This window comes from Pseudomonas frederiksbergensis (genome assembly GCF_000802155.2).
In the GTDB taxonomy this organism is placed as follows: domain Bacteria; phylum Pseudomonadota; class Gammaproteobacteria; order Pseudomonadales; family Pseudomonadaceae; genus Aquipseudomonas; species Aquipseudomonas frederiksbergensis_A.
The window spans coordinates 1-55,964 of sequence record NZ_JQGJ02000008.1 but is presented as its reverse complement, the minus strand read 5'-3'; the positions used below and the strand labels follow the sequence as shown (position 1 = coordinate 55,964).

General features: G+C 61.4%; 53 protein-coding genes, 1 tRNA gene and 1 riboswitch (1 of these 55 running past the window's edge). Of the genes, 29 read left to right on the top strand and 25 right to left on the bottom strand.

Annotation, left to right across the window (positions count from 1 at the left end):
* The 4 genes from dctP to JZ00_RS16385 form a co-directional block, all read left to right on the top strand.
* Positions 1-306, top strand: the 3' portion of a protein-coding gene (dctP, locus tag JZ00_RS16400; RefSeq protein WP_039592155.1) for a C4-dicarboxylate TRAP substrate-binding protein DctP. Its footprint begins 690 nt before the window's first position; the window shows 306 of its 996 coding nt (coding positions 691-996); its start codon lies beyond the left edge, outside the window; its stop codon occupies positions 304-306.
* 66 nt (positions 307-372) lie between these two features.
* Positions 373-1,005, top strand: a complete 633-nt coding sequence (locus tag JZ00_RS16395; RefSeq protein ID WP_039592156.1) for a TRAP transporter small permease — start codon at positions 373-375, stop codon at positions 1,003-1,005.
* The gene (gene dctM / locus JZ00_RS16390; protein ID WP_039592157.1) at positions 1,002-2,285 is read left to right on the top strand and encodes a C4-dicarboxylate TRAP transporter large permease protein DctM; all 1,284 of its coding nucleotides are present in this window, start codon (positions 1,002-1,004) and stop codon (positions 2,283-2,285) included. Before JZ00_RS16395 ends, dctM begins: the two co-directional genes overlap by 4 nt.
* Before the next feature lie 111 nt (positions 2,286-2,396).
* Entirely contained in the window at positions 2,397-4,304 is a 1,908-nt protein-coding gene (locus JZ00_RS16385; protein ID WP_039592158.1) for an alkaline phosphatase D family protein, read from the top strand.
* On the opposite strand, the gene JZ00_RS16380 is transcribed toward JZ00_RS16385, so the two are convergent.
* The 7 genes from JZ00_RS16380 to JZ00_RS16350 all read right to left on the bottom strand — a co-directional run bounded on the left by JZ00_RS16380 (position 4,305) and on the right by JZ00_RS16350 (position 14,459).
* Positions 4,305-4,913: a LysE family translocator gene (locus tag JZ00_RS16380; protein ID WP_039592159.1), complete on the bottom strand. Its 609-nt coding sequence runs from the start codon at positions 4,911-4,913 to the stop codon at positions 4,305-4,307.
* A 112-nt stretch (positions 4,914-5,025) separates the two neighbouring features.
* On the bottom strand, positions 5,026-5,526 hold the full coding sequence (locus JZ00_RS16375) for a methylated-DNA--[protein]-cysteine S-methyltransferase (protein WP_039592160.1): 501 nt from the start codon (positions 5,524-5,526) through the stop codon (positions 5,026-5,028).
* Positions 5,527-5,549: 23 nt separating this feature from the next.
* Complete coding sequence (locus JZ00_RS16370) at positions 5,550-8,282, bottom strand: LuxR C-terminal-related transcriptional regulator (RefSeq protein WP_039592161.1); 2,733 nt, start codon at positions 8,280-8,282, stop codon at positions 5,550-5,552.
* A 187-nt stretch (positions 8,283-8,469) separates the two neighbouring features.
* Positions 8,470-9,834 (bottom strand): DUF1329 domain-containing protein, encoded by a 1,365-nt coding sequence (locus tag JZ00_RS16365; protein ID WP_039592162.1) that lies wholly within the window; start codon positions 9,832-9,834, stop codon positions 8,470-8,472.
* Positions 9,835-9,858: 24 nt separating this feature from the next.
* Entirely contained in the window at positions 9,859-11,715 is a 1,857-nt protein-coding gene (locus tag JZ00_RS16360; RefSeq protein WP_039592163.1) for a DUF1302 domain-containing protein, read from the bottom strand.
* 287 nt (positions 11,716-12,002) lie between these two features.
* Complete coding sequence (locus JZ00_RS16355) at positions 12,003-13,685, bottom strand: fatty acid--CoA ligase (protein ID WP_039592164.1); 1,683 nt, start codon at positions 13,683-13,685, stop codon at positions 12,003-12,005.
* A 144-nt stretch (positions 13,686-13,829) separates the two neighbouring features.
* Positions 13,830-14,459 carry a LysE family transporter gene (locus JZ00_RS16350; protein WP_039592165.1) on the bottom strand — a complete coding sequence of 210 codons (630 nt, stop codon included), beginning with the start codon at positions 14,457-14,459 and terminating at the stop codon, positions 13,830-13,832.
* A gap of 194 nt (positions 14,460-14,653) precedes the next feature.
* Between JZ00_RS16350 and JZ00_RS16345 the strand changes: the two genes are divergently transcribed.
* The 3 genes from JZ00_RS16345 (at position 14,654) to JZ00_RS16335 (ending at position 17,499) form a co-directional block, all read left to right on the top strand.
* On the top strand, positions 14,654-15,619 hold the full coding sequence (locus JZ00_RS16345; RefSeq protein WP_039592166.1) for a 2-hydroxyacid dehydrogenase: 966 nt from the start codon (positions 14,654-14,656) through the stop codon (positions 15,617-15,619).
* Between the two features lie 33 nt (positions 15,620-15,652).
* The gene (locus tag JZ00_RS16340) at positions 15,653-16,651 is read left to right on the top strand and encodes a class I SAM-dependent methyltransferase (RefSeq protein ID WP_039592167.1); all 999 of its coding nucleotides are present in this window, start codon (positions 15,653-15,655) and stop codon (positions 16,649-16,651) included.
* Positions 16,652-16,702: 51 nt separating this feature from the next.
* A riboswitch (yybP-ykoY riboswitch) is annotated at positions 16,703-16,824 on the top strand.
* 90 nt (positions 16,825-16,914) lie between these two features.
* Entirely contained in the window at positions 16,915-17,499 is a 585-nt protein-coding gene (locus tag JZ00_RS16335) for a TMEM165/GDT1 family protein (RefSeq protein WP_039592168.1), read from the top strand.
* Positions 17,500-17,560: 61 nt separating this feature from the next.
* On the opposite strand, the gene JZ00_RS16330 is transcribed toward JZ00_RS16335, so the two are convergent.
* A complete protein-coding gene (locus JZ00_RS16330; protein WP_039592169.1) occupies positions 17,561-18,376 on the bottom strand; it encodes a M48 family metallopeptidase in 816 nt (271 codons plus the stop codon).
* Positions 18,377-18,592: 216 nt separating this feature from the next.
* On the opposite strand from JZ00_RS16330, the gene JZ00_RS32160 reads away from it, so the two are divergent.
* Positions 18,593-20,731, top strand: coding sequence for a methyl-accepting chemotaxis protein (locus JZ00_RS32160; protein WP_039592170.1), 2,139 nt, complete (start codon positions 18,593-18,595; stop codon positions 20,729-20,731).
* Between the two features lie 57 nt (positions 20,732-20,788).
* Here the strand turns inward: JZ00_RS32160 and JZ00_RS16320 are convergent, their stop codons facing one another.
* From JZ00_RS16320 to JZ00_RS16310, 3 genes are read right to left on the bottom strand one after another with little or no spacing between them, the layout of a single operon-like run.
* Positions 20,789-21,412: an SOS response-associated peptidase gene (locus JZ00_RS16320; RefSeq protein WP_039592171.1), complete on the bottom strand. Its 624-nt coding sequence runs from the start codon at positions 21,410-21,412 to the stop codon at positions 20,789-20,791.
* Positions 21,413-21,448: 36 nt separating this feature from the next.
* Positions 21,449-21,709 (bottom strand): putative signal transducing protein, encoded by a 261-nt coding sequence (locus JZ00_RS16315; protein ID WP_039592172.1) that lies wholly within the window; start codon positions 21,707-21,709, stop codon positions 21,449-21,451.
* A 9-nt stretch (positions 21,710-21,718) separates the two neighbouring features.
* Positions 21,719-21,901, bottom strand: coding sequence for a CPXCG motif-containing cysteine-rich protein (locus tag JZ00_RS16310; protein WP_039592173.1), 183 nt, complete (start codon positions 21,899-21,901; stop codon positions 21,719-21,721).
* Between the two features lie 138 nt (positions 21,902-22,039).
* Between JZ00_RS16310 and JZ00_RS16305 the strand changes: the two genes are divergently transcribed.
* Positions 22,040-23,206 (top strand): 1-acyl-sn-glycerol-3-phosphate acyltransferase, encoded by a 1,167-nt coding sequence (locus tag JZ00_RS16305; RefSeq protein WP_039592174.1) that lies wholly within the window; start codon positions 22,040-22,042, stop codon positions 23,204-23,206.
* A gap of 70 nt (positions 23,207-23,276) precedes the next feature.
* Here the strand turns inward: JZ00_RS16305 and JZ00_RS16300 are convergent, their stop codons facing one another.
* Positions 23,277-23,558: a lipoprotein gene (locus tag JZ00_RS16300; RefSeq protein WP_039592175.1), complete on the bottom strand. Its 282-nt coding sequence runs from the start codon at positions 23,556-23,558 to the stop codon at positions 23,277-23,279.
* 210 nt (positions 23,559-23,768) lie between these two features.
* Between JZ00_RS16300 and JZ00_RS16295 the strand changes: the two genes are divergently transcribed.
* Positions 23,769-23,975, top strand: a complete 207-nt coding sequence (locus JZ00_RS16295) for a hypothetical protein (protein ID WP_039592176.1) — start codon at positions 23,769-23,771, stop codon at positions 23,973-23,975.
* A 53-nt stretch (positions 23,976-24,028) separates the two neighbouring features.
* On the opposite strand, the gene JZ00_RS16290 is transcribed toward JZ00_RS16295, so the two are convergent.
* Positions 24,029-24,613 carry a YajG family lipoprotein gene (locus tag JZ00_RS16290; RefSeq protein WP_039592177.1) on the bottom strand — a complete coding sequence of 195 codons (585 nt, stop codon included), beginning with the start codon at positions 24,611-24,613 and terminating at the stop codon, positions 24,029-24,031.
* A gap of 207 nt (positions 24,614-24,820) precedes the next feature.
* Here JZ00_RS16290 and JZ00_RS16285 point away from each other — a divergent pair, with 207 nt between their 5' ends.
* Both JZ00_RS16285 and mqo read left to right on the top strand, forming a co-directional pair.
* A complete protein-coding gene (locus JZ00_RS16285) occupies positions 24,821-25,054 on the top strand; it encodes a hypothetical protein (protein WP_039592178.1) in 234 nt (77 codons plus the stop codon).
* 734 nt (positions 25,055-25,788) lie between these two features.
* Positions 25,789-27,297 (top strand): malate dehydrogenase (quinone), encoded by a 1,509-nt coding sequence (gene mqo / locus JZ00_RS16280; RefSeq protein WP_039592179.1) that lies wholly within the window; start codon positions 25,789-25,791, stop codon positions 27,295-27,297.
* A 113-nt stretch (positions 27,298-27,410) separates the two neighbouring features.
* On the opposite strand, the gene JZ00_RS16275 is transcribed toward mqo, so the two are convergent.
* Positions 27,411-27,698: a PA4642 family protein gene (locus tag JZ00_RS16275; RefSeq protein ID WP_039592180.1), complete on the bottom strand. Its 288-nt coding sequence runs from the start codon at positions 27,696-27,698 to the stop codon at positions 27,411-27,413.
* 61 nt (positions 27,699-27,759) lie between these two features.
* The gene (locus JZ00_RS16270; RefSeq protein ID WP_039592181.1) at positions 27,760-28,245 is read right to left on the bottom strand and encodes a hypothetical protein; all 486 of its coding nucleotides are present in this window, start codon (positions 28,243-28,245) and stop codon (positions 27,760-27,762) included.
* 192 nt (positions 28,246-28,437) lie between these two features.
* On the opposite strand from JZ00_RS16270, the gene dauA reads away from it, so the two are divergent.
* Complete coding sequence (dauA, locus tag JZ00_RS16265; RefSeq protein WP_039592182.1) at positions 28,438-30,177, top strand: C4-dicarboxylic acid transporter DauA; 1,740 nt, start codon at positions 28,438-28,440, stop codon at positions 30,175-30,177.
* Between the two features lie 102 nt (positions 30,178-30,279).
* On the opposite strand, the gene JZ00_RS16260 is transcribed toward dauA, so the two are convergent.
* Positions 30,280-30,837 (bottom strand): hypoxanthine-guanine phosphoribosyltransferase, encoded by a 558-nt coding sequence (locus tag JZ00_RS16260; RefSeq protein WP_030138595.1) that lies wholly within the window; start codon positions 30,835-30,837, stop codon positions 30,280-30,282.
* A gap of 162 nt (positions 30,838-30,999) precedes the next feature.
* On the opposite strand from JZ00_RS16260, the gene upp reads away from it, so the two are divergent.
* Both upp and JZ00_RS16250 read left to right on the top strand, forming a co-directional pair.
* Entirely contained in the window at positions 31,000-31,638 is a 639-nt protein-coding gene (upp, locus tag JZ00_RS16255; protein ID WP_039592183.1) for a uracil phosphoribosyltransferase, read from the top strand.
* A gap of 2 nt (positions 31,639-31,640) precedes the next feature.
* A complete protein-coding gene (locus JZ00_RS16250) occupies positions 31,641-32,915 on the top strand; it encodes a uracil-xanthine permease family protein (protein WP_039592184.1) in 1,275 nt (424 codons plus the stop codon).
* A gap of 132 nt (positions 32,916-33,047) precedes the next feature.
* Here the strand turns inward: JZ00_RS16250 and hemH are convergent, their stop codons facing one another.
* Positions 33,048-34,073, bottom strand: a complete 1,026-nt coding sequence (hemH, locus tag JZ00_RS16245; RefSeq protein WP_039592185.1) for a ferrochelatase — start codon at positions 34,071-34,073, stop codon at positions 33,048-33,050.
* A gap of 13 nt (positions 34,074-34,086) precedes the next feature.
* Positions 34,087-34,986 carry a TIGR01777 family oxidoreductase gene (locus JZ00_RS16240; protein WP_039592186.1) on the bottom strand — a complete coding sequence of 300 codons (900 nt, stop codon included), beginning with the start codon at positions 34,984-34,986 and terminating at the stop codon, positions 34,087-34,089.
* 194 nt (positions 34,987-35,180) lie between these two features.
* Here JZ00_RS16240 and JZ00_RS16235 point away from each other — a divergent pair, with 194 nt between their 5' ends.
* From JZ00_RS16235 to JZ00_RS16210, 6 genes are all read left to right on the top strand, one after another.
* Entirely contained in the window at positions 35,181-36,167 is a 987-nt protein-coding gene (locus JZ00_RS16235; protein WP_039592187.1) for an NAD(P)/FAD-dependent oxidoreductase, read from the top strand.
* A gap of 174 nt (positions 36,168-36,341) precedes the next feature.
* Positions 36,342-37,304: a YbgA family protein gene (locus JZ00_RS16230; protein ID WP_039592188.1), complete on the top strand. Its 963-nt coding sequence runs from the start codon at positions 36,342-36,344 to the stop codon at positions 37,302-37,304.
* On the top strand, positions 37,304-38,242 hold the full coding sequence (locus JZ00_RS16225; RefSeq protein ID WP_039592189.1) for a MerR family transcriptional regulator: 939 nt from the start codon (positions 37,304-37,306) through the stop codon (positions 38,240-38,242). Before JZ00_RS16230 ends, JZ00_RS16225 begins: the two co-directional genes overlap by 1 nt.
* Before the next feature lie 11 nt (positions 38,243-38,253).
* A complete protein-coding gene (gene phrB / locus JZ00_RS16220; RefSeq protein ID WP_039592190.1) occupies positions 38,254-39,693 on the top strand; it encodes a deoxyribodipyrimidine photo-lyase in 1,440 nt (479 codons plus the stop codon).
* Positions 39,694-39,799: 106 nt separating this feature from the next.
* Positions 39,800-40,579, top strand: a complete 780-nt coding sequence (locus JZ00_RS16215) for an SDR family NAD(P)-dependent oxidoreductase (RefSeq protein ID WP_235433096.1) — start codon at positions 39,800-39,802, stop codon at positions 40,577-40,579.
* A gap of 27 nt (positions 40,580-40,606) precedes the next feature.
* Complete coding sequence (locus JZ00_RS16210; protein ID WP_039592192.1) at positions 40,607-40,912, top strand: YkgJ family cysteine cluster protein; 306 nt, start codon at positions 40,607-40,609, stop codon at positions 40,910-40,912.
* A gap of 64 nt (positions 40,913-40,976) precedes the next feature.
* On the opposite strand, the gene JZ00_RS16205 is transcribed toward JZ00_RS16210, so the two are convergent.
* From JZ00_RS16205 to hemA, 6 genes are all read right to left on the bottom strand, one after another.
* Positions 40,977-41,495: an acyloxyacyl hydrolase gene (locus JZ00_RS16205; protein ID WP_039592193.1), complete on the bottom strand. Its 519-nt coding sequence runs from the start codon at positions 41,493-41,495 to the stop codon at positions 40,977-40,979.
* Between the two features lie 113 nt (positions 41,496-41,608).
* The gene (gene murI, locus JZ00_RS16200) at positions 41,609-42,400 is read right to left on the bottom strand and encodes a glutamate racemase (RefSeq protein WP_039592194.1); all 792 of its coding nucleotides are present in this window, start codon (positions 42,398-42,400) and stop codon (positions 41,609-41,611) included.
* Positions 42,393-43,148, bottom strand: coding sequence for a molybdopterin-synthase adenylyltransferase MoeB (locus tag JZ00_RS16195; protein WP_039592195.1), 756 nt, complete (start codon positions 43,146-43,148; stop codon positions 42,393-42,395). The genes murI and JZ00_RS16195 overlap by 8 nt, the downstream gene beginning before the upstream one ends.
* Positions 43,142-43,972 (bottom strand): peptide chain release factor N(5)-glutamine methyltransferase, encoded by an 831-nt coding sequence (gene prmC / locus JZ00_RS16190; RefSeq protein WP_039592196.1) that lies wholly within the window; start codon positions 43,970-43,972, stop codon positions 43,142-43,144. Before prmC ends, JZ00_RS16195 begins: the two co-directional genes overlap by 7 nt.
* 14 nt (positions 43,973-43,986) lie before the next feature.
* On the bottom strand, positions 43,987-45,069 hold the full coding sequence (prfA, locus tag JZ00_RS16185; RefSeq protein WP_039592197.1) for a peptide chain release factor 1: 1,083 nt from the start codon (positions 45,067-45,069) through the stop codon (positions 43,987-43,989).
* On the bottom strand, positions 45,066-46,355 hold the full coding sequence (gene hemA / locus JZ00_RS16180; RefSeq protein ID WP_039592198.1) for a glutamyl-tRNA reductase: 1,290 nt from the start codon (positions 46,353-46,355) through the stop codon (positions 45,066-45,068). Before hemA ends, prfA begins: the two co-directional genes overlap by 4 nt.
* A gap of 181 nt (positions 46,356-46,536) precedes the next feature.
* On the opposite strand from hemA, the gene JZ00_RS16175 reads away from it, so the two are divergent.
* The 8 genes from JZ00_RS16175 to ychF all read left to right on the top strand — a co-directional run bounded on the left by JZ00_RS16175 (position 46,537) and on the right by ychF (position 53,454).
* Positions 46,537-48,261 (top strand): tetratricopeptide repeat protein, encoded by a 1,725-nt coding sequence (locus JZ00_RS16175; protein ID WP_039592199.1) that lies wholly within the window; start codon positions 46,537-46,539, stop codon positions 48,259-48,261.
* 4 nt (positions 48,262-48,265) lie between these two features.
* Entirely contained in the window at positions 48,266-48,883 is a 618-nt protein-coding gene (gene lolB / locus JZ00_RS16170) for a lipoprotein insertase outer membrane protein LolB (protein ID WP_039592200.1), read from the top strand.
* A 1-nt stretch (position 48,884) separates the two neighbouring features.
* Positions 48,885-49,736: a 4-(cytidine 5'-diphospho)-2-C-methyl-D-erythritol kinase gene (gene ispE, locus JZ00_RS16165; RefSeq protein ID WP_039592201.1), complete on the top strand. Its 852-nt coding sequence runs from the start codon at positions 48,885-48,887 to the stop codon at positions 49,734-49,736.
* Between the two features lie 37 nt (positions 49,737-49,773).
* Positions 49,774-49,848, top strand: a tRNA-Gln gene (locus JZ00_RS16160).
* Between the two features lie 47 nt (positions 49,849-49,895).
* Positions 49,896-50,837: a ribose-phosphate pyrophosphokinase gene (locus JZ00_RS16155; protein ID WP_003171603.1), complete on the top strand. Its 942-nt coding sequence runs from the start codon at positions 49,896-49,898 to the stop codon at positions 50,835-50,837.
* 140 nt (positions 50,838-50,977) lie between these two features.
* Positions 50,978-51,580, top strand: a complete 603-nt coding sequence (locus tag JZ00_RS16150) for a 50S ribosomal protein L25/general stress protein Ctc (RefSeq protein ID WP_039592202.1) — start codon at positions 50,978-50,980, stop codon at positions 51,578-51,580.
* A 166-nt stretch (positions 51,581-51,746) separates the two neighbouring features.
* Positions 51,747-52,331 carry an aminoacyl-tRNA hydrolase gene (gene pth / locus JZ00_RS16145; protein WP_003185374.1) on the top strand — a complete coding sequence of 195 codons (585 nt, stop codon included), beginning with the start codon at positions 51,747-51,749 and terminating at the stop codon, positions 52,329-52,331.
* 22 nt (positions 52,332-52,353) lie between these two features.
* Positions 52,354-53,454: a redox-regulated ATPase YchF gene (ychF, locus tag JZ00_RS16140; RefSeq protein ID WP_039592203.1), complete on the top strand. Its 1,101-nt coding sequence runs from the start codon at positions 52,354-52,356 to the stop codon at positions 53,452-53,454.
* A gap of 55 nt (positions 53,455-53,509) precedes the next feature.
* Here the strand turns inward: ychF and JZ00_RS16135 are convergent, their stop codons facing one another.
* Positions 53,510-55,585, bottom strand: coding sequence for a calcium-binding protein (locus JZ00_RS16135; protein WP_039592204.1), 2,076 nt, complete (start codon positions 55,583-55,585; stop codon positions 53,510-53,512).
* Between the last annotated feature and the right edge of the window lie 379 nt (positions 55,586-55,964).

Sequence of the window (55,964 nt, the reverse complement as noted above, 5' to 3'; positions counted from 1 at the left end):
CACGGCTTGCTCGACTACATGCTGATCACCAACACCAAGTTCTGGAACGGCCTGCCGCCGGACGTGCGTAGCGAACTGGACGAGATCCTGGTTGAAGTGACCGCGCACGTGAACAAAGAAGCCGCGCAACTGAACCAGAACGACAAGCAGCGCATTCTCGACGCCAAGACCACCGAAATCATCACCCTCACGCCTGAAGAGCGCAGCGAATGGCGCGACAAGATGAAGCCGGTGTGGAAGAAGTTCGAAGGTGACATCGGTGCCGACCTGATCAAGGCCGCCGAAGCCTCCAACAAGGCTCAGTAATGGGTTGGCCGGCGCTGCCGCCGAGGCAGCGCCGACCTGTCGTCCTCCCTGCAGGAGATGCCATCCATGAACGCCCTTCGGCGCACTTGGGAACACTTCGAGGAAGCTTTCATTGCCTTCCTTCTGGCCGCCATGACGTTGGTCACCTTCGTCTACGTGGTCCTCAACAACGTTTATGCCGTGTTCTATAGTCTCGGTGACAACTGGCCGGCCGCCAGCGAACCGATGTTCGCCATCGGCGACGGCATCATGGGCATGGCCCAGGCCATGACCTGGAGCAGCTCCCTGACCAAGGCGCTGTTCGGCTGGCTGATTTTCTTTGGCTTGTCCTATGGCGTGCGCACCGCCGGGCACATCGGTGTCGATGCGCTGGTGAAACTGGCGAGCAAACCGGTGCAGCGCTACATCGGCGTGATCGCCTGCCTGTGCTGCCTGGGTTACGCAGGTTTGCTGGCAGTGGCGAGTTTCGAGTGGATCAACACCTTGATGATTGCCGAGATCGGTGCCGAAGACCTCGGCCACTTCGGCATCATGCAATGGCATGTCGGGTTGATCGTACCGGTAGGATTCGCGCTGGTGTTCATCCGTTTCGCGGAAATTCTCGTACGCATCCTGATGAATCGTCAGACGGGCCTGGGCCTGGCCGATGAAGCGGCGGAAGCGATCAAATTGACCGAGATCGAGGAAGACAAGCCATGACCATTGCCTTCCTGTTCCTCGCGCTGTTCGTGCTGATGTTCATTGGCGTGCCGATCGCGATTTCCCTGGGCCTGGCCGGATCGCTGACGATCATTTTCTTCAGCCCCGACTCGGTGCGTTCCCTGGCGATCAAGCTGTTCGAAACCAGCGAGCACTACACCTTGCTGGCGATTCCGTTCTTCCTGCTGGCCGGTGCGTTCATGACCACCGGTGGGGTGGCACGACGGCTGATCGATTTTGCCAACGCCTGTGTCGGCCACATCCGTGGCGGCCTGGCGATCGCGGCGGTTTTGGCGTGCATGCTGTTTGCCGCCTTGTCCGGCTCCAGCCCCGCGACGGTGGCGGCGGTGGGCTCCATTGCCATCGCCGGCATGGTGCGTTCGGGTTATCCACAGGCGTTTGGCGCGGGCATCGTCTGCAACGCCGGCACCCTGGGCATCCTGATCCCGCCCTCGATCGTCATGGTGGTGTACGCCGCTGCGACCGAAACATCAGTCGGCAAGTTGTTCATGGCCGGTGTGATTCCGGGCCTGCTGCTGGGCACCGCCCTGATGGTGGCGATCTACATCGTCGCGGTGAAGAAAAACCTGCCGGCCATGCCCAGGGCAACCTTGCGGGAATGGCTGACGGCGGCACGCAAGGCCGTCTGGGGCTTGCTGCTCATGGTGATCATCCTCGGCGGGATCTACTCGGGGATGTTCACGCCCACCGAAGCGGCGGCAGTGGCGGCGGTCTACTCAGCGTTTATTGCACTGTTCGTCTACAAGGACCTGACGTTCCGCGAAACGCCCAAGGTGCTGTTGGAGTCGGCCAAGCTGAGCATCATGCTGATGTTCATCATCGCCAACGCCATGCTCTTCGCCCACGTGCTGACCACCGAGCAACTGCCACAGCAAATCACCGCGTGGGTGATCGAGGCCGGGCTGACGCCGGTGACTTTCCTGCTGGTGGTCAACATCGTGCTGCTGATTGCCGGTGCGTTCATGGAGCCGTCGGCGATCATCCTGATCCTGGCGCCGATCCTGTTCCCCATCGCCATGAAACTGGGCATCGACCCGATCCACCTGGGCATTATCATGGTGGTGAACCTGGAGATCGGCCTGATCACGCCGCCGGTGGGGCTGAACCTGTTTGTCACCTCGGCGGTGACCGGCATGTCCTTGCCCGCCACCATCCGCGCGGCCATGCCGTGGCTGATGGTCTTGCTGGCGTTCCTGGTGCTGATCACTTATGTGCCATGGATCTCGCTGGCATTGCCTAACTGGCTTGGGATGAGCTAAGTCTTGTGGCGAGGGGGCTTGCTCCCTCGCCATAAGCGTGCTGCCTCCACAGCCCCCGGGCACATTGCGTTATGATCCCGCTTTCCTTTGAAAGCAGAGCTTTTCCCACGCATGTTGCCGTCCTCTTCCCACACCTCCACGCCCCTGCCCTCCGTCCTCGTCGGCCCGTTGTTGCGGCGGCTGGAACCCAAGCGGCTGGTGATGTGGCTGGTGGGTTCGCGGCCGTTGGCGCTGACGCTGCGGCTGGTCGGCGTGGCCGATCTGCCACTGGACGCCACGCGTTGCACGGTAGTCCCGGTGGGCCGTCACGCGTTTGTGCACTTGATCGACGTGCCACTCGATACCGCCTTGCCGCTGGACGCGGCGATTGACTACGACCTGCTGGTGGACGGTGCCGGCATCGCCGAATGGGCGCCGCATCTGGTGTATGGCGCTGCGCAGTGTCCGAGTTTCGTGGTGCATTCGCACATTGACCAATTGGTCCACGGCTCCTGCCGCAAACCCCATTACCCGGCCAACGATGGACTGCTCTGCGTCGACCGGTTGCTGGCGCAGTCTCCCGAACAACGGCCGGCGCTGCTGATGATGAGCGGCGACCAGGTGTATGCCGACGATGTGGCCGGGCCGATGCTGCGGGCGATCCATGCCTTGATCGAGCGCCTTGGGTTGTTTGAAGAGTGCCTCGAAGGCGCCGTGGTGGAAGACAGCGCCAAGCTCTATCAGCACCCGGCCAGCTACTATCACCGCGCCGACCTGCTGCCGGCATTGGAAAGCAACGAAACCCTGCGCGAGCGTTTTTTCGGCGGGGCGCGCAAGCCGATCTTCACCAGCAGCAGCGCCGACAATCACCTGGTGACCTTCTCCGAGGTCATGGCCATGTACTTGTTGGTGTGGTCGCCCGTGCCCTGGACGCTGATCGACCCGCAACCGCCGGAACTGACCGCCGAACGGCGCCAGCGCTACGATCTGGAACACCAACGCATCGAAGCCTTCAAGACCGGGCTGGGCGGCGTGGCACGGGTGTTCGCCCACCTGTCCTGCCTGATGATCTTCGACGATCACGACATCACGGACGACTGGAACCTGTCGGCCCAGTGGGAAGAAACGGCCTACGGCCATCCCTTCTCCAAACGTATTATCGGCAACGCGCTGATCGCCTACATGCTCTGCCAGGGCTGGGGCAACAATCCGGATGCGTTTGGCGAGGTCATCCAGCAAACCCTGGCCTTGAGCGACACCGCCCGGGACCGCTACATCGACAGCGCGCCCCAGGATGCGCTGATCGACCAATTACTCGGTTTCCAACGATGGCACTACGTGCTGCCGAGTACCCCGGCGCTGGTGGTGCTGGACACCCGTACGCGCCGCTGGCGCAGCGAAAACAGCCTCAAGCAGCCGTCGGGCCTGCTGGATTGGGAAGCCCTGAGCGAACTGCAACAGGAATTGCTCGACCACCCTTCGGCGATCATCGTCTCGCCGGCGCCGATCTTCGGCGTCAAGCTGATCGAGACCGTGCAGCGGGTGTTCAGCTGGTGCGGCTACCCGCTGCTGGTGGACGCGGAAAACTGGATGGCCCACCGTGGCGCGGCCCAGGTGATCTTGAATATTTTCCGACACTCGCGAACCCCGGGCAGCTACGTGGTGCTGTCGGGCGATGTGCATTATTCCTTCGTCTACGAGGTATTGATCCCACATCGCAAGGGCGGACCTTGCGTCTGGCAAATCACCAGCAGCGGCATCAAGAATGAGTTTCCGCCGGCGCTGCTGGAATGGTTCGACCGCCTCAACCGTTGGCTCTACTCGCCGCGCTCGCCGCTGAACTGGTTCACCAAGCGCCGCAGCATGCGCATCGTTCCCCATGTCCCGGAACACGCCGAGGCCGGGGAACGCTTGTGGAACTCGGCGGGCATCGGCCAGGTGTTTTTCAACGAACAGGGGCAACCCGTGCGAATCTATCAACACAATGCCGACGGCAAGCCACCCACACGGATGCTGGCGCCGAAATCCCCCACGAGCTGATCACTTGCTGGCCGAGGCCATCAACACGCCGAAGGAAAAGAACGTCGCGCCGGAGAGCTTGCCCACGATCCGCGCGCCCTGGCGAGTCGAGAGCCAGCCCCTGGCACGGCTCGCCATCAATGCGTAGGCGCTGTGGATGCCCATCACCAGCAAGCCGTAGGACGCCACCAGCAAGAAGAACTGCGTGTAATAGTTACCTGCCGGCTCGATGAACTGTGGGAAGACAGCCAGGAAAAAGAACCCTGCCTTGGGGTTGAGCAACTGGATCGACAACGCCTCGACAAATCGCCGCCAGGGGCGCGAAGGCGTGTCGTTGAGGGTTGGAATGAAGGTCTTGGTGTTCCACATCTTCAGGCCCAGGTACAGCAGGTACGCCGCACCCACGTACTTCAACACGGTGAATGCCGTCGCCGAGGTAGCCAGGATCAGGCCCACGCTGCTGGCCGAGATTGCCGCCACCAGGAAACCGCCGAGGGCAATGCCCAGAATTCCGGGCAAGGCGCCACTCCAGCCGTGACGCACCGAGTTGGACAGCGTCAGCACCACGCCCGGTCCCGGGCTGAGGATGGTCAGGGTTGCGAGCAGCAGGAACAGTCCGTAGCCGGCCATAGAGGGCTCCGTTGGCGGTTTGTGTTTGAAGCGGGTAAACACTGTAAACGGATTTCCAAATCCCGCAGCGACTTTTCAGCTGCACAAAATTCATTGTGGATTTGGGCAGGGTTCAGAATGCCAGTTGCAGGCTCTGTTGGCCTTCGAGGCTCAGTAGGAACTGTTTAGCCGCAAGGCCGCCGGCGAAACCGGTGAGGCTGCCGGAGGTGCCGATGACGCGGTGGCATGGGGCAATGATCGAGATCGGGTTGCGGCCGTTGGCAGCACCGACAGCGCGTGTCGCGGTCGGTTGGCCGATCTGGATGGCGATGTCGCGGTAGCTGCGGGTTTCACCGAATGGGATGGTCAGCAACGCCTGCCAGACCCGCACCTGGAAATCGGTGCCAGCGAAGTCCAGCGCCAGCTCGAACTGGCGGCGCTGGCCGGCGAAGTATTCAAGCAATTGACGCTCGGTTTCCTTGAGGGTCGGGTGATCGTTGTCGAGCTCCAGCGGCCCGAGACGCACTCGGTTGAGCCGTTCGTTTTCCCACAGGATGGCCGCCAGCTTGGTGCCGCGGGCGACGAGAATCAGCTCGCCGACGGGGGTTGGGATGGTCTTGTACTGCGGCAACATCTAAGGAATTCCTTGGCTCATGCTCATCCCAACAACCCCAACGCCTTCGCCCGCGCCACGGCCTGGGTGCGGCGCTCGACGCCGAGCTTGCTGTTGATGTGGCTGGCGTGGGTCTTCACCGTGTGCAGCGAAATGAACAACTGCTCGCTGATTTCCTGGTTGGAACATCCCTGGGCAATCAGTTGCAGCACCGCCCGCTCCCGGCTGCTGAGGGTTTCCACCGATGCCGACGATTCGACCGGCTGAGTCGTCGAGGGTAAACGCTCGAGCAACTGTTGGCGCAATTCGCTGGGCGGCGCTTGCAGCAGTTGTTCGCGCAACCATTCGGGACGCTCCTTCAGCAACCATTCGAACGGTTGCAACACTCCCCCGATGGCGGCTTCGAAGGCCTGGGCCAACGTGCTGCGAGCTTCGGGTTCACGGCCCACGCCCAGCAGCAATGCAACTTTCTGGTTGAGCACCATCACCGCGAGCATCTGCCGTCCGGTTTGCTGGGCGTGCTGGAGCAACGCATCGAGCCGCCCTTCGGCCTGCATCGGTTGGCCGCGAATGGATTCCAGCAGGGCCTGCTGCAGCTCGACATGCAAAGGCAGTTGTGGATGGAATTCCGGTGGCGCGGCGGCCCGCTCGCCGGTATAGGTCTGTCCCAGCCGCGCCAGCCAGGCTTCGGCCAGTTCAGTGCGGCCCTGGGCTAACCAGAGCTCGCATTTGACCAGTGTAATCATCGCCAGGTAATAGACCGGCGGAACATCCCAGATATGCATCAACCGCTCGGCTTCGGCCAGTTCGGCAAAGGCTCGGGCAAACTCGCCCGCATGGCCTTCGACACGAGCGATCACGCAATGGCCGATCAGCACGCTGATATCCCGGCAGGCCCGGGCTTCGGTGAGGCCCGCCTGCAACCGCGCCAACCCGGCCGGGGATTGCATGCGCAGCGTCAACAGGAAACCTTCATACAAGACCAGTCGCGCGCGCACCGCATACAGCCGTTGGGGCGAGAGCGCGTGCAAGCGCTGCAAGCCCTGCTTCACCTCATCGAGCGCCCTCAGGATCTCCCCTCGCGCCTGCAACACCCGGGCGCGATCGTAATGGGCCAAGGCCTCGAACAGAGGGTTACCGACCCGCTGCGCCAGCTCCAGGGAGTCGCGATTCAATGCGCGGGCACGCCACAGGTCACCGTCGGCGATCGCCAGGTTCGACAAAGTGGACAAGCACATCAAGCGTTGGCCATAGCGTTTTTGCGGCAGGCTTTCCAGGGCTTCGGTGCAATAGCGAATGGTGGCCTGGCGATCGCCACGGCCACGGGCGACGATGCCACTCAGCGCCAGCCATTGGGCGAGCATGGATTTATGCGCGGTGGCCGATGGAGCCGGCAGGAAGCGGCTCAAGTGGGCGGCCAGTTCCTCGGCGGCGTCCAGTTGACAAGCCAGGCCCAGGGCCCAGCTGTAGAGTACGATCAACCGCGGCGTGCTGATGAGCAGGCTGTCGGGCAGGTCCATTTTCCAGCGCAGCAACATGCCGACATTCTGCTCGGCCAGCAGTTGTTCCTCCGAGAGGTTCTGCACCAGGTTCGCCGCCACGTCCAGATGTCCGGCGCGCAGCGCCTGCTCCACGGCTTCGTCGATCAAGCCCTGGGCATTGAACCAGCGACAGGCGCGCAGATGCAGGGTCGCCGCCGGCACCATGGCTTGCGCGCTGGGCCGGCTGCGCAACAGATCGGAAAACAAATGATGGAAACGGTACCAGTGGCCGTGCTCGTCCAGCGGCACGAGGAATACCTGGTGGGCCGCCAGGTATTGGAGAATTTCCTGGCTGTCATGGGCGTCGCGCACCGCATCGCACAGCTCGCTGCAAAAACGTTCCTGCGCAGCGATGTCGTAGAGAAATGCCTGCACCTCGGCAGGCAGGCAGTCGATGACCTCTTCAAGCAAATAGTCACGAATCAGCCCTTCCCCGCCGTGAAGGGCCTGGGGCAGTCGCCCTTCGCTGCCGGCCTCGGAAGCGGCCAGCAGCCAGAAACGCAGCCCTGCGACCCACCCTTCGCTGCGCTGGATCAGGCTCTCCAAGGCCTCCCCCCGCAGTGAACTGCTGTGGTGCTGGAGCAGCGTCTGCGCTTCGTCGTGGGTCAGGCGCAGGTCCTGCTCGTTGAGTTCGAGCAACTGGCGCGACAGGCGCAAGCGCGCCAGATGCCAGTCCGGCCGCTGGCGGCTGGTCACCAGTACCAGCAATCCTTCGGGCAGGTGGTTGAGGAAAAACTGCAGGCAGCGATCCAGCACCGGGCTCTGGGCGAGGTGGTAATCGTCGAGCACCAGCAGCAAGGGCGCGCGCGCAGATAAATGTCCGGATAACTCATCGAGCAGGCCGTCGAGCCATTCCTCGAAAGCGAAGGGCTGGTGGCGTTGGCGCATCTTCAGCAGTCCCAACGCACGCCCGCCCAACTGGGGGAAAAAGGCCTGGAGCCCTTCGAGCAACCGTTCCAGGAAACGCCCCGGATCGTTGTCCCTGGCACTGAGCCCCAACCAGAGGCTGTGCCAATGGGTCGGCAAGCCCTGGCAGAACTCCACCGCCAGCGAACTCTTGCCGAACCCTGCCGGAGCACTGACCAACAGCAACCGACCACCGAGCCCCGCGCTCAGACGCTCGCACAACCGCGGCCGCACGATGTGGCCGTCGGGCAAGGGTGGGCGGTAGAAGCGCCCTTCCTGTACCGCAAAGGCAGCGCGGGAAGAATCCGGGGGTGAAGACAAATCAGTCATGGCCGGCTCTTGTTGGAATGCGGGTGGCGGCGTTGCAGATGTCCGCAGACTAGCCGTAAACGAGGACGTATTGAAGGGAGTGCTACAAATGGCTACAAAAAGGCTACAAGTCGATTGCGCTAAGGCAAAAAAAACGCCCCGAACCAGTCGGGGCGTTTTTCGAGGATGCGGCCTCGGGCGAAGCGGTTTAGCGAACGCCTTCCTGGCGCAATGCCGCCGGGGTGAAGTCGCTGGTGGACGCGGTGAAGCCGAAGTCGTAGGCCGATTTTTCTTCGTTCTTCATGCCCAGGGCCAGGTAGCGACCGGATTGCAGGTCATAGAGCGTTTCCAGGGCGTACCACGGCACTTGCTTGTCGTAGTAGTTCTCGGCATGGGCCTCGGCCACGCGCCACAGTTGGCCACGACCGTCGTAGTGGTCGATGACAGCGGCTTGCCAGGTGTCTTCGTCGATATAGAAGTCACGCTTGGCGTAGATGTGGCGCTGGCCTTCCTTCAGGGTCGCAGTCACGTGCCAGACACGACGCAGCTCATAACGCGCCAGGTCCTGGTTGATGTGGCCGGCCTTGAGGATGTCGGCGTACTTGAGCTGCGGCGAATCGATCTTGTGGCTGTTGGAGGCGATGTACAGCTCCTTCTTGCCTTCAAGCTTCCAGTCGTAACGATCCGGCGCGCCGTTGTACATGTCCAGGTTGTCGGAAGTCCGCAGGCCGTCGGCGGCGGTGCCCGGGCCGTCGTAGGCGACTTGCGGGGCCTGGCGCACGCGGCGTTGGCCGGCGTTGTAGATCCACGCCTTGCGCGGCTCCTTCACCTGGTCGAGGGTTTCGTGCACCAGCAGCACGGTACCGGCCAGGCGCGCCGGCGCAGTCACTTGCTGCTTGAAGTAGAACAGCACGTTGCCCGGGTTGGCCGGATCGAAGCCCTTGATCTTGTCGCGGAACACGAACTGGTCCTGGAAGTACACCAGGTTGTACGAACCGTTGGGCTGCGGCGTAGCCTGGGTCACCAGGCGAGTCACGCTGCCGCCGCGGTAGCGGGTGATGTGGTTCCAGATCACTTCCAGGCCACTCTGGGGAATCGGGAACGGCACCGCCGTCTCGAAATTCTCCAGGCCGTTGCCTGCACCCACCAGCTTGGTGTTCACGGCGTTTTTCTTGATGGAAGCCAGCACTTCATCCGGCACGGTAGCACCGCGATGGGTCGGGTAGACCGGCATCTTGAAGGTTTCCGGGTAGCGCTTGAACATTGCGTACTGGCCCGGGGCGAGCTTGTCCTTGTACTGGTCGACGTTCTGTCCAGTAATGGTGAACAGAGGCTTTTCATTGGCGTACGGGTCGGCGAGGAAGCCCTTGCCATCGACGCTGCCGGCATTCTTGGCCATGGGTTTCCAGGCCGAAATCGAACCATCGGCGTTGCCGGCCATCTCGGCGCCCATCGGCGTCAGGCTCTTGCCCAGCTTATCGGCCTCGGCGGCAGGCACCGCGGCCATGACGCTGGCTGCCAGCAGGGACAATCCCAGCGCACCGACTTGCAACAGATTCTTTGTTATTTTCATAGTGTGTCGTCCTGAATACGGTGCTTAGAAGTTCACGCCGACGCTGAGCGCCAGGAAGTCGCGATCATCCACGGTACTGAAGTCCCCGCCAAAGAAGTTGGTGTAGGCCAGGCTCGCGTTGTAGGTGTTCTGGTACTCGGCATCCAGCCCGAGGCTGACGGCCTTGCGACCTTCCTCGAAGTTGGCGCCAGGACCTGGCGAGTAGCCCTTGACGTCATGGGACCAAGCCACGTTGGGCTTGAGGTTCACACCGGCGAAGACGTCCGGGTAATCCCAGATGGCGCGTGCGCGGTAGCCCCAGGAGTTGGAAGTGGTGAAGCCATCGTTGTTGCAATTGCTGTTCACGGCACCGATGGTCTGGCCGCCACCTGCCGCTGTCGACGTGTTAAGAGTGTTGCAGAAGCCGCCGGGCAGCTCGCCAGGCCCGAACACCGGGTCACGACCGTAGCGCGCCTCGGAACGGCTTTCCAGGCCGCCCACGTGCGTCACACCGATTTCGCCGACGAGGGTCAGGCGGCTGGCGCCCATGACTTGATCGAGGAAGTGGGTGAAGGTGGTCTGGAACTGGGTGATTTCCTTGCGGCGATAGCCATGCAGGTCCTGGCCCGGCGCGCCGTCCAGTACGGAAGCATTGCCGAAGCCCGGAATCGGCGTCACACCGGCGAACAGGATATCGGTGGTGCTCAGCTGGACCGGAGCGTTCGGACGGTAGCTCAACTCACCGCTCCACGCGGTGCCGGTGGGCAGCGTGGTGGAGAAGCTCAGGCCGTAGAGCCGGATGTCTTCCGGGTACTCGACGAAGTAGTTCGAGTTGCCCGCCACGATCACCGGACGCAATGCAGCCAGTGGACCCAGCGGCTGGTTGTAGAAACGTGCCGCCGCGCCCGTGGCGCTGAAGATCGGCGCACGGCTGTGGTAGTTCATGAAGTAGGCACCGAACTCGGTGTCCAGCGGCTCGAACATGTACTTCAGGGACGCGCCCCACTGGCCGCTATCACGGGCATCGCGGTCGGGACCACGACGAACCAGGACACCTTCCTCGTTTACGTTCACGCCCAGGGCGGTCAAGGTTGGCAAGGCGGCGGCAGGAATGCGCGAACGTTTGTTCAGCACGCGCAGGTTGTCGTCACAGCCGTCGGCGATCACATCCGGCTGGGAGAAGAACGTCCCGCAGTTATCCACAACCGTCTGGTCCCACTCGATCTGGTAGAAAGCTTCGGCAGACAGGTTATCGGTCAGGCTCTGGGACACGTAGAACATGTTGACCGGGATCAGGCCTTCCTTGACCTCGGCGCCTGGACGACGGAACGCGGACACGTCGACCGGGTTGATGGAGTTGATGCCACCCTGGATGAAGGTGCTCTCACCCCAGCTGACCACCTGCTTGCCCAGGCGGACCGAACCCGGCTGATCGGCAATGGCGTAGTTGTGGTAGACGAATGCATCGAGGAGCTGCACGCCGGACGACTTCGCGCCTTCCTTGCGGTTGTTGTCGCTGATGTCCTTGTACAGGCGGTCTTCGTCCTTGAGTTCGAAGTCGTACCAGTACTTGCCCCGTACAAACACACCGGTGTCGCCGTACTTCAGTTCCAGGTCATGGATGCCCTTGAAGATCTTCGAGAAGGTCTCGCCGCGCTTGAAGTTCAGGTGGCCGTCATCGGAGGTCTGGGACAGGCCCTTGCCGCCGTTGTTGACGCCGATCAGGTCTCGATTGGCCTTGGCCGTGGACCAGCTCGCGCCGACCGACAGGGCCGAGTCGAACTGGCCTTCAATTTCACCGATGTTGAAGCTGACGCCGAATGCCGGGCCGGCGAGCGAGGAGGCAAGACTGACGGCCAGCGGCAATTTTGCCCGGCGCCAGAAGGTGTTTGCTGAGGTCATCGACGCAACTCCATGTGTTTTATTTTTATGGCAGTGGGTATTTCCGGAAACCCTTCGCCGTGCTGGCACGCGCGTCCCATTCCGAAAATCCTTGAGCGGACTATAGCCAGCGGGTAGTACGGCTTGATCCCTCTAAAGTGTGATTTGCAGCCCTCGACCACTCTGGAACAGTCCTTCGCCAGGCCGACGTTTATCGGCATGGCAAGGATGGCTGAAATTTCCGATTTGACAAGACAAGCGCTTGCTTGGTGGGGCTGCCGTGCCTTTTTCGGGCACGGCGTGGACGCTCAGAGCGTGGAGAGGAAGGTGCTGTTGTTGTTCTGCCATTCGGTGATGTCAACGCGGATACGCTTCTTGTCGAGCTTGCCGACGCTGGTCTTGGGAATTTCCGTAACAAGGGCGATCTGGCTAGGGATCGCCCACTTGCTCAGGTGCCCCAGCTCGACAAACGGCTTGAGGTGTTCCTTGAGCTCGCGAGCCCCTATCTGGTGCCCTTCGCGAATGACCAGCAAGGCAAACGGTCGCTCGCCCCACTGCGGATCAGGGATGCCGACCACTGCTACTTCGCGTACCGCCGCGTGCCGGCTGATGAGGTCTTCCAGGTCCAGGGACGAGATCCATTCGCCGCCAGTCTTGATCACGTCCTTGATGCGGTCGCGAATGTCGATGAACCCCATGCCGTCCAGTGTGGCGACGTCGCCGGTGTGCAACCAGCCGCCACTCCAGAGCTCGGCGCCCTTCTGCGGTTCGTTGAAATAACCTTCGGTAAGCCACGGCGCACGCAACACCAATTCGCCCTGGGTCTCGCCATCGGCGGGAAGGAAGCGGCCCTCGCCGTCGACAATCGCCGCTTCCACCAGCGGCCCCGGCACGCCGGCCTTGATCCGATACGTGATGCGCTCGTCTTCGCCGCCGGCCATCAACTCATCGTTGAGGTGGGCGCAGGACACCAGCGGGCCGGTTTCCGACATGCCGTAGGCGGCGGTGAGCTGGATGCCCTTGGCCTTCGCCGCCTCGTACAGGCTGCGGTTGAGGGCGCTGCCGCCGATGACGATTTTCCAGCCGCCGAAATCGGTGTCCTGGGCGCCCTTGGCGTTGAGGACCATTTGCAGGATGGTCGGCACGCAGTGGGAAAAGGTGACCTTTTCCTTGCGCCACAGCTCCACCAGGAACTCCGGGTCGTATCGACCGGGGTAGACCTGCTTGAGACCGAGCATGGTCGCCACGTACGGCAGGCCCCAGGCATGAACGTGGAACATCGGCGTGATGGGCATGTACACATCGTTGGTGCCCAACAGGCGCACGCTGTCGATGGCGCCCATGATGGTCGACACGCCCAGGGTGTGCAGCACCAGTTGCCGATGGGTGAAATACACACCCTTGGGATTGCCCGTGGTGCCGGTGGTGTAGAACGTGGTGGCGACGGAATTCTCGTCGAAGTCCTGGAAGTCATAGGTTGGGCTGGCGCCCGCCAGCAGTTGCTCGTACTCGCCGACGAGGTCCGGCAGGTTGGCAGTCTTGTCGGGCTGGTCGGTCAGCAGCAGCGTCTTTTTCACCGTGGTCAGTTGGCCGGCGATCGCCTGGTACAAGCCGACGAACTCACTGTTGACCAGCACGAAGCGGTCCTCGGCGTGGTTCATGGTGTAGAGGATCTGTTCCGGCGACAGCCGCACATTGATGGTGTGGATCACCGCGCCGATCATCGGGATCGCGAACATGCATTCCAGGTAACGATGGCTGTCCCAGTCCATCACTGCCACGGTGTCCCCGGCCTTGACCCCGGCCTCGGTCAGCACGTTGGCCAGCCGCGCGACACGCTCGATCAACGTGGGATAGGTGTAGCGCAACTGGTCCCGGTAGATGATCTCGCGGGTTTTCTCATAGCGCGCGCCGGACATCAGCAGCCGCTTGATCAGCAACGGGTATTGGTAAACGCCCTCGGCTGGAGGAATAACGCGAGTCTGCAACATAGGAGTCCCTTTTCTGACTGCACGGTCTTGGCTGGAAAGTAAGCACTCTAAAGCGCTTGTTCGTGGATCAAATCAGCCGAAGGAATGATTTGATCCACCCGCAAACACTAGCCTTGAGCCATCATCGGGACCCGTCCAAGCCGCTCAATGGGCCTCGGTAAACGCCAGTTTCACACCGATGGCAATCAGCACGGCGCCCATGGTCCGGTCGAACCAATGGCCCATGCGGGCAAAACCGGCACGCACCCGCGCCTGGCTGAACAGCATCGCCACCATGCAGAACCAGGCCGCCGTGGCCACTGCCAGGTACACACCGTAGCCGGCCTGGATCGCCAGCGGCGTGTGGGGATTGATCACCACGGTGAACAGGGACAGGAAGAACAGCGTCGCCTTGGGGTTCAGCCCATTGGTGACGAAACCGGCGGTGAACGCGCCACGAGCGGTACGTTCGCCCGCGTCCTTGTGCAGGTTCTCCTGGGTGGCCTTGGCCGGTTGGGCGCGCAAGGCCTTGAAACCGATGTAGAGCAGGTACGCGGCGGCGGCCCACTTCAAGGCGTTGAACAGTACGATCGACTGGGACACGATCAGGCCGATCCCCAGCAGCGAGTACCCCACATGCAGGAAAATCGCCGTGCCAACGCCCAACGCAGTCCAGGTCCCGGCACGGCGGCCGTGCGTCACGCTTTCACGGACCACCACGGCGAAGTCCGGACCAGGACTGGCCACGGCCAGCAAGTGGATCAGGGCGACGGTGAGGAATTCGGCGAGGTACATGGTGGGCTCCTTGCGACAATCTCTGTTGAATGAATCCCGTGGCGAGGGAGCTTGCTCCCGCTCGGCTGCACAGCAGTCGCTTACCCCGCAGGCCTGCTTCACAGCCAGGGGGAGCAAGCGCCCTCGCCACGGCAATTTGTTCTGATAGGCTCGCCACATTACGCCTTCAGTCTTTTACATGACAGGTACAGCTGATGACCAATACCGCCCGCGCAGTTTTCCTCGACCACGCTTCCCTGGACCTCGGCGACTTGGACCTGGCTCCATTACGCGATTGCTTCGCCGAACTGCACCTGTTTGCCGGCACCCGCCAGGATGAGGTGACGGAACGACTCAAGGACGCCACGGTGGCGATCACCAATAAAGTCGTGATCGACGCGGCAGCCATCGCCGCCTGTCCCGAACTGAAACTGATCCTGATCAGCGCCACCGGCACCAACAACGTCGACCTCGCCGCCGCCCGCCAACACGGCATCACCGTTAGCAACTGCCAGGGCTACGGCACGCCGTCGGTGGCGCAGCACACGATCATGTTGTTGCTGAACCTGGCGACTCGCCTGGGCGACTATCAAAAAGCCGTGGCCGAAGGTCGCTGGCAGCAGGCGTCGCAGTTCTGCCTGTTGGATTACCCGATCGTCGAACTGCAAGGCAAGACCCTCGGGCTGCTCGGCCATGGCGAATTGGGCGGCGCCGTCGCTCGGCTGGCCGAAGCCTTCGGCATGCGCGTGCTGCTGGGGCAGATTCCGGGACGGCCCGCCCGTCCAGACCGCGTTGCGCTGGACCAACTGCTGCCGCAAGTGGACGCCCTGACGCTGCATTGCCCGCTCAACGAGCACACCCGCCACTTCATCGGCGCGCGTGAGCTGGCGCTGCTCAAGCCCGGCACATTCGTGGTCAACACCGCACGCGGCGGCCTCATCGATGAGCAAGCCTTGGCCGACGCCCTGCGCAACGGTCACCTGGGCGGCGCCGCTACCGATGTGCTGAGCGTGGAGCCGCCGACCCAGGGCAATCCACTATTGGCGGGGGATATCCCCCGGCTGATTGTCACACCCCACAATGCCTGGGGCAGCCGCGAGGCCAGGCAGCGGATCGTCGGCCAACTGGCGGAAAACGCCCGGGGTTATTTCAGCGGTAAAGCGCAACGAGTCGTCAATTGATAGACTGCCGCACTTTTTTACAAGGAGCAGACCATGGATCCGCGCAGTGAAGTACTGCTTCGTCAGGCCGAGTTATTCCAGGGTTCGGTCCTGCTCGCCGGGCTGCCTGCCGACGATCTGTTGGGCCGTCTGCCCGAGGCCCATGGTTGGTGCTGGCATGCGGGCGATCAAGCGGCCCTGGATGCGCGCTTCCCAGGGCGCAGCCACTTTGGCGTGAACGTACCCGAGCGCGAATTCGATACCGCCGTGGTGTTCCTGCCCAAGGCCAAGGATCTCACCGACTACATTCTCAACGCCGTGGCTTCGCGCCTGGCCGGACGCGAGGTGTATCTGGTGGGGGAAAAACGCAGCGGCATCGAAGGCGCATCCAAGCAACTCAACCCGTTCGGCAAACCGCGCAAGCTCGACAGCGCGCGGCACTGCCAACTGTGGCAGGTCACCGTGGCCAACGCCCCCGAGGCCAAACCGCTGGAGAGCCTGGCACAGACCTATGAACTGCCATTGGCCGAAGGCCCGCTCAAGGTCATCAGCTTGCCGGGGGTGTTCAGTCACGGTCGACTGGATCGCGGCAGCGCGCTGTTGCTGGAGCATCTGGACAAGCTGCCCAGCGGCCACCTGCTGGATTTCGGCTGCGGTGCAGGGGTGCTGGGGGCGGCGGTCAAGCGCCGCTATCCACACAACACCGTCACGCTGCTGGACGTAGATGCCTTTGCCGCCGCCAGCAGTCGCCTGACGTTGGCCGCCAACGGCCTGGAAGCCGACGTGCTGACCGGTGACGGGATCGACGCCGCGCCCATGGGTTTGAACGCGATCCTGAGTAACCCTCCGTTCCACGTCGGAGTGCACACTGACTACCACGCGACCGAGAACCTGCTGCGAAAAGCAGCCAAACATCTGAAAAACGGCGGCGAACTGCGGCTGGTCGCCAACAGCTTCCTGAAGTACCAGCCGTTGATCGAAGAGCACCTGGGCCCCTGCGCGATCAAAGCCGAAGGCCAGGGTTTTCGCATCTACCGGGCCAAGCGCGGCTGAGGCGTTTTTGCAAAACAGCGCTTGCCCAATCGGATTTGCCTAGGCAGAATCCGCACCGTCCTAGGGGAGTAGTCTCCCGCGAGCGCCCTGCTCGCCCGGCATACGTCAACATACTTGGTCAGCAGGCCATGGCGTATGCGGCCCAAGCGTCCACGCAGATGGTCGCTGGGTTTGACAAGACCTATGACACGCACACCTTACCCGGGGCGGGAAGGCTGTACGTGTCATAGCCGTGTCGACCCGCCCCTTTTAGGAATTCCCTGATGCTGGACTCTTTCCTCGTACCCACTGCCATCGTTGCGTTGGCCGAAATCGGCGACAAGACGCAACTGCTCGCCCTCATCCTCGCCGCTCGCTTTCGTAAACCGTGGCCGATCATTGCCGGCATCGTCGCCGCGACCCTCGCCAACCATGCGGCGGCAGGCGCGGTCGGGGCCTGGGTCAGCGGGTTCTTTTCCGATGCGGTGCTGCACTGGATATTGGCGGCAAGCTTCGCGGCCACGGCACTGTGGACCCTGGTCCCGGACAAGCTGGACGATGAAGAGGCGAATACGGCCCGCAAATTCGGCCCGTTCCTGACCACGCTGATCGCGTTTTTCCTCGCGGAAATCGGTGACAAGACCCAGATCGCCACGGTGATGCTCGCCGCGCAATACCCGGAACTGTGGCTGGTGATCATTGGCACCACCGTGGGCATGCTGATTGCCAACGTGCCGGTGGTACTGGCGGGCAACTTCGCCGCCGAGAAACTGCCCCTGGCTCTCATCCGTCGCTTGGCCGCCTCGGCGTTTTTCATCCTGGCAATCGTGGCGGTGTACAAGGCGATGCAGAGCAGTGGGTGGGTTTGATGCTGTTGTGGCAAGGGCGCTTGCTCCCTCGCCACAACAACAGTTCACCGGATGACGATGATTACTTCTTGGCCTGCTGGTAAAGCGGCATCACCTTCGGAATCGCCGCCTGCAACGAGGCGATCCGGCTGCTGGACGATGGGTGGGTGCTCATGAACTCCGGCGGAGCGCCTTCCGAAGCCTTGGCCATCTTGTTCCACAGGGTAATCGCGGCGTTCGGGTCGTAGCCGGCACGGGCCGCCAGTTCGAGGCCGATCAGATCGGCTTCGTTTTCGTTGCCGCGGCTGTTGGGCAGGGTCATGCCATAGTTGGCGACCGTGTCGGCCAGCGCCAGGCTGTCCTGGCCCAGGCCGAATATCGCACCGGCACCCTGCTTGGCCATTTCGATGCCATAGGCCTTGGACATGGCTTCGCGACCGTGCTCGCGCAAGGCGTGGGCGATTTCATGGCCCATGATCGCGGCGATTTCCGCATCGGTCAGTTTCAGCTGGTCGATCAGGCCACTGTAGAACATGATCTTGCCGCCGGGCCCGCAATTGGCGTTGAGTTCATCGCTCTTGATCAGGTTCACTTCCCAGTTCCACTGCGCCGAGTCCGGCCGGAACACCGGCGCCTGGGCGATCAGACGGTCAGCGATGACCTGCAGGCGCTTGGCGTCGCTACTGGTCTTGTCCAGGGCGCCTTGGGAGCTCGCCTCGCCCAACGTCTTCTGATAGGACTGGGCGTACATCTGGTTGACCTCGGCGGTCGACAGCATGCTGAACATGTACTGCTTGCGCTCCACGCCCACGGCTCCGCCGCTGGTGGTATTGACTGATTGGCAACCGGCGAGCAGCAGGGCCGCGCCCAGAGCGCTCACCATCAAAGTCTTGTTCATACAAAAGAAGCTCCATGGAATCGTGGGCGTATCCTAGGCCTTGATTTGTATCGGCGCCAGATACACAGCGAGGGATTACAGGTTTTTCGGACAGGTCCCACTCATCCATTTGCGACACCCATCCAGCCAAAACAGTCATCCGACGAACAGCGTCTCATGCCGGGCCACGGAAATGCCGATACAAGGACCAGACGTCATTTCAGGTCCGGTGCCTTTATGAAATTCAGATCGATCCAGTTTTCCGTTGCTGCCCTGGCCGGTGCCATCGTGCTCAGCGTGGTCGGCGCCCTGGTGCTTTACGCATTGTTCGCCGGCGCCCGCACCCAGGAAATGGTGCAGCAGCGGACCAAGGTGCAATTCGAACAACTCATCGAACAACGCCTCAGCGCCCTCGCCCACACCCAGGCCAGCCTGATCCAGCGTGAGCTTGAAGCGCCGCTGTTGCTTGCCCGGGGCCTGGCGACGGCCAACGCCCTGATGGGCATGAACGGCGCGGACGGCAACCCGCAATTGAAGATGCCACGCGAGCAGATGATCAGCCTGCTGCGCGAGTCCGTGGTGCGCAACCCGAAGGTCCTCGGCGCCTATATTGCCTGGGAACCGAACGCCATCGACCACGACGACGCCAACTACGTGAACAGCCAGGTGCTGGGCATGGAAACCAACGGTCGCTTCCTGCCGTGGTGGTTTCGCAACCAGGACGGCACCCTCGGCCTGGAAAAGCTCGCCGACGTGACGGACCAGAAACTGCTCTCCACTGGCATTCGCGCCAGCGAGTACTACCTGTGCTCCCAGGACAGCAGGAAAGCCTGCGTGATCGACCCGGCGCCGTACCGCGTCGGCAGCACCATGACGATGCTGGCGTCGTTCATCGAACCGATCCTGATCGATGGAAAATTCCAGGGCATCGTCGGTGCCGACCTGTCGGTGAACTTCATCCAGGACATGCTCGTCGCCGCCGACGCCAAGCTGTACGGCGGCGCTGGGGAAATGGCCTTGCTCTCCAGCAACAATCGCCTGGTGGCTTTCACCAAGGACCCGAGCAAACTCGGGGAAAAGGCCAGCGACCTGTTGGACGCCAACGAACTGGACAACCTGACCAAGCTCGGCGTCGGCGAAGTGCGTTACGACATCGACGAAACGCACGGCCATATCGAGGTGTACATGCCGTTCGGCATCGGTGAGACCAGTGCCCGCTGGACGCTGATGTTGCAATTGCCGTTGAACGCGGTGATGGCCGATCTGCAAGCCTTGCAGAAGGACCTCGACGATCAGCGCGAGACCGATATCTTCGGCATGGCCATGGTCGGCCTGGCGATCGCCGCCATCGGCCTGCTGGTGATTTGGCTGGTGGGCCACGGCATCGCCCGGCCACTCAAGCAAATGGTGGCGATGCTCGATGACATCGCCCAGGGCGAAGGCGACCTGACGCGCCGATTGACCAGCGACCGCGCCGATGAACTGGGCGCCATCGCCAAGGGCTTCAATACCTTCCTCGGCAAATTGCAGGGAATGATCACCCAGGTGGTGACGTCGGTGCAGAGCGTCAGCGACTCGTCGGAGCACACCGCCGACATCGCGATCCGCACCAACCAGGGCGTGCACAAGCAAATGTCGGAGATCGATCAGGTCGCCACCGCCGTGCATGAAATGACCGCCACCGCCCAGGACGTCGCCCGCAATGCGACCCAGGCCGCCCAAGCCGCCAGTCACGCCGACCAGGCCGCCAGCCAGGGCATGCAAATCGTGCGCGACACCTCCACCTCCATCGGCGCGTTGGCCGTGGAAATCGGCAAGGCCGTCGGCGTGGTGCAGACCCTGGCCAAGGACAGCGAGAACATCAACGCGATCCTCACCGCCATTCGCGGGATCGCCGAGCAGACCAACCTGCTGGCCCTTAACGCGGCCATCGAAGCGGCGCGGGCCGGCGAACAAGGTCGTGGTTTTGCCGTGGTCGCCGATGAAGTGCGCAACCTCGCGCAGAAGACGCAGCAGGCCACCGAAGAAATCCAGTCGATGATCCAACAGTTGCAACAGGGCACCCGCGACGTGGTGCGTGTCATGGAAGACAGCCAGCACCGCACCGATGAAAGCGTGCAGCACGCGGCCAAGGCAGCCCAGGCGCTGGAGACGATTACCCAGGCGGTGTCGGTGATCAACGACATGAACACCCAGATCGCCAGCGCCGCCGAGGAGCAGAGCGCCGTGGCGGATGACATCAACCGTAACGTGATCAATATCGGCCAAGTGGCGAACGAAGTGGCCAGCGGCGCCGACGAGTCCAGCGCAGCCAGCGCCGGGCTGACCAAGTTGGCGGAGCAACAGCGGCGTTTGATCAATCAGTTCAAGGTCTGATCCTGCGGCTTCATCGCGAGCCTGCTCGCGAAGGGGCCGGCACTGCCGCCAAAGAACTCAAGCCGGGGTCAGGCACTCCGGCCCATTGAGTTTCGGGTCGTTGACCATGTTCGCCAGCACCCGCTCGCGCAATTGCCCCGGCTCGCTCGCGAGCAGCCCTTGCAGGGCATGCAACGGTGTCTCGGGATCGAGCCACAGCCGCTGGCCCTCTTCATCGAGAATCAGCGGGCGCCGCTGACCGGCCGCCGGCTGGGTGATGACGGCCGTGCTCAACCACACCTGCTCCTGCACCGGATACGCTTCCCAGATCGCCGCGAAAAACAGCGATGAACCTTCCCCCGGGGTCAGCCAATACGGGCGTTTACGCGAACCACCACGCCACTCGTAGAAGCCGTTGGCCGGCAGCAGGCACCGACGCAACCGCAGGGCCTCGCGGAACATCGGTTGCTCGGCGACGGTTTCGGCCCGGGCATGGGCCGGGGTGCGGGACAGGTCGGTCAGCCACGGCGGCGTCAGTCCCCAGCGCGCCCGGGCCAATTCACGCCGGCCATCGGCGCCAGCCCGCAGCATCAGAACCGAATCGTTGGGCGATATGTTCCATTGGGCCTTCTGGTCGGCGGGGAAGCCGGGCAAGGCCGCGAAGGCAGGATTCCAGCGAAACAGGGCATAACGTCCACACATGGGGTAACACGACTCTCATATCAAACGGCGGCCAGCCTAACAGACCAGCGTTCCGGGGTAACTGTCCGGCTCATCGCCGGGCAACGGCAGCGCGGCATTGTAGGCGGCGATCAGTTCGCGGGCGTATTGCGCCTGTTCATCTTCCACCGCCAGCCCCAACAGCCCATGCATCGGCAGTTCCCCCGCGCCCCCCACCAGGTCACGGCCCACCAGATGCGCCGTGATGCCTTCGCTGGCGAGCATGCCTTGGAGCAATTCACCTTCCATCAAGTTTTCCAGTTCGTAGATTCGCTGCATGGCCGCCCCTCATTCGTTCTCGCTGAAGACCTCGAGGTGCCATTCTTCCTCGTGTACTTGCAGCACGAAGGTAATCGGCCGACAACAGACCTGGCAATCCTCGATGTAGGTCTGGTCGCCACCGGAAAGATCCAATGAAGTCTCCACTTCTTCTCCACAATACGGACATTCATATTCAGCAGCTTCCAGCATCGCGGTCTCCCAAGTGACTTGTGCGTATAATCGCCGGTCTATTTGCAGGGCTATTTTTGCCTGGGCTATCTTCCAGGCGTGTCCTGTCATTTTTTCGATCGAACCTTTACTTACCCTAGCCGTTTCCAACAAGAGAGCATGATGGGCGAATTCGATGCCATCCGACCTTACGACGACAGCGAAGTACCAGCGGTGCTGGCACGGCTGCTCAGCGACAAGGCGTTTCTAGATATCCTCACCCACTTCCGCTTCCCGCGCCTGGCCGGCGCTTTCGGCTGGATGCTCAAACCCCTTATAGCGCAGAAGTTGCGTCGTGAGTTCGCCGGTGTGACCTCGGTCGCCACCCTGCAGGACAAAGTGGAGTTCTACGTCGACCACACCATCGAGCGCGCCACCGATGGCGTGACCTACACCGGGGTGGAGCAATTCAAGTCCGGCAACGCGTACCTGTTCATCGCCAACCACCGCGACATCGTGATGGACCCGGCGTTCGTCAACTATGCCGTGTACCACGCAGGCCTGCCGACGCCGCGCATCGCCATTGGCGACAACCTGCTGCAAAAGCCGTTTGTCAGCGACCTGATGCGCCTGAACAAGAGCTTCATCGTGCATCGCTCCATCACCGGCCGGCGGGAAAAGATGGCGGCGTACCAATTGCTGTCGGCGTACATCAACCATTCGATCCGCAACGATTGCGCCTCGATCTGGATCGCCCAGGCAGAGGGCCGGGCCAAGGACGGTGATGACCGGACCGAGTCGGCGATCCTCAAGATGTTCCACATGAGCCGCAAGGACGAGCCGTTCGGCGAGGTCATCCGCTCGCTGAACCTCACGCCGGTGTCGATCAGCTACGAATACGACCCGTGCGACCAGGCCAAGGCCCGCGAGTTGTACATCCGTGCCACCACCGGGACCTACACCAAGGCACCGGGCGAGGACGACGTCAGCATCGCCAAGGGCATCACCGGCTATAAAGGGCGGGTCCACGTGAACTTCTCCGCGCCGATCACCGAGCTGTTCGAAGACACCAAGCAACTGGCGGCGGAAATGGACCGGCAGATTCTCGGCGGTTATCGGCTGTTCCCGGTGCATTACCTGGCCTACGCCCAATGGACGGATGCCGACCCGCAGCTACAGGTGCCAACGGCGGCCGAGGTGTTCGGTGCCGAGGAACTGGCGAAAGCTCAAGGGGAATGGCAACGTCGGCTGGATGCGTGCCCGGTGGAACAGCGACCGTTCCTGGTGCTGCAATATGCAACGCCGGTGCGTAACCAGTATCGGGTCAAGGCGGGGTTGCCGCTTTAAAGTAGCGAGTGTTTTTTCGTGGCGAGGGAACAAGCTCCCTCGCCACCAAAGCAGTTGTCGCCGACTGCGATCAGAGCTGCGTGCTGATCCAGGACATCAACAGCGCCACGCCCAGGCAGGCAAATCCGAATCGGTAGAAGAAACGGTTCATGCGCTGGGTGGCCAGGTCCAGCAGTGCTTCGAATCGTTCATTGCTTTCGCCGGTGCGCGCTTGAAGGCAAGCACGTGCTCGCTGTTCGCGACGGCGCGTCGCGTGCAATACCCAGCCACCCGGGCAGGCAAACAGCAGCGCGAGCAAGTTGATCAGTTTGGCGGGGTGGGCGGCGAACAGCGAAAACAATTGCAACGACATCACGGACCTCAAGCGAAAAACGGACGCCTTGCGCCCGGGACCTACGAACAGGGCGCGGATTCTACCGAAAGCCTGGCGCGCTGCATCGGTTTTTCCGACCGGTAACGATCCGCCCAGGCCAGGGCCACAAAAGAAGGTTAATTTTCATGTAACGGTTTCGTCATATGGATAGGCCACCCTGTCGCCCTCCAAACCCGTACGGAACCCGTCATGCTGCACGCCGAAAACCAGGATCGTCTCTACCTTATCAGCCCGAGCGACGAACAGCAGGCCCTTGTCGGCAGCTTGTCCTTCAACGTCCAGGACCGGCACTGGCTGGTGTATTGCGCCCTCGGCGGCCATCAACATGCCGACCTCCCGGAGACCGATCTGCTGACCGGCATCAGCGTGCTGGAGCTCTACTCCCAGGCCGCTTGACTCGCACCCATGAAAAAGCCCGCAGAAGCGGGCTTTTTCGTTCAAGCCAAACCTTACTCCGCCAGCACCTGACCAATGGTCGGGTCCTTGAACAGACGGGTCAGGGCATTGCTCAATACATCGCTGACCAGCTTGGTGTTGGTGTCCTGGTTGGGCGCCATGCCGAAGCGCTGATCCAGGGACGCGCCGTATCGACCGCTGTAGCGACGGTTCGCGTTCTGCACGTCGGAGCGGAAGGTTGCGCCGATTGTCGCCTCTGTCACGTACATGCCCTCCTTGGGCGACTGGTATTTCAGTTCGGCCAAGGTCACGGTCAGTTGCGGGGCATTCATTGCATTAGCGGTGGGCGTGAAGCCCAGCAAACGCACGGCCGCCTCGGCCTGCGCCTGCAATTTAGGCAGGATTTGCGCACCCTGCACCGTGATCACGCTGGTTTCCGGGTACAGCCCACCCCGCGTGCCGAGGGTCGGCGACGGACGACCATCAACGACCCGCACGACCACCGGCTGGCCGCGACCCACCGGCGCCAGCTGGGCGTTGAGCTTGGGCTCCGGGTTGAGTTGTTGCGGGCTGTGGGCACAGCCGACGAGGGTCAGACTGGTCACTGCGATCAAACCGAACAACAGGCGTTGCAACATGCTCTTCTCTCCAGAATCGGGCACAGACAGGCCGGCAGTATAGCGGTGCGCCATCGCGGCGAACTAGCGTCGCGGCATGAATACTGAAATGTCTGACACGGGCCTGGGTTGGGCGGTTCCTGTCACCCCGTTGTCATCGTCCTTAAACCTCGGCGTCATGGCTGGCTGTCAGGCTGTACCCAAGTTCCCCGGATACGGTACCTGACCATGCGCCACCTCATTTCCCTGTTCACCCCGCGCCCGCACCACCGCTGCTTCGCCCTGCTCGACCGCACCGGCCGCTGCCAGGCATTCAAGCAATGCAGCCTGCAGCCCATGGGCGATGGCTGGGTGGAAATCGAAGAGATCCGCCTCAACTGGTTGCATCAACCCTTGCCTGCCAGCGCCCTGGTACAACCGCCTCGTACTCGCTCACGTAACCGCCCGCTGTTGGCCGTCTGACCGCAAGGCTAATAAAAGTCATAAAACACGACCATTTCCGCGCGTTTCTTCGCTACAATCTCCCCCCGATTATAAGGACGTCTCCTGATCGGGCCTCGCAACGCCGCTGATGCGCTTGTATTGGCACCCCGCACCGCCCACAGAGAGCCGCCCACACAGATCGAGTGAAGCTGGCGCTTGCTGTTTTCCCTGGCAAATCACCGCTTTTCGCGAATCTGCAGAGCTGTCATTACGCTCGGTCACTGAGCTGTCTGCCCGTTTTGCCTGCCATGTATTGCATGGGGGCGACCAAACCGGGCGCGGTGCCAGGCTGGGACAGCCCTTTTTTGAGGTTCACGTCTTCAAAAGAGCGTGAAAAAACGGGTTTTCACTACTTCACAAGAGTGTGGCGAGCAAATGAAGAGTTTTGCGTCTGAACAAGCACCATCAGCGTCTGGAACAGCCCAACGACACAGGACCGGATATCGCTCAAGAACCGCCGCCTGAAGCCTGTCCGCTACGGATTTGGTTGCACGAACGGATGCCTCGGCCATAAGTCGAATTGCCCGCCCGGCGCTTAAATGAGTTCATGGGACTCTTGAGGCCAGGCTGCATGCATCCGCTGAGTTGCGAAAAATTGCGAAGATTCGGACATGGCGATTCCTGGCCATGGATACCTGGGGCGCAACTGAACTGCCCCGCTTCCTGGCCGCTATGCCGACAATTTGGTGCTGCAGATTTTGGAGACGCGTTAAATGGCGCATAACGAAGCAGTCGATGTAGTTCTGGTAGGGGCCGGCATCATGAGTGCCACCCTGGCCGTACTGCTCAAGGAGCTCGATCCCGCGATTTCGCTGGAAGTCGTCGAGCTGATGGACTCAGGTGCCGCGGAGAGTTCCAACCCCTGGAACAACGCCGGCACCGGTCACGCCGGGCTGTGCGAGCTGAACTACACCCCCCAGTCCGCCGATGGCAGTGTCGACATCAAGAAAGCCGTGCACATCAACACCCAGTTCGAGGTGTCGAAGCAGTTCTGGTCGTACCTGACCAGGAAGGGTACGTTCGGCTCGTCGAAATCCTTCATCGCCCCAGTGCCGCACCTGAGCTTCGTGCAGGGTGACAAAGGCGTGGAGTTCTTGAAGAAACGCTTCGAACTGATGCGCCAGCATCACGCCTTCGCCGACATGGAATACACCGAAGACCGCGACCAGATGGCAGAGTGGATGCCGCTGATGATGCCGGGCCGTCCGGCCGATGAAGTCATCGCCGCCACCCGCGTCATGAACGGTACCGACGTCAACTTCGGCGCCTTGACCAACCAGTTGCTCAAGCACCTGGGCAGCGCGCCGGACACCCAGATCAAATACTGCAAGCGCGTCACCGGCCTCAAGCGCAAGGGCGACGGTTGGACCGTGAGCATCAAGGACGTCAATTCCGGCAGCACCCGCGAAGTCGACGCCAAGTTCGTCTTCCTCGGTGCCGGTGGCGCCGCGTTGCCGCTGCTGCAAGCTTCGGGTATCGAAGAGAGCAAGGGCTTCGGCGGCTTCCCGGTCAGCGGCCAGTGGCTGCGTTGCGACAACCCGGAAGTGGTCAAGCATCACCAGGCCAAGGTCTACAGCCAGGCCGCCGTGGGCTCGCCACCGATGTCGGTGCCGCACCTGGACACCCGCGTGGTCGATGGCAAGAAATCCCTGCTGTTCGGGCCATACGCCGGCTTCACCACCAAGTTCCTCAAGCACGGTTCGCTGATGGACCTGCCGTTGTCGGTACGCGCCGGCAACATCGGCCCAATGCTGGCCGTGGCCCGGGACAACATGGACCTGACCAAGTACCTGATCAGCGAAGTGATGCAATCGATGGAGCAGCGCCTGGAATCCCTGCGCCGTTTCTACCCCGAGGCGAAAGCCGAGGACTGGCGCCTGGAAGTGGCCGGCCAGCGAGTGCAGATCATCAAGAAAGATCCGGAAAAAGGCGGCGTCCTGCAATTCGGCACCGAACTGGTGGCAGCCAAGGACGGCACCCTCGCCGCCCTGCTCGGCGCCTCCCCAGGTGCTTCGGTGACCGTTTCGATCATGCTGGAACTGATCGAGCGCTGCTTCCCTGAAAAAGCCAAGGGAGAGTGGGCCACCAAGCTCGCGGAAATCTTCCCGGCTCGGGAAAAAGTGCTGGAAACCGATGCAGCGCTGTACCGCAAGATCAATGCGCAGAACAACGTTGCGCTGGAACTGGTTGAAGAAAGCAGCGAAACCCAAAGCTACGCTTGATTCGACCGGCAAGAAAAAACGCCCCGTTCTCCATGAGAGCGGGGCGTTTTTTTTTGCAGCTGTTGTGGCGAGGGAGCTTGCTCCCGCTGGCCTGTGCAGCAGGCCTGAACCAATCAGCCGCGAGCTTTTTTGATCAACTCGATATATTCCTCCGCATTGCGCTGATCATGGATCAACGCAATGAAATCGTTGCCATGCTCGTCCTTGCCATCAAGGTCGTAGCCGGCCTCGATGAAAAACGCCAGGAAGCGCTCGAAGTCGTCGACACGCAGCCCACGATAGGCCTTGATCAGTTTGTGCAGCGACGGCGACGTAGCATCGACCGGTTCAAAATTGAGGAACAGCTTGATCTGTTCGTCGCCAATCTCGTCACCAATCACTTGTTTCTTGTCTTTACGCATTGCCGGCTCCAGCTCGCACAATTCACGGGGCGGGCAGTTTACCCCCGGCGGGCGTTGCGGCTCAACGCGGGCGTGCGGTGCCGGTGTGCAGGTCGGCCCAGATATGGCCGTTTGCGTAGCTGAGAAATTGCACGTACACCGTGTCGTTGCGCAATAGATCGATGACGACTCGGTACTGGGCCTGTGGGTAAGACAGGGTCAGGGTCTTGCTCGCCTCGTCGTACACAGGTTTTTTCAGGCTTTTGCTTTCGCCGTCAAAATTGAGGATCACCTGGCTGATGGTCGCGCCTTTGTTCAAGGGCTTACCTTTTAGGCGCACCATCAATGGCGAGGTGACCGGGATCGGCTGCTGGTTTGAAGGCCGCTGGTTACCCAGCACCACCGAATATTCGGTGACTTGCAGCAACTGCTGCTGTTCGGGCTGCTCCTGGCGCGCCACCAGATCGTCGGGGGGCAGGAACTGGCTGTGCATCGGCGCGCCCATGGCTGCCAAGGGCAGGCTGGTGATCAACAGCAAAGTGGCGTAGCGGCGGATCGATACACGCATGACAGGCTCCGGGGGCTTGGCTGGGCACGCTAGCATCCATGGAAAAAATAAGCGACCCGGGTCAATACATTCGGGCATCCGGCGCGGCATACTCAAAGGGCCATCAAGCCCGACGCCGAACGCATTGCCTTTGTGGCGAGTCGCTCGGTGGGGCGGGAGGTATCGCCCGGTTCAACTTCGCCAGGAGTATCCATGTCCTTCTCCGCCCCACCGCTCTTCGCCGCCTGGCGCCAAGCTTGGCGTGCCGGTTATACATTCGAACGCCTGCGCGGCGACCTGGTGGCCGGGCTGACGGTCGGTGTAATCGCCATTCCCTTGGCGATGGCCCTGGCGATCGCCGTTGGCGTGGCGCCGCAGCATGGGTTGTACACGGTGCTGGTGGCGGCGCCCTTGATCGCCCTGACCGGCGGCTCGCGCTTCAACGTGAGCGGGCCGACGGCGGCCTTTGTGGTCATCCTGCTGCCCATCACCCAGCAATACGGGCTGGGCGGCCTGCTGCTATGTACGATGCTTGCCGGCTTGATTCTGATCGCCCTGGGATTGATGCGTGCAGGGCGGTTGATTCAATACATCCCTTATCCGGTCATCCTCGGCTTCACCGCCGGTATCGGCGTCGTGATCGCCACGCTGCAACTCAAGGACCTGTTGGGGCTGACCACCGCAGGGCAAGCCAAGCATTACATCGAACAGCTCGGCGAACTGCTCGTGGCATTGCCCAGCGCACATCTGGGTGACGGGATTATCGGTGCCGCGTGCCTGGCTGTGCTGATTGCCTGGCCGCGCTGGGTCCCACGGGTCCCGGGGCACCTGGTGGCGTTGCTGGTGGGCGCGCTGTTGGGGCTGGCGCTGGAGCGCCTCGGCTTGCCCATCGCAACATTGGGCGAACGCTTCAGCTATGTCGTCGATGGCGTCACCTACCCGGGCATCCCGCCTTTACTACCGAGTTTCGATTGGCCATGGAACCTGCCGGACGGCCAAGGCAGGGCGCTGGTGCTCTCCTACGACCTGTTTCGTCAATTACTCGGGCCGGCTTTCGCCATCGCCATGCTTGGCGCCATCGAATCACTGTTGTGCGCCGTGGTGGCGGACGGCATGACCGGAAGCAAGCATGACCCCAACGCCGAATTGGTCGGCCAAGGCCTGGGCAATCTCGTGGCCCCGCTGTTCGGCGGCATCACCGCCACCGCCGCGATTGCCCGTAGCGCCACCAACGTGCGCAGCGGTGCGACATCGCCGTTGGCGGCAATCATCCACAGCCTGGTGGTGTTGGTGGCAATTGTATCGCTGGCGCCGTTGTTCAGTTATTTACCCATGGCCGCCCTCGCCGCGCTGCTGGTGATCGTGGCCTGGAACATGAGCGAGGCCGGGCATGTGCTACACACGCTGCGTATAGCGCCGCGCAGCGACGTGCTGGTCTTGCTGACCTGTCTTGGCCTGACGGTGCTGTTCGACATGGTGTTGGCGGTCGCCGTCGGCCTGTTGCTGGCCGCCGGGCTGTTCATCAAGCGCATGAGCGAACTGACCGACAGCGCCGAACTGCCGCGCGATGTCCATCGAGCCTTGCTGGACATGCCCGAGCACGTGCGCTGCTATGCGATCCGTGGGCCACTGTTCTTTGGCGCGGCGGAAAAAGCATTGGATGTGCTGCGCAAGTTCGATCCGGGTGTGCGGGTGGTGATTGTGGACATGAGCGCCGTGCCGATGCTGGACATGACGGCACTGGCCGTCCTGGAAAATATCCTGAAGGATTACCGCAAGCACGGCATCGGCCTGATACTCGTGGGAACCGCGGCACGGGTGCGCCTGAAAATGCGTCGCGCCGGGGTTCATCGCGAGCAGCGCCAGTTGGCGTACGTGCAGACGCTGGAGCAGGCGCGGGTCAAGAGCGAAAAATGGCTGGCCGCGAGCGTCGCGCACTCAAGACTGGTGTGATGTGTGGCGGGGGGCGCTTGCTCCCTCGCCACACAAGCTTTCCTGTACTCACCCCATCAGCCGAACAAGGCATGATCCAGGAAGGCCGGGCCGGTCATCTGGTTACATCCCCTTGACGGCAAAGATACCGTTGGCGTTGCGCCAGTAGCCTTTGTAGTCCATGCCATAACCGAAAATGTAGCGGTCGATGCACGGCAGACCAACGAAATCGGCCTTCAGGTCGGGACGGGCCTTGCGGTCGTGGTCCTTGTCGATCAGCACGGCGGTGTGCACCGCGCGGGCGCCGGCGTGTTTGCAGAAATCGATGATCGCGCCCAGGGTATGACCTTCGTCGAGGATGTCGTCGATGATCAGTACGTCGCGGTCGATGAACGAGACTTCCGGCTTGGCTTTCCAGAACAGGTCGCCGCCGCTGGTTTCGTTGCGATAACGGGTCGCGTGCAGGTAGGACGCTTCCAGCGGGAAGTTCAGATAGGTCAGCAGCTTGCCGGAGAAAATCAGCCCGCCGTTCATCACGCAGAACACGACCGGATTGCTTTCAGCCAACTGATCGTTGATTTGCGCACCGACACGGGCAATTGCCGCTTCGACTTCAGCTTCGGTGTACAGGCAGTCAGCCTCTCGCATGACTTGACGGATATGCTCGAGATCAGCGGACATGGCGCTCTCCAGGGGTGGCAGTTCGGAAAAGCGGGCAAAGGTACGCATCCCGCCCGGCCAGATCAAGCGTTTGTGGACTAACGTTCTGTATTGTCTATAGGACAACACCCTCGGATAGATTAATCTAGGCCGGTTTTTTTGCCCGCCGCCGGAGCCTTCCCCATGCCCATCCTCGAGATCCGCCATCCGCTGATCAGACATAAACTCGGCCTGATGCGCCGTGCAGACATCAGCACCAAGAACTTCCGCGAGCTTGCCCAGGAAGTCGGTGCCCTGCTCACCTACGAAGCCACCAAGGACCTGCCGCTGGAATCCTACGAGATCGCCGGCTGGGCCGGCGCGGTGCAGGTGGAAAAGATCGCCGGCAAGAAGATCACCGTAGTGCCGATCCTGCGCGCCGGTATCGGCATGCTCGAAGGCGTGCTCAGCCTGATCCCGGGCGCCAAGGTCAGTGCGGTGGGCGTGGCTCGCAACGAGCAGACCCTGCAGGCCCATACCTACCTGGAAAAACTGGTGCCGGAAATCGACGAGCGCCTGGCGATGATCATCGACCCGATGCTCGCCACCGGCAGTTCGATGGTCGCCACCATCGACCTGTTGAAGAAAGCCGGTTGCCGGGACATCCGTGCCATGGTGCTGGTCGCCGCGCCCGAAGGCATCAAGGCCGTGGAAGATGCCCACCCCGACGTGACCATCTACACCGCGTCCATTGACCAGAAACTCAACGAACATGGCTACATCATCCCGGGCCTGGGCGATGCCGGCGACAAGATCTTCGGCACCAAGCAGAAGGACGCCTGAGCATGCAGGACGAATTCAACGATCCGCTCTGGCGTCAGGTGCTGTCCGGCGCACAGATGCTGTTCGTCGCCTTCGGCGCGCTGGTGCTGATGCCGCTGATCACTGGCCTGGACCCCAACGTGGCACTGTTCACGGCGGGCCTGGGGACGATCCTGTTCCAGATCGTCACCGGGCGCCAGGTGCCGGTGTTCCTGGCGTCGAGCTTTGCCTTCATCACGCCGATCATTCTCGCCAAGGGCCAGTTCGGCCTGGCGGCGACCATGGGCGGCGTGATGGCGGCCGGTTTCGTTTACACGTTCCTGGGCCTGGCGGTGAAGATCAAGGGCACCGGGTTCATTGATCGCCTGCTGCCGCCGGTGGTGATCGGTCCGGTAATCATTTCCATCGGCCTGGCGATGGCGCCGATCGCCGCCAACATGGCCATGGGCAAGGCCGGCGACGGTACCGAGCTGATTCATTATCAGACCGCGATGATGATTTCGATGCCGGCGCTGCTCACCACGTTGATCGTCGCGGTGTTCGGCAAGGGCATTTTCCGCCTGGTGCCGATTATCTCCGGCGTGCTGGTGGGCTTTGCCATGGCGTTTTTCTTCGGTGTCGTCGACACCGCGAAGATCGCCGCGGCGCCATGGTTCGCCCTGCCCGCCTTCACCGCACCGGAGTTCAACTGGCAGGCGATCCTGTTCATCGTACCCGTTGCCCTGGCACCAGCCATCGAGCACATCGGCGGCGTCATTGCCGTGGGCAGCGTGACCGGTCGCGATTACCTGAAGAAGCCGGGCCTGCATCGCACGCTGTTCGGCGACGGCGTTGCCACCACCGCAGCCGGCCTGTTCGGGGGCCCGCCCAACACCACATACGCCGAAGTGACCGGCGCGGTGATGCTGACCAAGAACTACAACCCGAAAATCATGACCTGGGCCTCGATTTTCGCCATCAGCCTGGCGTTCATCGGCAAGTTCGGCGCGTTGCTGCAAAGCATTCCGGTGCCGGTGATGGGCGGGATCCTGTGCCTGTTGTTCGGCTCGATTGCGGCGGTGGGCATGAACACGCTGATCCGCCACAAGATCGACCTGGGCGAAGCCCGCAACCTGGTGATCGTTTCGGTGACGCTGGTGTTCGGCATTGGCGGCGTGCTGGTCGGCACCGGTACCGGTCCGGACGATTTCGGCCTCAAGGGCATCGCGTTGTGCGCCGTGGTGGCGATCGCGCTGAACCTGATCTTGCCGGGCAATGACGGTTGGAAGCAGAAGAAGGCGGATGAGCCGATTGTGTAATTCAACCGGTCTGTAATGTGGCGAGGGCGCTTGCCCCCGCTCGACCGGGCTGGCGCCCCCGTGCGAAGCGCTCGCAAGATCTGGGGTTGCTGCGCAACCCAGCGGGAGCAAGCTCCCTCGCCACAGGTTGTATTACAAAGCCAAGGGCGCCCGTTCGCAAAGGGTGCTCAACGCCTGCGCCCAGTGCGGATCGTCATTGAGACACGGCACCAACACCAGCTCCTCCCCTCCCGCTTCGCAAAATTGCTCTCGGCCACGGTCGCCGATTTCCTCCAGCGTCTCGATGCAATCGGCCACGAACGCCGGGCACATCACCAGGACTTTCTTCACGCCACTCTTGGCCAGTTCGTCCAGGCGCGCTTCGGTGTAGGGTTCGATCCACTTGGCGCGGCCCAATCGCGACTGGAACGACACCGACCACTTGCCCTCCGCCAGTCCCATGCGCTGGGCGAACAGTTCAGCGGTGCGGATGCACTGGGCGCGATAACAGGTCGCCATGACTTCCGGCGGCGCGTTCTTGCAGCAGTCGGCGTCCTTGAAGCAGTGATAGCCCGTAGGGTCGAGCTTGGTCAGGTGCCGCTCAGGCAAGCCGTGGAAACTCAGCAGCAGGTGATCGTGGTCCTGCATCAGGTACGGCTTGGCGCTGGCAACCAGGGCATCGAGGTACTCCGGCTGGTCGTAGAAAGGCTGGAGAATCGAGAATTTCACGTCGAGCCTCTTCTCCCGCACGACCCGTTTCGCTTCCTCGATGACCGTGGTGACCGTGCTGTCGGCAAATTGCGGATACAACGGGGCCAGGGTGATGTTCTTGTGCCCCTGGCTCGCCAGGCGTACCAGGGTGGACTCCAGCGACGGCTCGCCGTAACGCATCGCCAGTTCTACCGGGCCCTGTTTCCATTGAGCGGCCATGGCCTGTTGCAAGCGCCGGCTGAGCACCACCAGGGGCGAGCCCTCTTCCCACCAGATCGAGGCATAGGCATGGGCCGACTGCTCGGGGCGCTTGATCAGGATCAGCGACACCAGCAACCGCCGGATTGGCCAAGGCAGGTCGATCACGTACGGGTCCATCAGAAATTGATTGAGGTAGCGGCGTACATCGGCCACCGAGGTGGAGGCAGGCGAACCCAGATTCACCAGAAGCAACGCGTGATCGGTCATGCAACGTCCTATTTCAAAGGCGACCCGACAAGTCTTCCAGGGCCGCAGGCAAATCAGTGAACCGGAATGAAAACCCCGCCGCCAGCAATCGGGCCGGCGTGGCGCGCTGGCCGCCCAGCAACAGCAGTGACAACTCCCCCAACACAACCTTCAGCGCAAGCTCCGGCATTGGTACCACAGCCGGGCGATGCAACACGTCACCCAAGGCCTTTGCAAAATCGCGGTTGCGCACCGGGTTCGGCGCGCAGGCATTATAAGGACCGCTGGCATCACTGCGGTGCAGAAGAAAATCAATCAGGGCGATTTGATCGTCAATATGAATCCAAGGCATCCATTGCCTCCCGCTGCCGATACGCCCGCCCAGCGCGAGTTTGAAGGGCAGCAGCAGCCGCGACAAAAAGCCGCCCTCGGCCGACAGGACCAGGCCGGTGCGGACCAGTACCACACGCATGCCCAGGGCCTCGGCCCGCTGCGCGGTTTCCTCCCAGGCGATGCATAGCTGGCTGGCGAAGTCCTCGCTGACCGGCCCCGATTCTTCGGTCAACTCACGCTCGCCACCGTCGCCGTACCAACCCACGGCAGAGCCGGAAATCAGCACCTGCGGTCGCTGCTCGCAACGCTCAAGCCAGGCGAGCAATGTCTCGGTCAGGGTGATGCGGCTGCTCCATAGCAATATCTTGCGCTTGTGGCTCCAGGGGCGATCGGCAATGGGCGCGCCAGCCAGGTTGACCACTGCGTCCACCGACTCGGCAAGCTCATCGAGCGTGGCGATGCCACGTACCTGCGCACCGCAGATTTCCGCCACCTGTTCGGGTCGACGACTCCAGACCGTCAAGCGATGTCCTTGCTCCAACCAGTGCCGGCAGAGCTGACGACCGATCAAACCAGTACCGCCGGTCAGCAATATGTGCATGAGGTGTTCCTCGCATCGCGTTTTACCCGGCCCATTAGTCTATTTTTATAAGTAGAGCTTTTTCATGTTGGACAGGTCTGTTTCTAACAATAGGACAACCTGCCAAAACGCGAACGGTAAAACTTATACCAAAAATCAAAATTGTACAGGATTAAACGACGGCGTAGTCTGTACAGAAAGTAAACGAGGCCCTCATGACTGTACCTATCGCAATCATCGGCACCGGCATCGCCGGACTTTCCGCTGCCCAGGCCCTGACGGAGGCTGGGCACGTCATTCAACTCTTCGATAAAAGCCACGGCAGCGGCGGACGCATGTCGAGCAAGCGCAGCGACGCCGGCGCGCTCGATATGGGCGCCCAGTATTTCACCGCCCGGGACCGACGCTTCGTCACGGAAGTGCAACGCTGGCAAGCCAACGGCTGGGCGGCGGAGTGGAACCCGCAGCTCTATCACTTCCAGGACGGGCAGATGAGCCCATCGCCGGACGAACAGACCCGCTGGGTCGGCACCCCGCGCATGAGCGCCATTACCCGCGCCCTGCTCGGCGATTTGCCGGTGCAGTTCTCCTGCCGCATCACCGAGGTGTTTCGTGGCCAGGAGCATTGGCACCTGCAGGACGCCGAAGGATTCACCCATGGCCCGTTCGGCCAGGTGGTCATCGCCACGCCTGCACCGCAGGCGACCGCATTGCTCGCCGCCGTGCCGAAACTGGCTGGTGTAGCCGCCGGGGTAAAAATGGACCCTACCTGGGCCGTCGCGCTGGCCTTCGAACAGCCCTTGGACACCCCAATGGAAGGCTGCTTCGTGCAGGACAGCCCCCTCGACTGGCTGGCGCGCAACCGCAGCAAGCCGGGGCGCGACAGCAAGCTCGACACCTGGGTGCTGCATGCCACCAGCGACTGGAGCCGCCAGCACATCGACATGTCCAAGGAAGCGGTCATCGAACACCTGCACGGCGCGTTCGCCGAGCTGCTGCACAGCGCCATGCCCGCTCCCAGCTTCAGCGTGGCCCATCGCTGGCTGTACGCCCGCCCCGCCGGCAGTCACGAATGGGGAGCACTGGCCGACGCCGACCTTGGATTGTACGTGTGCGGCGACTGGTGCCTGTCCGGCCGGGTCGAAGGGGCCTGGCTCAGTGGGCAGGAAGCCGCGCGCCGGTTGCACGCAAGCCTCCAGTAGATCGCTGATACGCGTCTCTCGCTGCTGTCGCAACAGACAGCAGCCCATCTGCGCCAACCCTGGCATCACTCCATTCATTCAATTGCCGGTTGACTTGTGCTCATTCGGACCTATGATTGAAAATATTGTACAACACAATAAATCTGTACAAGATTTTTAGCCCAGAGGTTGCCCATGCCCAGCGAAGCCAACGCCAAACCCCGGATTGCCATCAGCGCGTGCCTGATGGGCGCTGAAGTTCGCTTCAATGGCGGGCACAAGCAATCCCCGTTGTGCAGCCGCACGCTCAGTGAGTATTTCGATTTCGTCCCGGTATGTCCTGAAGTCGCCATCGGCCTGGGCATTCCCAGGGAACCGATCCGGCTGGTCGGCCAACCCGAGCAGCCCCGCGCGGTCGGCACGGTAAACCGCGATCTGGACGTCACCCGACCGCTGGACGATTACGGTCGGAAAATGGCCGAGGAGTTGGACGACATCTGTGGCTACATCTTCATGCAGAAATCGCCATCCTGCGGCCTGGAAAGGGTCAAGGTCTACGACCACAACGGCGTCCCCCAGGACGGCGGCGGCCGCGGCATCTACGCCCAGGCCTTTTGCGAGCGCCACCCAGACCTGCCGGTGGAGGAAGATGGCCGCCTCAACGATCCGGTATTGCGCGAGAACTTCCTGACGCGTGTGTTCGTCTATGCCGCGTGGCAACCGCTGCGCCGACGCGACCTGACCCGGCGCGATCTCATCGCATTTCATTCGCGTTATAAATACCTGCTGATGGCTCATGACCCGGTGCAGTACAAGGCCTTGGGCAACCTGCTGGGCAACATGGGCAAGTCCGATCCCAACGAGTTGGGCCCGCGGTACTTCAGCGCGCTGATGGCGGCCCTGAAGAAATGCGCCACCCGTCGAACCCACGCCAATGTACTTCAACATTTGAGCGGCTACCTCAAGCGCGCCATAGGCACCGATGACAAGCAGGAAGTGCAGCATCTCATCGGGCAGTATCGCCTCGGTATCGTGCCCTTGGTGGTGCCGCTGACCCTGCTCAAGCATCACCTGCGCCAGCATCCCGACCCGTATCTCGCGCAACAGGTATACCTGCAACCCCACCCGGAAAATCTCAGTTTGCGAAACGCCATTTGATGAACGACGAACCCGACTCCAGCGCCAGCGAAGACCTCGGCGCCGACTTTGCCACAGCACTGGCGCAAGGCTGGCTGCCCATACGCGAAGTGTCCAGACAAACCGGCGTCAACGCCATTACGCTACGCGCCTGGGAGCGCCGCTATGGCTTGATCGTGCCGCACCGCACGCCCAAGGGCCATCGCTTGTTCAGCCCCGAGCATGTGCAACGAATCCAGAGCATTCTCACCTGGATCAATCGCGGCGTGGCGGTGAGCAAGGTCAAGCCGCTGCTCGATACTGCGCAGCCGCCTGACGAACCCTTGGAAGATGAATGGCAGCGCCAGCGCCATGCCCTTGCGCTGGCGGTGACACAACTGGCGGAGCGGCAAGTCGATCACCTGGTCAACCAGGCGATGGCCCTTTACCCGCCCTGGACTGTTTGTGAACAGTTGCTGTTGCCCTTGCTCGCCGAATTGCAAACGCGTTGGCAAGGACAGTTCGGCGCGCAATTGGAGCAGGTGTTCTTTTATTCCTGGCTGCGCAGCAAGTTCGGCAGCCGGGTCTATCACAACAACCGTCAGTTGCACGGCGCACCGCTGCTGCTGGTCAACCATTCCCAATTGCCCCAGGAACCCCACCTGTGGCTGACAGCCTGGCTCGCCAGCAGCGCCGATTGTCCTGTAGAGGTCTTCGATGCGCCCCTGCCGGCGGGCGAATTGGCACTGGCGGTCGAACGCCTCAAGGCCCGCGCCGTGTTGCTGTATTCAAGTAATGCCTTGAACCTGTCCCAATTGCCAAGGCAACTGAACGCTGTCGACTGCCCCATCATCATCGCCGGCCCGGCTGTGTCCATTCACCACGCCAGGTTATCCACAGACGTCTCGATGACTAACGTCACGTGGGCCGAAGACCCGCTCTGCGCCCATGCCGAACTCAATCGCCGAGCGCTTCTTTAACGAGTATTTCCATGCAACTGATCTGGCTGCGCAGCGATTTGCGCGTGCATGACAACACGGCGCTTGCCGCTGCCGCCGCCCGCGGCCCCTGCGTGGCGGTCTACTTGCCGACACCGGGACAATGGCGTGCCCATGATGATGCCCCTTGCAAGGTCGATTTCTGGCTGCGCAACCTGGCGTCGCTGAGCAAGGCGTTGGAGCAACTGAACATCCCCCTGCTGATCCGCCACGCGCCCTACTGGGACCAGGCGCCAAGCGTATTGGTCGCACTGTGCCGGGAGCTGGACATCAATGCCGTGCACGTTAACGAAGAGTACGGCCTGAACGAAACCCGACGCGACAGCGAAGTCGCTCGCGCACTGGCTGGCGAGGGCGTCGAGTTTCATAGCCACCTCGACCAACTCCTGTTCAAGCCCGGTAGCGTACTGACCAAGACCGGCAACTATTTCCAGGTATTCAGCCAGTTTCGCAAGGTGTGCTACCAGCGCTTGCACTTATCCCTACCGAGCCTGGTTCCCATCCCCGCCCGTCAAGCGCTGACGGCAATTGCCAGCGATCCGGTGCCAACGCACGTCGAAGGCTTCGAGCCACCCGGGGAAACGCTGCAAGCCCTTTGGCCCGCTGGCGAGAGCGAAGCGCGGCGACGATTGGATGGGTTTGTCGAGCAGCACATCGACCATTACCTGACCGAGCGGGATTTCCCGGCGAGGCCTGGCACCAGCCAACTGTCTGCCTATCTGGTGGCCGGCGTGGTATCGCCGCGCCAATGCCTACACGCGGCGCTGCAAGCCAACCAGGGAGAATTCGAAAGCGGGAACACCGGAGCGGTGACGTGGATCAATGAATTGCTCTGGCGCGAATTTTATAAACATATATTGGTGGGCTATCCACGCGTGTCACGCCACCGCGCGTTTCGCCCGGAGACCGAGGCCTTGGCCTGGCGCCACGCCCCGGAAGAATTGACGGCCTGGCAACAGGCGCGCACCGGCCTGCCGATCATCGATGCGGCCATGCGCCAACTGCTGGAGACTGGCTGGATGCACAACCGGTTGCGCATGGTAGTGGCCATGTTCCTGACCAAGAATCTGCTGATCGACTGGCGCGAAGGCGAACGCTTTTTCATGCGCCATCTGATCGACGGTGACTTGGCGTCCAACAATGGAGGCTGGCAGTGGAGCGCCTCAACCGGGACGGATTCGGCGCCCTGGTTCCGCATCTTCAATCCCCTTAGCCAATCAGAGAAATTCGATCGCGAGGGATTGTTTATAAAGCGTTGGCTGCCGGCGTTGAACGATTGGGATAGCCGCAGTGTCCACAGCCCTAATGCCCAGCGTGAATTATTTCGCGCGACAGATTATCCGGCTCCGATTGTCGATCTGGCCCAATCCCGGGCGCGGGCTTTGGCGGCTTTCAAGCGACTGCCGTCTCGTCAGGACATGCAAATGGATTGAAGGGCGATTACCGAACATGGAATTGCTTGAGGTTGGAATGTAATTCCACCACGACTTGATGGGGTCCGACTAATATCAGGATTGCCGCATCGGAAGCGGCGTCTTGATGCTAGGAAAAAAAGGGGGCGGCATGAAAAGAAAGTATTGGCTGACGGGTGCGAACGACGGCCTGGGTGCGTCACTGGCCGAAGCACTGCTTCAAACCGGAGCGCAGCTGGCAATCAGTTCGCCACAAGCGTGCCAAACCCTTTCCCAACGTTATCCGGAACATGTCCTGGCAGTCCCCGGCAACTTGACCGACGGCCAAACAGTGCGAGAAATCGGCGAGCAGATCAACCGGCAATGGGGCGCGCTGGACACTGTCATCATCAATGCCGGAACGGCTGAGCATGTCGACGGCCAGCCGGCCGACGACTCACTGATCGAACACATCATCCGCAGCAACCTGTTGGCCGCCAGCTTTTGCATTGAAGCCGCGCTTCCTCTGTTGCGCCTGGGCACGGCACCCCATCTCGTAGGCATCGCCAGCCCGGTCACCTACCTGACACCTTCGCGTGCCGAGGGCGACGGCAAAGCGCTGCGTCAGGTATTCGAATCGGTTCGTAGCACCCCGGCCGCCAAGGGCATCGACGTTATGTTGGTCACCCCCGACCTCGCTGACTCGGCGATGAGCCTGGACGACGGGCTTTCGATATTGACCCGATGGTCAGCCGATGCGGCGGCCAGTTATATTCTGGCTCAAATGAACGAGCGGCCGGACGAAACGACGCTGCCCGCGGCCTCCATGACGGCGCTCTGGCCGCTGCCATCCTCAACCCGCAAGACCCGCGCGAACGACGACTATTGCCAGTTGGCTGGCGAATCCCCGATCAAGGGACAACTTTGACCCCCCTGGTTGCCTTACACTGCGCGCATGAAAACCATCCCCCTCGTTGAATTGCCTGCGCCGGTCATTGAGTGCTCCACCTGCGCGGCGTGCTGCTGCCAGTTGGAAGTGCTGCTGATCACCGATACCGGCGTTCCGGAACGCTTTATCGACACCGACGATTGGGGCGGGGAAGTCATGCTGAGGCTTGATGATGGCTGGTGCGCGGCCCTGGACCGCGACAGCATGATGTGCACGATCTACGAGAAGCGTCCGTTGATCTGCAGGGAATTCGAGATGGGCGCGCCGGAGTGCCTGGAAGAACGCCAGGGCATTGCAACGGCGTATCGGTAAAAGAACGAATCTGAAACTGGATTTCTGTAGGAGCGAGCTTGCTCGCTCCTACAGTTTTTTGCTGTTACAACGGCATGGTGTAATGCAGCGCGTAGCTTTCCACGCCGTCGTTGTCCGAACTGATGCCGGCGTTGGAATAGTGAGTGGCACGAATGCCTACTTCATGTCCGCCGTTGAAGCGCAGGCCGAACCCGACACGGTCTTCGAACTGGAAAGCCGAACCGAGTTTGTTGGATTCTATTTCAGTGTTTTCAAACAACGCGACGCCGATCCCCGCCTCGATGTATGGCTTCACGTTCTGGCCCGCAAACTCATAAACGAAGACTGGCGAGAACGACAGACTGTGGTTGCTGGACGTCTCGTCCCCTTCCCAGTACGTGTAGGCCCCGCTCCAGTAGCCGGTCAGGCGACCCACGTCGCTCTGCCACCAGCTCTTGTCCCAGTCGAATTGCATGCCCAAGCGATAGGTCATGGTCGAGTCGCCAGTCTGGCCGACCCCGAACTCCACGCCCGCCGCCTGTGCGGTATAAGTGTGCCCCATCAACGCAGCCGCAAACGCGGCAAAGCAGAATAAACGCTTCATTAGAAACATCCTTTTCCGACAGCCTTAGTTAATTTTTCTTACAAACAGACACAGCTATAGAAATCCACGCCAAATCAGAAGTTCAGCTGGATTCACATAATTTTCACGCTTTTTTACAGATCGAAGCTTCGCACAACGCCGGAAGATTTCCATAGCATCGGTAGGATTTTTCTCAGGTGCGCAGGATCACCGCTGCTCCAGAACTGAGTTTCACTGGCAGGCCCTTCGGCCAGTAACATCCGTTCCGCCAACAAGCGCTGAAGCTGGCGAGCCACAGCGGCGCCCGTGTCGATCAGGCTGATATCCGCCGCGACCATTTCCTTGAGCAATGGCTTGAGGAATGGGTAGTGGGTGCAGCCGAGGATCAACGTGTCGCAACCGGCCGCCAGCAAGGGGGTGACGTAGCCTTGCAACAACTGGCGCAAGGCCGGGCTATGCAGGTCGCCAGCTTCGATCAATTCCACCAGCCCGGGACAGGGCTGGGTGATCACCCGTACGTCCGTGGCGAAACGGTCGAGCAACGCGGCGAATTTGGCGCTCTGCAACGTGCCCGTTGTAGCGAGCACGCCGACGATGCCGCTTCGAGTCGCCGCGGCAGCCGGCTTGACCGCCGGTTCCATGCCGACGATTGGCCAGTCGGGGTAATCGCGACGCAGGTCCGCCACTCCGGCGACCGTCGCGGTATTGCAGGCTACCACCAACGCCTTGGCGCCCTGGCGCTGGAGAAACTCGGCAATGATCGCGCACCGCTGCCGGATGAATTCCGGACTCTTTTCCCCGTAGGGGATATGCCCGCAGTCAGCTACGTACAGCAGCGATTCATTGGGTAGCAAATGGCGAATTTCCCCCAGCACCGACAGCCCGCCGACGCCTGAATCGAACACACCGACCGGAGCCTCACTCATGTCGGGTACCGCAGACGCTGCACCCCGGATCGCGCTTGACCCGCAGTTCACGAAAACGCGTGCCCAGCGCATCGATCAACAGCAGGCGCCCCACCAGCGGCTCTCCGAAGCCGGCCAACAGTTTCAAGGCCTCGAGCGCCTGGAGACTGCCCACCAAACCCACGAGCGGCCCAAGCACGCCGGCCTCGCTACAGGTCAGCTCGGCTTCGCTCCCGTGCCCATAGAGGCAGTGATAACAAGGGCTTTCGGGGCGGCGCGGGTCGAACACCGACAGTTGGCCTTCCAGGCGAATCGCTGCGCCACTGACCAAGGGTTTGCCCGCGACGACACAAGCTGCGTTCACCGCTTCACGGGTGGAAAAATTGTCCGAACAATCCAGCACCACGTCCACTGCCGCCACGGCGTCAGCCAGGCTGTCTTCGTCCATGGCTGACGGATGGGGAACCAGTCGAACCTCGGGGTTGATGGCGGTGAGGCGACGCATCGCGGAATCAACCTTGGTCAGGCCGACGCTCTGTGTGTCATGGATGATCTGTCGCTGCAGGTTGGTCAGGTCGACCGTGTCGAAGTCCGCCAGGTGCAACTCGCCGACACCGGCGGCGGCGAGGTACAACGCCACCGGCGCGCCCAGGCCGCCCAGGCCGATGATCAATGCGCGCCCCTGCTTCAGACGCAGTTGCCCGTCGATGTCGACGTGTTGCAACAAAATCTGTCGGCTATAGCGCAGCAGCTCTTGATCGTTCAGCACGGCAGGCGTCCCAGACTGATGCGTTCGTGATTGCCGAGGTCCTTGCGGCTATGGACTTCGGAGAAACCTTGGTCTTGCAACAGCCCCCGCACCGCTTCGGCCTGGTCGTAACCATGCTCGAGCATCAGCCAGCCGCCCGCCTCGAGGTGATCGGGGGCCTGGGCCACAATGGCGCGCAAATCGTCCAGACCGTCCGGCCCCGCCACCAGCGCACTGGCCGGCTCGAAACGCACGTCGCCCTCAGCCAGATGCGGGTCGCTGGCGGCAATATAAGGTGGGTTGCTGATGATCAGCCCGAAACGTTCACCTTCCAGCGCGCTGAACCAGTGGCTGCTCAGGACCGTGACATTGCGCAGCGCCAGGCGCTGGCGATTGCGTTCGGCCAGCGCCACAGCTTCCAGCACCCGATCGACCGCCGTGACATTCCAGGCCGGGCGTTCGCTGGCCAACGCCAAGGCAATCGCGCCGCTGCCCGTGCCCAGGTCGAGGACCCGGGCCGGCGTAGCCGGCAACAACGCCAGCGCGGTTTCCACCAGCAACTCGGTGTCGGGACGCGGGATCAGTGTGTGGGGCGCGACTTCCAGGTCAAGTTTCCAGAAGCCCTGCTGCCCCAGGATGTAGGCCACCGGTTCGCCGGAACGACGCCGGCGCAGGTATTCGGAAAACAATAGCGCCGCCTCGCTTGGCACGATCCGCTCGGGCCAGGTGTGCAGGAAGCTGCGGGACTTGCCCAGGGCAGCGGCCAGCAATAACTCGGTATCCAAGCGTGGCGTAGGAGAATCCGGCAATTCGGCGGCGCGAAGCAAACTGGCGATGATGGTCATGGGGTCACCTGTACCTATTCGCCAATCGCGGCCAGTTGATCGGCCTGGTATTCGGCGAGCAAGGGCTCGATGACGGCATCGACACCACCGGCAAGGATCTCGTCGAGGGAGTACAGGGTCAGGTTGACCCGGTGATCGGTGACTCGCCCCTGGGCAAAGTTGTAGGTCCGGATGCGCTCGGAACGGTCGCCCGAGCCGACCAGCAGCTTGCGCTCGCTGGCGATGGCGTTGGCGGCGGCACTGGTCTGCTGGTCGTTGAGCTTGGCCGACAACCAGGCCATCGCCCGTGCCCTGTTCTTGTGCTGGGAGCGTTCTTCCTGGCATTCGACCACGATGCCCGAAGGCAAGTGGGTGATGCGGATCGCCGAGTCGGTCTTGTTGACGTGCTGGCCGCCCGCCCCCGAAGACCGGTAGGTGTCGATCCGCAGGTCCGCCGGGTTGATCTCGATGGCTTCCTGCTCGTCCGGCTCGGGCAACACCGCGACGGTGCAGGCCGATGTATGGATCCGGCCTTGGGATTCGGTGGCCGGTACCCGTTGTACGCGGTGGGCGCCGGACTCGAACTTCAACTTGCCATAGACGTTATCGCCCTCGACCCGGGCAATCACTTCCTTATAGCCACCGTGTTCGCCTTCGTTTTCCGAGAGGATCTCTACGCGCCAGCCGCGACGCTCGGCGTAGCGCGAATACATGCGGAACAGGTCGCCGGAAAAGATCGCCGCCTCGTCGCCGCCGGTACCGGCGCGGATCTCGAGGAAAACGTTACGCCCGTCGTTCGGGTCCTTGGGCAGCAACATGCGTTGCAGGTTGCTTTCCAGCTCGACCAGTTGTTCCTTGGCCTCGCGCACTTCCTCCACCGCCATTTCGCGCATGTCAGGGTCGCTGTCCTTGAGCAGCGCCTGGGCGCCCTCGAGGTCGCCCTGTACTTTGAGCAACTGTTTATAGGTGGCGACGATCGGCTCGACCTCCGCGTATTCCTTGGAATAGGTGCGGAATTTGTTCTGGTCGGAAATGACTTCGCCGTCGCCCAGCAAGGCGGTCAGTTCCTCGAAACGGTCCTGGAGAATGTCCAGTTTATTGAGCAGTGACGCTTTCATTGCGATTTTTTATCCGAAAAGCTATCCGGTGAAGCCTCACCGAGAGCGAAAAGTTCCTGGGCCATGGCCAGCGCGTCGAGGCGGCCTTCGGCGGTCAGCTTCTTGAGCTGGACGCTAGGAGCATGGAGCAGTTTGTTGGTCAGGCCGCGCGCCAGTTGCACCAACACCTCTTCGGCGCTGCCGCCATTGGCCAGCAGGCGCTGGGCTTTTTGCAGTTCTTCGTCGCGCAGCCGTTCGCTTTGCTGACGATACGCCTTGAGCACGTCCACCGCCGCCAGCTCACGCAGGCGCACCATGAAGTCTTCGGCGCCAACGGTGATCATTTCCTCGGCGGCCTGCGCCGCGCCTTGCCGGCTCTTCAAGTTCTCGGCAACGACTTCGTGCAGGTCATCGACACTGTAGAGGTAAACGTCGTCGAGTTCGCCGACTTCGGGCTCGATGTCACGCGGCACGGCAATGTCGACCATGAAGATCGGCTTGTGCTTGCGCAGTTTCAAGGCGCTTTCCACCGCGCCCTTGCCCAGGATCGGCAACTGGCTGGCGGTGGAACTGATGACGATATCGCTGTGCACCAGCTCCGCAGGAATATCCGACAACAGTACCGCGTGGGCGCCGAACTGCTCGGCCAGGGTGCTGGCGCGCTCCAGGGTGCGGTTGGCAACCACGATGCGCTTCACCCCGAGGTCATGCAGGTGCCGGGCGACCAGGGTGATGGTCTCGCCGGCGCCGATCAGCAGCGCCTGGCTGCGTTGCAGATCACTGAAGATCTGCTTCGCCAGGCTCACGGCGGCAAAGGCCACGGATACCGGATTCTCGCCGATGGCCGTGTCGGTACGCACTTGCTTGGCGGCATTGAAAGTGGCCTGGAACAGACGCCCCAGCAGCGGACCAACGGTCCCGGCCTCGCGCGCGACGGCGTAGGCCGATTTCATCTGGCCGAGAATCTGTGGTTCGCCCAGTACCAGCGAATCGAGCCCCGAGGCGACACGCATCATGTGACGAACGGCCGCATCGTCTTCGTGCACATAAGCACTGGCGCGCAGCTCTTCAAGGCTCAAATCATGGTATTCGGCCAGCCAGCGAAGCACCGAATCGGCCGAAACGTGATCCTGTTCTATATAAAGCTCGCTGCGATTGCAGGTGGAGAGGATCGCAGCTTCGCGGCTGTCGGTCAGTCGGCAGAGCTGCTGCAGCGCCTCAACCAGCTGCTCAGGCGTAAATGCCACGCGCTCGCGGACGTCTACTGAAGCAGTCTTGTGGTTAATACCAAGTGCAAGGAAGGCCATTCAAGGTCGCTGATGGTGACGTGAAGCCGGCAATTGTCCTACTTCGCCAGATTGAGAACAACCACCACCGACTATTGTCACAATTACCTGTGCCTATAAGGCATCCGCCGAGACTCGGTTATGTTTGGCCGATGGCTTGTGTCATGATGATCCGACCGCAGGTAAGTCGTCCTCTTCCTATATGAATAGATCTTTTGCGTTGCTCCTCGCTTTTGCCTTCCTCGGCGGCTGCCAGTCCATGGCCCCCGTTTCGACGGACGGCACGCCACCCGTCGAAGACAGCACTCCGGCTCCCGAAAAGCCAAAGGTGTATGGCTCGTTCAGCGAAGAAACCATCTTCAGCCTGCTGAGCGCCGAGCTCGCGGGCCAGCGCAATCGTTTCGACATTGCCCTGGATAACTACGTCACCCAGGCCATCAACACCCAGGATCCGGGCGTTTCCGAGCGGGCGTTTCGAATTGCCGAGTACCTGGGGGCCGACCAGCCCGCACTGGATACCGCGCTGATCTGGGCCCGGAACGCCCCGGACGACCTCGAAGCGCAACGCGCCGCTGCCGTGCAGCTGGCACGCGCCGGACGTTACGACGACTCCATGATGTATATGGAAAAAGTCCTGCTGGGCAAGGGCGACACCCATTTCGATTTTCTCGCGCTGTCTGCCGCCGATACCGACCAGGAAACTCGCGACGGCCTGAAGAAGAGCTTTGATCGACTGCTGCAACGCCACCCGAACAACGGCCAGTTGATTTTCGGCAAGGCCCTGTTGCTGCAACAGGACGGCGACTCCCAAGGCGCCCTCACCCTGCTGGAAGACAACCCGCCGGAAGCGGGCGAAGTGGCCCCTATCCTGCTGCGTGCACGCTTGCTGCAAAGCATGAACCGCGGCGACGAAGCCCTGCCGCTGATGGAAAAAAGCATCAAGAAGTACCCGGACGACAAGCGCCTGCGCCTTACTTACGCCCGCATGCTGGTGGAAAACAATCGCATGGACGACGCCAAGGTCGAGTTTTCCAGCCTGGTGCAGCAATACCCCGAGGACGACGACTTGCGTTATTCCCTGGCGCTGGTCTGCCTGGAAGCCAAGGCCTGGGAAGAAGCCAAGGGCTATCTGGAAGACCTGATCGCCCGGGAAAGCCACGTCGATTCGGCCCACCTGAACCTGGGTCGCATCGCCGAAGAGCGCAACGATCCAGAGAGCGCATTGATCGAGTACGCCCAGGTCGGCCCGGGCAATGATTATCTGCCCGCGCAGCTGCGCCAGGCCGACATCCTCATCAGCAACGGCCGGACCGCCGAAGCCCAGAGCCGCCTGGCCGTGCAGCGCGACACGCAACCGGACTATGGCATCCAGCTTTACCTGATCGAGGCCGAAACCCTGTCGGCCAACAAGCAGGGCGATAAGGCCTGGGCTGTCCTGCAACAAGCCTTGAAGCAATACCCTGATGATCTGAACCTGCTCTACACCCGCGCCATGCTGGCAGAAAAACGCAATGACCTGGCCCAGATGGAAAAAGACCTGCGGCTGATCATCCAGCGTGATCCCGACAATGCCATGGCCCTCAACGCCCTCGGCTACACCTTGTCGGATCGAACCACCCGCTACGACGAAGCCAAGCTGCTGATCGAGCAGGCTCACCAGATCAACCCGGAAGACCCGGCCGTACTCGACAGCCTTGGCTGGGTGAATTTCCGCCTGGGCAACCTCGACGAAGCCGAACGCTTGCTGCGCCAGGCCCTGGAGCGCTTCCCCGACCAGGAAGTCGCCGCCCACCTGGGTGAAGTCCTATGGGCCAAAGGCAAGCAACGCGAAGCCCGGCAGATCTGGGCCAAGTTCCTCAAGGAACAGCCTGACAGCCCGATTCTACGCAGTACCATCAAACGCCTGACCGGATCAGAGACTCTTTAAGATTATGTTTGTGCGCCACTTCATTATTTTCAGCTTCATCGCCCTGCTCGCCGGTTGCGCGGGCTTCGGCGCCCGAGAATCCGTCCAGGGCCATGGCAACCCGGCCCAGTGGCGCGAGCACAAAGAACAGCTCAGCGGCCTCGACGGCTGGCAGATAGACGGAAAGATCGGCATTCGCGCACCTAAAGACTCTGGCAGCGGTACCTTGTTCTGGCTACAGCGCCAGGATTACTACGACATACGCCTGTCGGGCCCACTGGGGCGCGGCGCGGCGCGGTTGACCGGCCGGCCGGGACAGGTTTCGCTGGAAGTCGCCAACCAGGGACGCTACGAGGCGCCCAGCCCCGAAGTGCTGCTGGAAGAACAACTGGGCTGGAAACTGCCGGTATCCCACCTGACCTGGTGGGTCCGCGGCCTCCCCGCACCGGACAGCAAGAGCCGCCTGACGCTGGACGCCGACAGTCGCTTGTCGAACCTGGAGCAGGACGACTGGCAGATCGAATACCTGAGCTATGCCGAACAAAACGGCTATTGGTTGCCCGAGCGCATCAAGCTGCACGGCAGCAACCTCGACGTCACGCTGGTGATCAAGCAATGGCAGCCGCGCAAGCTGGGGCAATGACATGACCGCTCCACGCCTGACCCTGCCCTCCCCGGCCAAGCTCAACCTGATGCTGCACATCCTTGGCCGACGCCCGGACGGTTATCACGAGCTGCAAACGATTTTCCAGTTCCTGGACTACGGCGACGAAATCACCTTCGCCGTGCGCGATGACGGTGTGATTCATTTGCACACCGAATTCGACGGCGTTCCCCACGACAGCAATCTGATCGTCAAGGCCGCAAAGAAACTCCAAGAGCAATCCGGTTCTTCGCTGGGCATCGACATCTGGATCGAAAAAATCCTGCCCATGGGCGGCGGGATCGGTGGCGGCAGCTCGAATGCGGCAACGACGCTGCTGGGCCTCAATCATCTCTGGCAACTGGGCTGGGACATGGATCGCCTCGCGGCGCTGGGGCTTTCGCTGGGCGCCGACGTGCCGGTTTTCGTGCGTGGCCACGCGGCTTTCGCCGAGGGCGTCGGGGAAAAACTCACACCGGTGGAGCCCGAGGAACCTTGGTACTTGGTGCTGGTGCCGCAAGTATCTGTAAGTACAGCAGAAATTTTTTCAGATCCACTGTTGACACGTAACTCTCCTCCCATTAAAGTGCGCCCCGTTCCCAAGGGAAACAGTCGAAATGACTGCTTACCGGTGGTAGCAAGGCGTTACCCAGATGTTCGTAACGCATTGAATTTGTTAGGTAAATTTACCGAAGCAAAACTCACCGGAACTGGAAGTTGTGTGTTTGGGGGCTTCCCAAGCAAAGCTGAAGCTGATAAAGTCTCGGCCCTTCTTACAGAGACCCTTACAGGGTTTGTAGCGAAAGGAAGCAACGTTTCGATGTTGCATCGCAAGCTGCAAAGTCTGCTCTAAAAGGAATCGAGTGCTGGGCACTCGCAGCAACAGATACAGGGGCGTCGCCAAGCGGTAAGGCAGCAGGTTTTGATCCTGCCATGCGTTGGTTCGAATCCAGCCGCCCCTGCCATTTTCCTATACTCATCCAGGTATACCCTCAGCCTTCAGGTACTGCGCGTGTCCAAGATGATGGTCTTTACGGGGAACGCTAACCCCGATCTGGCTCGGCGTGTAGTACGTCAGCTGCATATCCCTCTCGGTGACATCTCTGTCGGTAAATTCTCCGACGGCGAAATTACTGCCGAGATCAATGAAAACGTTCGCGGTAAAGACGTCTTCATTATTCAGCCGACTTGCGCCCCGACCAACGATAACCTGATGGAACTCGTCGTGATGGCTGATGCCTTCCGCCGCTCCTCGGCTACTCGTATTACTGCTGTTATTCCTTACTTTGGTTATGCCCGCCAGGATCGCCGCCCGCGTTCCGCACGCGTGGCTATCAGCGCGAAAGTCGTTGCCGATATGCTGACCGTGGTCGGCATCGATCGGGTACTGACGGTCGATCTGCATGCTGACCAGATCCAGGGCTTCTTCGATATTCCCGTGGATAACATCTACGGCTCCCCCGTCCTGGTGGATGACATTGAAGATCAGCGCTTCGAAAACCTCATGATCGTGTCCCCGGACATTGGCGGCGTCGTGCGTGCACGGGCCGTTGCCAAATCCCTGGGCGTGGATCTGGGTATCATCGACAAACGCCGTGAGAAGGCAAATCACTCCGAAGTGATGCACATCATCGGCGACGTCGAAGGGCGTACCTGTATCCTGGTCGACGACATGGTCGATACCGCCGGCACCCTGTGCCACGCGGCCAAGGCCCTGAAAGAGCATGGTGCTGCCAAGGTCTTTGCCTACTGCACACACCCTGTGCTGTCGGGTCGAGCGATCGAAAATATTGAAAATTCCGTGCTGGACGAGCTGGTGGTGACGAACACCATCCCGCTGTCCGCTGCAGCACAAGCTTGTGCGCGCATCCGTCAATTGGATATCGCACCAGTGGTTGCCGAGGCGGTTCGCCGCATCAGCAATGAAGAATCGATCAGTGCGATGTTCCGTTAAGGGCCCTGCCCTTTCCTGGATATCTCGTTGACGAAAAGCGCCCCGCCCCAACACTCATGTTGGGGCGGGGCTTTTTTGCCCATACCGCTTTGGCGTCGGTCGCAGACGCCTCTCGGATATGGCTATTTTGGAGAAACAACATGACCGATTTCATCCTGAACGCCCAAGCGCGTACCGACCTGGGGAAAGGTGCGAGCCGCCGCCTGCGTCGTCTCGCCAGCCAGGTTCCTGCCGTTGTCTACGGTGGTGACAAGGCCCCTGAGTCCATCACCATGCTGGCCAAAGAAGTGGCCAAGCTGTTCGAAGACGAGGCTGCCTTCAGCCACGTGATCGAGCTGAACGTTGATGGCAAGAAGCAAAACGTCATCGTTAAAGCGATGCAGCGTCACCCGGCCAAGCAGTTCATCATGCACGCTGACTTCATTCGCGTCGTCGCTGGCCAGAAACTGACCGCTACCGTTCCAGTGCACTTCATCAACGAAGCTGCTCCGATCAAGAAAGGCGGCGAAATCTCGCACGTGACTTCCGAGCTGGAAGTTTCCTGCCTGCCGAAAGACCTGCCTGAATTCATCGAAGTCGACCTGGCTGACGCCGAAGTCGGCACGATCATTCACCTGTCCGACCTCAAGGCTCCTAAAGGCGTTGAGTTTGTTGCCCTGGCGCACGGCGATGACAAGGCTGTTGCCAACGTCCACGCTCCACGTGTTGCTCCAGAAGCTACTGAAGAAGGCGCTGCAGAGTAATTTCACTCTGTCGCCGGAGTGACCGGAAACATCGCGGACTGGAACGTAGCGAGACAACGGGCAAGAACGCGAAGTTTACTTAACTGTAGATCCGCAATTTTCGTTCGTTGTCGCCACGCCGTCTGACCGCGACATGTTAACCACCACTCCAGGAAGGGCCCCTATCGTGACTGCCATAAAACTGATCGTTGGCCTGGGTAATCCAGGCGCTGAATACGAACAGACCCGGCATAACGCAGGGGCCCTTTTTGTTGAGCGGATCGCGCACGCCCAAGGCGTCAGCCTGGCCGCCGATCGCAAGTATTTCGGCCTGACCGGGCGTTTTTCACACCAGGGTCAGGATGTTCGCCTGTTGATTCCCACCACCTACATGAACCGCAGCGGCCAAGCCGTGGCGGCATTGGCCGGTTTCTTTCGCATCAAGCCCGAAGAAATCCTGGTGGCCCACGACGAACTCGACCTGCCTCCGGGCGTTGCCAAGCTCAAGCAGGGCGGCGGCCATGGCGGTCACAACGGCTTGCGCGACATCATCGCGCAACTGGGTAATCAGAATACCTTTCACCGCCTGCGGCTCGGCATCGGCCACCCGGGCGTTGCCAGTATGGTTTCAAACTTTGTCCTGGGTCGTGCGCCTCGCGCCGAACAGGAAAAACTCGATGCCAGCATCGACTTTGCCCTCGGCGTGCTGCCGGATATCCTCGCCGGTGAATGGAACCGCGCGATGAAAAACCTGCACAGCCAGAAGGCCTGACACTTATCCGAGGGGAAACACCATGGGATTCAATTGCGGCATCGTCGGCCTGCCTAACGTCGGCAAGTCCACCCTGTTCAACGCCCTGACCAAATCCGGTATCGCGGCCGAGAACTTCCCCTTCTGCACCATCGAGCCGAACAGCGGCATCGTGCCGATGCCCGATCCGCGCCTGGAAGCCTTGGCCGCCATCGTCAACCCCAAGCGCATCCTGCCGACCACCATGGAATTCGTCGACATCGCCGGCCTGGTGGCTGGTGCGTCGAAAGGCGAAGGCCTGGGCAACAAGTTCCTGGCCAACATTCGTGAAACCGATGCCATCGCCCACGTGGTGCGCTGCTTCGAAGACGAGAACGTGATTCACGTTTCCAACAGCGTCGACCCGAAACGCGACATCGAGATTATCGACCTGGAACTGATCTTCGCCGACCTCGACAGTTGCGAGAAACAGCTGCAGAAAGTGGCCCGCAACGCCAAGGGTGGCGACAAGGACGCGGTCGTTCAGAAGGGCCTGCTGGAGCAGTTGATCGCCCACTTCACCGAAGGCAAGCCTGCGCGCAGCCTGATGAAGAACATGAGCACCGACGAAAAGCAGGTGATCAAGGGTTTCCACCTATTGACCACCAAGCCGGTCATGTACATCGCCAACGTCGCCGAAGACGGTTTCGAGAACAACCCGCACCTGGACGTGGTCAAGGCCATTGCCGAAGAAGAAGGTGCCATGGTCGTTCCGGTCTGCAACAAGATCGAAGCGGAAATCGCCGAACTGGACGACGGTGAAGAGAAAGACATGTTCCTCGAGGCCCTGGGCCTGGAAGAGCCAGGCCTGAACCGAGTGATTCGCGCCGGCTACGAAATGCTCCACTTGCAGACCTACTTCACCGCCGGTGTCGAAGAAGTCCGCGCCTGGACCGTTCGCGTGGGTGCCACCGCTCCACAAGCCGCCGGCGTCATCCACACCGACTTCGAGAAAGGCTTCATCCGCGCCGAAGTCATCGCCTACTCGGATTTCATCCAGTACAAGGGCGAAGCGGGCGCCAAGGAAGCCGGTAAATGGCGCCTGGAAGGCAAGGAATACGTCGTCAAGGACGGCGACGTGATGCACTTCCGCTTTAACGTATGAACTAAAAAAAACCCGCGTGGCAGCACCTGCCTGCCACGCGGTTTTTTTGTGGGCGTCAACTCAGCAAATGCCATTGATCGACGTCTGGCGCTAGCCCAATCAGGCCTAACTCGGCGTCGGGAGCGGCTGCGGGCGCAAAGACCATGTTGTCTTCGCCAAGACTTTCCCGCCAGTCCCCGGCAAGCGCAATCTGGAACGAATGGCCTTGGGCGTCCGCTTGCGTATCCTTCAGATAAGTGCGATCCAATTGCGCGTTGTAAATCATCTTCAGCGTAGTGTCCGTACCCTCTCCGAAGCCGGTATAGCCCAAGGCCGAAACATCGATCTTGTCGTCAACCGTAAAGCCTTCGATAAGGTCGGCAAAGCTCTGGGTTTCGGTACGGTAGCTGTCTTCGGTCGAGAGATAGCGGAACACGTCGGCGTTCTCTCGGTTGTCGGTCCACAAGGAAATATCGACCCTGTCTCCGCCATTGAGACGGTCGGCACCCGCGCCGCCGATGATGACATCCGCTCCAGCGCCGCCGTTGATACGGTCGTTGCCTGCCAGGCCATGGATGACTTCCGATAAGGCAGAACCGGTGATCGTATCGTTGGCAGACGCACCTTCAAGAGTGGGCGCGGTGAACACCAGATGGGTGCTGTTCAATTGCCCTGCGAGATTGCCGTCCAAGGCCAGCTCGAAGCGTTGCCCAGCGGCATCGGCGTCATAGCTCTTGAGGTAGGTACGGGCGCCATCCGCGCTGACCTGGATGGCCAAGGTGCCGTCATGGCCGTCGCCAATCCCGGTGAAGCCCAGGTCAATCAAATCGATACGGTCCTCAGCAACGTCAAAATCCTGGATTCGGTCGCTGCTGTTCAGCGCGGCCGTGCGGAAGCTGTCGCCTGGTTCGGTAAAGCGGAAGACGTCCGCGCCAGCGCCACCTTGCAGAACATCGCGCCCACCGTCGCCTTGAAGTACATCATCCCCCGCCAGGCCGTGGATGATTTCGGCGGCATTGGTGCCCCGCAGGATTTCCTCACCCGCGAAGCCCTCCACATGGAGCTTGCCGTCCTGGCTGCCAAAGCCGGTGTCCAGGCTGCCGTCGGCGTTCAGGCGGATGATGCTGAAATTCCCATTGCTTGTGCCGGCAGCCACGATCCTGCCATCTGCCTGTACCGTCAAAGCCACGGGCGTATCGGCGTCGAAGCTCACCGTGCCACCGGTGCCGAAGCTGGTGTCGAAGGAGCCATCAGCGTTAAGCCGAGCTACAGTCGCCACGCTATCGCCTGCGCCATGGCCCATGACGATGACCTTGCCATCAGCCTGCACGGTCACCACCGAGTCTTCACCAAACCCCATGGCAGCGCTTAACTGCAGGACACCGTTGTCGCCAAAGCGGGTGTCCAATTGACCGTCAGGCTCGAAACGCTGCAGGGCGAACGTCGGATCGCCTACACCAGCGGCATTGTAGGCAGCCCCGACCACGACACTTCCGTCTGCCTGGACCGCAGTGGAGATTCCACCGTTGAAGAGTGGGTCTTCAGGGATATCGACATTCAACACGCCATGGTTGCCAAAGCCGTCGACCAAGGTGCCGTCACTACCCATCTTGGTCACGCTGGCCTGGTCAAAGCCACGGGCACTGACTTGGAAGGTGCCATCCATATTGGCCGTCAGATCGATGTCCTTGAAATCATGGCTGATGGCTATAGTCACGACGCCGTTCTGGCCAAAGCCGGTATCGCGTGTCCCATCGCTGTTGAGGCGCTCCACCTGTACGCCGGTGTTCAGCGCCACGGCGACGAGCACCTTGCCGTCGGGCTGCACCGCCGTCAGCTCGTAGCGGGAGGCTGGGGCGGTCGCGGCAGGTACGATATCGACGCCGCCGTCATGAAAGCGGGTGTCCAGGCTTCCGTCTGCATTCAGGCGAATGACGGAATGACTCTGTTCGTAGCCGTAGCTTTCCTCGCCTGGCGCCCCGGGATAGCCCCATGCCAGGTATTCGGTATAGCCGCCAATCAGTATCTTGCCATCGGGCTGGATAATGATGCTCTGGGCATCATCGAGCTGGCCGGTGAGGTCGACCTGGACAGTGCCGGGGCCCGTTCTCACGGTATGGGAATCCACTTTCGTGCTATCGAAGGTTGTCATGGTTTAGTCCCTTAAAAATATGCCGGATTCGTCACTCTGCAAGAGCCACAACGCTTTGTACGCGGCCCCATCAGCGGCTGGACCGATGGCTTGTAGTCGCCAGCAGGCTGGATGGTCCTTCTGCTCGGAGACATCAGCGAGCGGCAAGTTCACTTCTGGCTGAGGGAGGACGACAGATGGCTACTAACCCTCCCCTGCCCAGTTATTTCCCCAGGCAATCGGCGATCTGTAGGCAACTTCCTAAGGAATAGGAAAGCCCCTTTATAGGATGCTTCTGAATATTCAGAACGGGCGGTTTACCTATGGTATCTGCCCTTCGCCCTGCGCCACTCTGGTTCCCCTCGACAACAACACGCCACGCGCCATGAGCGTGGTACCC

Excerpts from the sequence above, each read along its gene's own strand:
- JZ00_RS16340 (WP_039592167.1), top strand. The coding sequence starts at position 15,653 with ATGGATCCGCGCAGTGAAGTACTGCTTCGTCAGGCCGAGTTATTCCAG.
- JZ00_RS16295 (WP_039592176.1), top strand. The coding sequence starts at position 23,769 with ATGCTGCACGCCGAAAACCAGGATCGTCTCTACCTTATCAGCCCGAGC.
- JZ00_RS16320 (WP_039592171.1), bottom strand. The coding sequence starts at position 21,412 with ATGTGTGGACGTTATGCCCTGTTTCGCTGGAATCCTGCCTTCGCGGCC.
- JZ00_RS16330 (WP_039592169.1), bottom strand. The coding sequence starts at position 18,376 with ATGAACAAGACTTTGATGGTGAGCGCTCTGGGCGCGGCCCTGCTGCTC.
- JZ00_RS16350 (WP_039592165.1), bottom strand. The coding sequence starts at position 14,459 with ATGTACCTCGCCGAATTCCTCACCGTCGCCCTGATCCACTTGCTGGCC.
- JZ00_RS16365 (WP_039592162.1), bottom strand. The coding sequence starts at position 9,834 with ATGAAAATAACAAAGAATCTGTTGCAAGTCGGTGCGCTGGGATTGTCC.
- JZ00_RS16250 (WP_039592184.1), top strand. The coding sequence starts at position 31,641 with ATGCAGGACGAATTCAACGATCCGCTCTGGCGTCAGGTGCTGTCCGGC.
- JZ00_RS16275 (WP_039592180.1), bottom strand. The coding sequence starts at position 27,698 with ATGCGTAAAGACAAGAAACAAGTGATTGGTGACGAGATTGGCGACGAA.
- JZ00_RS16205 (WP_039592193.1), bottom strand. The coding sequence starts at position 41,495 with ATGAAGCGTTTATTCTGCTTTGCCGCGTTTGCGGCTGCGTTGATGGGG.
- JZ00_RS16310 (WP_039592173.1), bottom strand. The coding sequence starts at position 21,901 with ATGCTGGAAGCTGCTGAATATGAATGTCCGTATTGTGGAGAAGAAGTG.
- JZ00_RS16355 (WP_039592164.1), bottom strand. The coding sequence starts at position 13,685 with ATGTTGCAGACTCGCGTTATTCCTCCAGCCGAGGGCGTTTACCAATAC.
- JZ00_RS16135 (WP_039592204.1), bottom strand. The coding sequence starts at position 55,585 with ATGACAACCTTCGATAGCACGAAAGTGGATTCCCATACCGTGAGAACG.
- JZ00_RS16300 (WP_039592175.1), bottom strand. The coding sequence starts at position 23,558 with ATGTCGTTGCAATTGTTTTCGCTGTTCGCCGCCCACCCCGCCAAACTG.
- JZ00_RS16360 (WP_039592163.1), bottom strand. The coding sequence starts at position 11,715 with ATGACCTCAGCAAACACCTTCTGGCGCCGGGCAAAATTGCCGCTGGCC.
- upp (WP_039592183.1), top strand. The coding sequence starts at position 31,000 with ATGCCCATCCTCGAGATCCGCCATCCGCTGATCAGACATAAACTCGGC.
- JZ00_RS16225 (WP_039592189.1), top strand. The coding sequence starts at position 37,304 with ATGAACGACGAACCCGACTCCAGCGCCAGCGAAGACCTCGGCGCCGAC.
- hemA (WP_039592198.1), bottom strand. The coding sequence starts at position 46,355 with ATGGCCTTCCTTGCACTTGGTATTAACCACAAGACTGCTTCAGTAGAC.
- phrB (WP_039592190.1), top strand. The coding sequence starts at position 38,254 with ATGCAACTGATCTGGCTGCGCAGCGATTTGCGCGTGCATGACAACACG.
- ispE (WP_039592201.1), top strand. The coding sequence starts at position 48,885 with ATGACCGCTCCACGCCTGACCCTGCCCTCCCCGGCCAAGCTCAACCTG.
- JZ00_RS16305 (WP_039592174.1), top strand. The coding sequence starts at position 22,040 with ATGATGGGCGAATTCGATGCCATCCGACCTTACGACGACAGCGAAGTA.
- JZ00_RS16235 (WP_039592187.1), top strand. The coding sequence starts at position 35,181 with ATGACTGTACCTATCGCAATCATCGGCACCGGCATCGCCGGACTTTCC.
- mqo (WP_039592179.1), top strand. The coding sequence starts at position 25,789 with ATGGCGCATAACGAAGCAGTCGATGTAGTTCTGGTAGGGGCCGGCATC.
- JZ00_RS16290 (WP_039592177.1), bottom strand. The coding sequence starts at position 24,613 with ATGTTGCAACGCCTGTTGTTCGGTTTGATCGCAGTGACCAGTCTGACC.
- JZ00_RS16215 (WP_235433096.1), top strand. The coding sequence starts at position 39,800 with ATGCTAGGAAAAAAAGGGGGCGGCATGAAAAGAAAGTATTGGCTGACG.
- JZ00_RS32160 (WP_039592170.1), top strand. The coding sequence starts at position 18,593 with ATGAAATTCAGATCGATCCAGTTTTCCGTTGCTGCCCTGGCCGGTGCC.
- JZ00_RS16230 (WP_039592188.1), top strand. The coding sequence starts at position 36,342 with ATGCCCAGCGAAGCCAACGCCAAACCCCGGATTGCCATCAGCGCGTGC.
- JZ00_RS16270 (WP_039592181.1), bottom strand. The coding sequence starts at position 28,245 with ATGCGTGTATCGATCCGCCGCTACGCCACTTTGCTGTTGATCACCAGC.
- prmC (WP_039592196.1), bottom strand. The coding sequence starts at position 43,972 with ATGACCATCATCGCCAGTTTGCTTCGCGCCGCCGAATTGCCGGATTCT.
- dctM (WP_039592157.1), top strand. The coding sequence starts at position 1,002 with ATGACCATTGCCTTCCTGTTCCTCGCGCTGTTCGTGCTGATGTTCATT.
- JZ00_RS16315 (WP_039592172.1), bottom strand. The coding sequence starts at position 21,709 with ATGCAGCGAATCTACGAACTGGAAAACTTGATGGAAGGTGAATTGCTC.
- ychF (WP_039592203.1), top strand. The coding sequence starts at position 52,354 with ATGGGATTCAATTGCGGCATCGTCGGCCTGCCTAACGTCGGCAAGTCC.
- murI (WP_039592194.1), bottom strand. The coding sequence starts at position 42,400 with ATGAGTGAGGCTCCGGTCGGTGTGTTCGATTCAGGCGTCGGCGGGCTG.
- JZ00_RS16335 (WP_039592168.1), top strand. The coding sequence starts at position 16,915 with ATGCTGGACTCTTTCCTCGTACCCACTGCCATCGTTGCGTTGGCCGAA.
- JZ00_RS16345 (WP_039592166.1), top strand. The coding sequence starts at position 14,654 with ATGACCAATACCGCCCGCGCAGTTTTCCTCGACCACGCTTCCCTGGAC.
- JZ00_RS16370 (WP_039592161.1), bottom strand. The coding sequence starts at position 8,282 with ATGACTGATTTGTCTTCACCCCCGGATTCTTCCCGCGCTGCCTTTGCG.
- hemH (WP_039592185.1), bottom strand. The coding sequence starts at position 34,073 with ATGACCGATCACGCGTTGCTTCTGGTGAATCTGGGTTCGCCTGCCTCC.
- JZ00_RS16285 (WP_039592178.1), top strand. The coding sequence starts at position 24,821 with ATGCGCCACCTCATTTCCCTGTTCACCCCGCGCCCGCACCACCGCTGC.
- lolB (WP_039592200.1), top strand. The coding sequence starts at position 48,266 with ATGTTTGTGCGCCACTTCATTATTTTCAGCTTCATCGCCCTGCTCGCC.
- JZ00_RS16175 (WP_039592199.1), top strand. The coding sequence starts at position 46,537 with ATGAATAGATCTTTTGCGTTGCTCCTCGCTTTTGCCTTCCTCGGCGGC.
- JZ00_RS16210 (WP_039592192.1), top strand. The coding sequence starts at position 40,607 with ATGAAAACCATCCCCCTCGTTGAATTGCCTGCGCCGGTCATTGAGTGC.
- JZ00_RS16375 (WP_039592160.1), bottom strand. The coding sequence starts at position 5,526 with ATGTTGCCGCAGTACAAGACCATCCCAACCCCCGTCGGCGAGCTGATT.
- JZ00_RS16150 (WP_039592202.1), top strand. The coding sequence starts at position 50,978 with ATGACCGATTTCATCCTGAACGCCCAAGCGCGTACCGACCTGGGGAAA.
- JZ00_RS16240 (WP_039592186.1), bottom strand. The coding sequence starts at position 34,986 with ATGCACATATTGCTGACCGGCGGTACTGGTTTGATCGGTCGTCAGCTC.
- prfA (WP_039592197.1), bottom strand. The coding sequence starts at position 45,069 with ATGAAAGCGTCACTGCTCAATAAACTGGACATTCTCCAGGACCGTTTC.
- dauA (WP_039592182.1), top strand. The coding sequence starts at position 28,438 with ATGTCCTTCTCCGCCCCACCGCTCTTCGCCGCCTGGCGCCAAGCTTGG.
- JZ00_RS16395 (WP_039592156.1), top strand. The coding sequence starts at position 373 with ATGAACGCCCTTCGGCGCACTTGGGAACACTTCGAGGAAGCTTTCATT.
- JZ00_RS16380 (WP_039592159.1), bottom strand. The coding sequence starts at position 4,913 with ATGGCCGGCTACGGACTGTTCCTGCTGCTCGCAACCCTGACCATCCTC.
- JZ00_RS16385 (WP_039592158.1), top strand. The coding sequence starts at position 2,397 with ATGTTGCCGTCCTCTTCCCACACCTCCACGCCCCTGCCCTCCGTCCTC.
- JZ00_RS16260 (WP_030138595.1), bottom strand. The coding sequence starts at position 30,837 with ATGTCCGCTGATCTCGAGCATATCCGTCAAGTCATGCGAGAGGCTGAC.